This window comes from Pseudomonas sp. NPDC012596 (assembly GCF_042902325.1).
Classification (GTDB): domain Bacteria; phylum Pseudomonadota; class Gammaproteobacteria; order Pseudomonadales; family Pseudomonadaceae; genus Aquipseudomonas.
Window position 1 is genome coordinate 57,672 of the sequence record NZ_JBIBEB010000022.1, and the last position, 57,306, is coordinate 114,977.

Annotated in this window: 48 protein-coding genes and 2 pseudogenes (2 of these 50 running past the window's edge); 19 read left to right on the top strand and 31 right to left on the bottom strand. The window is 64.5% G+C overall.

Annotated features, from left to right (window positions below; all coding sequences use genetic code 11):
- The 3 genes from ACFY68_RS22790 to ACFY68_RS22800 all read left to right on the top strand — a co-directional run.
- Positions 1 to 12 carry the 3' portion of an NADP-dependent glyceraldehyde-3-phosphate dehydrogenase gene (locus ACFY68_RS22790; protein ID WP_387532025.1) on the top strand. The gene continues 1,608 nt to the left of window position 1, outside the view, so only the last 12 of its 1,620 coding nucleotides appear in the window; its start codon lies off the left edge, out of view; its stop codon occupies positions 10 to 12.
- 123 nt (positions 13 to 135) lie between these two features.
- Positions 136 to 603, top strand: a complete 468-nt coding sequence (locus ACFY68_RS22795; protein WP_387532028.1) for a VOC family protein — start codon at positions 136 to 138, stop codon at positions 601 to 603.
- Between the two features lie 63 nt (positions 604 to 666).
- Positions 667 to 1,854 carry a hypothetical protein gene (locus ACFY68_RS22800; RefSeq protein ID WP_387532030.1) on the top strand — a complete coding sequence of 396 codons (1,188 nt, stop codon included), beginning with the start codon at positions 667 to 669 and terminating at the stop codon, positions 1,852 to 1,854.
- 93 nt (positions 1,855 to 1,947) lie between these two features.
- Here ACFY68_RS22800 and ilvA read toward each other — a convergent pair whose 3' ends face one another.
- Both ilvA and ACFY68_RS22810 read right to left on the bottom strand, forming a co-directional pair.
- Positions 1,948 to 3,510 carry a threonine ammonia-lyase, biosynthetic gene (gene ilvA / locus ACFY68_RS22805; protein ID WP_387532033.1) on the bottom strand — a complete coding sequence of 521 codons (1,563 nt, stop codon included), beginning with the start codon at positions 3,508 to 3,510 and terminating at the stop codon, positions 1,948 to 1,950.
- Between the two features lie 183 nt (positions 3,511 to 3,693).
- Entirely contained in the window at positions 3,694 to 4,125 is a 432-nt protein-coding gene (locus ACFY68_RS22810; protein ID WP_387532036.1) for a PACE efflux transporter, read from the bottom strand.
- A gap of 459 nt (positions 4,126 to 4,584) precedes the next feature.
- Here ACFY68_RS22810 and wecB point away from each other — a divergent pair, with 459 nt between their 5' ends.
- From wecB to ACFY68_RS22835, 5 genes are all read left to right on the top strand, one after another.
- The gene (gene wecB, locus ACFY68_RS22815) at positions 4,585 to 5,739 is read left to right on the top strand and encodes a non-hydrolyzing UDP-N-acetylglucosamine 2-epimerase (protein ID WP_387532039.1); all 1,155 of its coding nucleotides are present in this window, start codon (positions 4,585 to 4,587) and stop codon (positions 5,737 to 5,739) included.
- Complete coding sequence (nrfB, locus tag ACFY68_RS22820; RefSeq protein ID WP_387532042.1) at positions 5,736 to 7,910, top strand: cyclic di-3',5'-guanylate-activated glycosyltransferase NrfB; 2,175 nt, start codon at positions 5,736 to 5,738, stop codon at positions 7,908 to 7,910. Before wecB ends, nrfB begins: the two co-directional genes overlap by 4 nt.
- Positions 7,907 to 10,906, top strand: a complete 3,000-nt coding sequence (locus ACFY68_RS22825; RefSeq protein WP_387532045.1) for a phage receptor — start codon at positions 7,907 to 7,909, stop codon at positions 10,904 to 10,906. The genes nrfB and ACFY68_RS22825 overlap by 4 nt, the downstream gene beginning before the upstream one ends.
- The gene (locus tag ACFY68_RS22830; protein ID WP_387532048.1) at positions 10,906 to 11,745 is read left to right on the top strand and encodes a DUF4434 family protein; all 840 of its coding nucleotides are present in this window, start codon (positions 10,906 to 10,908) and stop codon (positions 11,743 to 11,745) included. Before ACFY68_RS22825 ends, ACFY68_RS22830 begins: the two co-directional genes overlap by 1 nt.
- A gap of 140 nt (positions 11,746 to 11,885) precedes the next feature.
- Positions 11,886 to 12,977, top strand: coding sequence for a diguanylate cyclase domain-containing protein (locus tag ACFY68_RS22835; protein ID WP_387532051.1), 1,092 nt, complete (start codon positions 11,886 to 11,888; stop codon positions 12,975 to 12,977).
- On the opposite strand, the gene ACFY68_RS22840 is transcribed toward ACFY68_RS22835, so the two are convergent.
- Complete coding sequence (locus ACFY68_RS22840) at positions 12,952 to 14,250, bottom strand: ATP-binding protein (RefSeq protein WP_387532054.1); 1,299 nt, start codon at positions 14,248 to 14,250, stop codon at positions 12,952 to 12,954. The genes ACFY68_RS22835 and ACFY68_RS22840 overlap by 26 nt on opposite strands.
- Positions 14,251 to 14,256: 6 nt before the next feature.
- Positions 14,257 to 14,958: a response regulator transcription factor gene (locus ACFY68_RS22845; protein WP_346613211.1), complete on the bottom strand. Its 702-nt coding sequence runs from the start codon at positions 14,956 to 14,958 to the stop codon at positions 14,257 to 14,259.
- 157 nt (positions 14,959 to 15,115) lie between these two features.
- Between ACFY68_RS22845 and ACFY68_RS22850 the strand changes: the two genes are divergently transcribed.
- Both ACFY68_RS22850 and ACFY68_RS22855 read left to right on the top strand, forming a co-directional pair.
- A complete protein-coding gene (locus tag ACFY68_RS22850; RefSeq protein WP_387532058.1) occupies positions 15,116 to 16,291 on the top strand; it encodes an efflux RND transporter periplasmic adaptor subunit in 1,176 nt (391 codons plus the stop codon).
- 11 nt (positions 16,292 to 16,302) lie between these two features.
- A complete protein-coding gene (locus ACFY68_RS22855; protein ID WP_387532060.1) occupies positions 16,303 to 19,428 on the top strand; it encodes a multidrug efflux RND transporter permease subunit in 3,126 nt (1,041 codons plus the stop codon).
- A 38-nt stretch (positions 19,429 to 19,466) separates the two neighbouring features.
- On the opposite strand, the gene ACFY68_RS22860 is transcribed toward ACFY68_RS22855, so the two are convergent.
- Positions 19,467 to 19,778: an HU family DNA-binding protein gene (locus ACFY68_RS22860; RefSeq protein ID WP_387532063.1), complete on the bottom strand. Its 312-nt coding sequence runs from the start codon at positions 19,776 to 19,778 to the stop codon at positions 19,467 to 19,469.
- Between the two features lie 181 nt (positions 19,779 to 19,959).
- On the opposite strand from ACFY68_RS22860, the gene mobA reads away from it, so the two are divergent.
- Positions 19,960 to 20,535, top strand: coding sequence for a molybdenum cofactor guanylyltransferase MobA (gene mobA, locus ACFY68_RS22865; RefSeq protein WP_387532066.1), 576 nt, complete (start codon positions 19,960 to 19,962; stop codon positions 20,533 to 20,535).
- A gap of 128 nt (positions 20,536 to 20,663) precedes the next feature.
- On the opposite strand, the pseudogene ACFY68_RS22870 reads toward mobA, so the two are convergent.
- From ACFY68_RS22870 to ACFY68_RS22880, 3 genes and pseudogenes are all read right to left on the bottom strand, one after another.
- A pseudogene (locus ACFY68_RS22870) lies at positions 20,664 to 21,542 on the bottom strand (AMP-binding protein); the annotation flags it as partial.
- 8 nt (positions 21,543 to 21,550) lie between these two features.
- Positions 21,551 to 21,916: pseudogene (locus ACFY68_RS22875) on the bottom strand (hypothetical protein); the annotation flags it as partial.
- 259 nt (positions 21,917 to 22,175) lie between these two features.
- Positions 22,176 to 22,979, bottom strand: coding sequence for an RHS repeat-associated core domain-containing protein (locus ACFY68_RS22880; protein WP_387532069.1), 804 nt, complete (start codon positions 22,977 to 22,979; stop codon positions 22,176 to 22,178).
- A gap of 777 nt (positions 22,980 to 23,756) precedes the next feature.
- Here ACFY68_RS22880 and ACFY68_RS22885 point away from each other — a divergent pair.
- The 5 genes from ACFY68_RS22885 (at position 23,757) to alkB (ACFY68_RS22905) (ending at position 30,170) form a co-directional block, all read left to right on the top strand.
- A complete protein-coding gene (locus tag ACFY68_RS22885) occupies positions 23,757 to 25,085 on the top strand; it encodes a hypothetical protein (RefSeq protein ID WP_387532072.1) in 1,329 nt (442 codons plus the stop codon).
- 32 nt (positions 25,086 to 25,117) lie between these two features.
- Positions 25,118 to 27,349 carry an Ig-like domain-containing protein gene (locus tag ACFY68_RS22890; protein ID WP_387532075.1) on the top strand — a complete coding sequence of 744 codons (2,232 nt, stop codon included), beginning with the start codon at positions 25,118 to 25,120 and terminating at the stop codon, positions 27,347 to 27,349.
- A 15-nt stretch (positions 27,350 to 27,364) separates the two neighbouring features.
- Complete coding sequence (locus ACFY68_RS22895; protein ID WP_387532078.1) at positions 27,365 to 27,835, top strand: curlin; 471 nt, start codon at positions 27,365 to 27,367, stop codon at positions 27,833 to 27,835.
- Positions 27,836 to 27,851: 16 nt separating this feature from the next.
- Positions 27,852 to 29,297, top strand: coding sequence for a curlin (locus tag ACFY68_RS22900; protein WP_387532080.1), 1,446 nt, complete (start codon positions 27,852 to 27,854; stop codon positions 29,295 to 29,297).
- Positions 29,298 to 29,525: 228 nt separating this feature from the next.
- Entirely contained in the window at positions 29,526 to 30,170 is a 645-nt protein-coding gene (gene alkB, locus ACFY68_RS22905) for a DNA oxidative demethylase AlkB (RefSeq protein WP_387532145.1), read from the top strand.
- Between the two features lie 120 nt (positions 30,171 to 30,290).
- Here alkB (ACFY68_RS22905) and ACFY68_RS22910 read toward each other — a convergent pair whose 3' ends face one another.
- Positions 30,291 to 30,536 (bottom strand): hypothetical protein, encoded by a 246-nt coding sequence (locus ACFY68_RS22910; RefSeq protein ID WP_387532148.1) that lies wholly within the window; start codon positions 30,534 to 30,536, stop codon positions 30,291 to 30,293.
- Positions 30,537 to 31,341: 805 nt separating this feature from the next.
- Complete coding sequence (locus tag ACFY68_RS22915; protein ID WP_387532083.1) at positions 31,342 to 32,232, bottom strand: RHS repeat-associated core domain-containing protein; 891 nt, start codon at positions 32,230 to 32,232, stop codon at positions 31,342 to 31,344.
- A 161-nt stretch (positions 32,233 to 32,393) separates the two neighbouring features.
- On the opposite strand from ACFY68_RS22915, the gene alkB (ACFY68_RS22920) reads away from it, so the two are divergent.
- Positions 32,394 to 33,038, top strand: coding sequence for a DNA oxidative demethylase AlkB (gene alkB / locus ACFY68_RS22920; RefSeq protein WP_387532145.1), 645 nt, complete (start codon positions 32,394 to 32,396; stop codon positions 33,036 to 33,038).
- 644 nt (positions 33,039 to 33,682) lie between these two features.
- On the opposite strand, the gene ACFY68_RS22925 is transcribed toward alkB (ACFY68_RS22920), so the two are convergent.
- From ACFY68_RS22925 to mnxG, 19 genes are all read right to left on the bottom strand, one after another.
- Positions 33,683 to 34,534: a CsgG/HfaB family protein gene (locus ACFY68_RS22925; RefSeq protein ID WP_387532086.1), complete on the bottom strand. Its 852-nt coding sequence runs from the start codon at positions 34,532 to 34,534 to the stop codon at positions 33,683 to 33,685.
- 33 nt (positions 34,535 to 34,567) lie between these two features.
- A complete protein-coding gene (locus tag ACFY68_RS22930) occupies positions 34,568 to 34,981 on the bottom strand; it encodes a curli assembly protein CsgF (RefSeq protein ID WP_387532089.1) in 414 nt (137 codons plus the stop codon).
- Positions 34,978 to 35,385, bottom strand: a complete 408-nt coding sequence (gene csgE, locus ACFY68_RS22935) for a curli production assembly/transport protein CsgE (RefSeq protein WP_387532092.1) — start codon at positions 35,383 to 35,385, stop codon at positions 34,978 to 34,980. The genes ACFY68_RS22930 and csgE overlap by 4 nt, the downstream gene beginning before the upstream one ends.
- Positions 35,382 to 35,912, bottom strand: coding sequence for a type II secretion system protein (locus ACFY68_RS22940; protein WP_387532094.1), 531 nt, complete (start codon positions 35,910 to 35,912; stop codon positions 35,382 to 35,384). The genes csgE and ACFY68_RS22940 overlap by 4 nt, the downstream gene beginning before the upstream one ends.
- Positions 35,887 to 36,261, bottom strand: coding sequence for a type II secretion system protein (locus ACFY68_RS22945; protein WP_346615868.1), 375 nt, complete (start codon positions 36,259 to 36,261; stop codon positions 35,887 to 35,889). The genes ACFY68_RS22940 and ACFY68_RS22945 overlap by 26 nt, the downstream gene beginning before the upstream one ends.
- A gap of 5 nt (positions 36,262 to 36,266) precedes the next feature.
- Positions 36,267 to 36,740 (bottom strand): type II secretion system protein, encoded by a 474-nt coding sequence (locus ACFY68_RS22950; RefSeq protein ID WP_346615867.1) that lies wholly within the window; start codon positions 36,738 to 36,740, stop codon positions 36,267 to 36,269.
- On the bottom strand, positions 36,737 to 38,614 hold the full coding sequence (locus ACFY68_RS22955) for a secretin N-terminal domain-containing protein (RefSeq protein ID WP_387532097.1): 1,878 nt from the start codon (positions 38,612 to 38,614) through the stop codon (positions 36,737 to 36,739). The genes ACFY68_RS22950 and ACFY68_RS22955 overlap by 4 nt, the downstream gene beginning before the upstream one ends.
- Positions 38,611 to 39,108 carry a hypothetical protein gene (locus tag ACFY68_RS22960; protein ID WP_387532098.1) on the bottom strand — a complete coding sequence of 166 codons (498 nt, stop codon included), beginning with the start codon at positions 39,106 to 39,108 and terminating at the stop codon, positions 38,611 to 38,613. The genes ACFY68_RS22955 and ACFY68_RS22960 overlap by 4 nt, the downstream gene beginning before the upstream one ends.
- Entirely contained in the window at positions 39,108 to 39,671 is a 564-nt protein-coding gene (gene pilO, locus ACFY68_RS22965; protein WP_387532100.1) for a type 4a pilus biogenesis protein PilO, read from the bottom strand. Before pilO ends, ACFY68_RS22960 begins: the two co-directional genes overlap by 1 nt.
- Positions 39,658 to 40,200: a PilN domain-containing protein gene (locus ACFY68_RS22970; protein WP_387532103.1), complete on the bottom strand. Its 543-nt coding sequence runs from the start codon at positions 40,198 to 40,200 to the stop codon at positions 39,658 to 39,660. The genes pilO and ACFY68_RS22970 overlap by 14 nt, the downstream gene beginning before the upstream one ends.
- Before the next feature lies 1 nt (position 40,201).
- Positions 40,202 to 40,996: a hypothetical protein gene (locus tag ACFY68_RS22975; protein WP_387532106.1), complete on the bottom strand. Its 795-nt coding sequence runs from the start codon at positions 40,994 to 40,996 to the stop codon at positions 40,202 to 40,204.
- Positions 40,977 to 42,632 carry a GspE/PulE family protein gene (locus tag ACFY68_RS22980; RefSeq protein WP_387532151.1) on the bottom strand — a complete coding sequence of 552 codons (1,656 nt, stop codon included), beginning with the start codon at positions 42,630 to 42,632 and terminating at the stop codon, positions 40,977 to 40,979. The genes ACFY68_RS22975 and ACFY68_RS22980 overlap by 20 nt, the downstream gene beginning before the upstream one ends.
- Before the next feature lie 117 nt (positions 42,633 to 42,749).
- Positions 42,750 to 43,283 carry a response regulator gene (locus ACFY68_RS22985; RefSeq protein ID WP_387532108.1) on the bottom strand — a complete coding sequence of 178 codons (534 nt, stop codon included), beginning with the start codon at positions 43,281 to 43,283 and terminating at the stop codon, positions 42,750 to 42,752.
- 237 nt (positions 43,284 to 43,520) lie between these two features.
- On the bottom strand, positions 43,521 to 44,162 hold the full coding sequence (locus ACFY68_RS22990; RefSeq protein WP_387532111.1) for a SurA N-terminal domain-containing protein: 642 nt from the start codon (positions 44,160 to 44,162) through the stop codon (positions 43,521 to 43,523).
- A gap of 12 nt (positions 44,163 to 44,174) precedes the next feature.
- Positions 44,175 to 45,698: an ABC transporter substrate-binding protein gene (locus ACFY68_RS22995; protein WP_387532114.1), complete on the bottom strand. Its 1,524-nt coding sequence runs from the start codon at positions 45,696 to 45,698 to the stop codon at positions 44,175 to 44,177.
- 124 nt (positions 45,699 to 45,822) lie between these two features.
- Positions 45,823 to 46,458: an SCO family protein gene (locus ACFY68_RS23000; RefSeq protein ID WP_387532153.1), complete on the bottom strand. Its 636-nt coding sequence runs from the start codon at positions 46,456 to 46,458 to the stop codon at positions 45,823 to 45,825.
- A gap of 26 nt (positions 46,459 to 46,484) precedes the next feature.
- Entirely contained in the window at positions 46,485 to 47,147 is a 663-nt protein-coding gene (locus ACFY68_RS23005) for an SCO family protein (RefSeq protein ID WP_387532116.1), read from the bottom strand.
- Complete coding sequence (locus ACFY68_RS23010) at positions 47,144 to 49,126, bottom strand: cytochrome D1 domain-containing protein (protein WP_387532119.1); 1,983 nt, start codon at positions 49,124 to 49,126, stop codon at positions 47,144 to 47,146. The genes ACFY68_RS23005 and ACFY68_RS23010 overlap by 4 nt, the downstream gene beginning before the upstream one ends.
- An 18-nt stretch (positions 49,127 to 49,144) precedes the next feature.
- Complete coding sequence (gene mnxG, locus ACFY68_RS23015) at positions 49,145 to 55,000, bottom strand: manganese-oxidizing multicopper oxidase MnxG (RefSeq protein ID WP_387532121.1); 5,856 nt, start codon at positions 54,998 to 55,000, stop codon at positions 49,145 to 49,147.
- Between the two features lie 255 nt (positions 55,001 to 55,255).
- Here mnxG and ACFY68_RS23020 point away from each other — a divergent pair, with 255 nt between their 5' ends.
- Positions 55,256 to 55,543, top strand: coding sequence for a hypothetical protein (locus ACFY68_RS23020; protein WP_346615854.1), 288 nt, complete (start codon positions 55,256 to 55,258; stop codon positions 55,541 to 55,543).
- An 85-nt stretch (positions 55,544 to 55,628) separates the two neighbouring features.
- Positions 55,629 to 56,243: a Yip1 family protein gene (locus ACFY68_RS23025; RefSeq protein ID WP_387532124.1), complete on the top strand. Its 615-nt coding sequence runs from the start codon at positions 55,629 to 55,631 to the stop codon at positions 56,241 to 56,243.
- An 18-nt stretch (positions 56,244 to 56,261) separates the two neighbouring features.
- Here ACFY68_RS23025 and ACFY68_RS23030 read toward each other — a convergent pair whose 3' ends face one another.
- Positions 56,262 to 56,522 carry a DUF1652 domain-containing protein gene (locus ACFY68_RS23030; RefSeq protein WP_346615852.1) on the bottom strand — a complete coding sequence of 87 codons (261 nt, stop codon included), beginning with the start codon at positions 56,520 to 56,522 and terminating at the stop codon, positions 56,262 to 56,264.
- Positions 56,523 to 56,753: 231 nt separating this feature from the next.
- A protein-coding gene (locus tag ACFY68_RS23035; RefSeq protein ID WP_387532127.1) for a pirin family protein crosses the window boundary here: on the bottom strand, positions 56,754 to 57,306 show its 3' portion. The gene runs 323 nt beyond the window's last position; the window shows 553 of its 876 coding nt (coding positions 324-876); its start codon lies off the right edge, out of view — the gene reads right to left on this strand; it ends in the stop codon at positions 56,754 to 56,756.

Consider the following 57,306-nt stretch of genomic DNA (forward strand, 5'->3'; position numbering starts at 1 on the left):
TACATCTTCTGATGCCGCCGTGGTTATAGACATTTGGTCTAGCGTGCGTGTCGATCTTCCGCTTTGCTAAACGACTCTATGCAACAGGGGCGCATATCGCGCCCCTCATGCATCCCCGGCAAAGGAGATTCGAACATGGCAGCCAAACCCATCCCCGAAGGCCAGCACAGCATCACCCCTTACCTGGGTATAAAGGATGCCGCCCGGGCCATCGAGTTCTACAAGCAAGCCTTTGGCGCAGTCGAGATGTTCCGCCTCGAAGGCCCTGACGGCCGTGTCGGCCACGCCGAACTGAAGATCGGCGATTCGTCGTTGATGCTCGCCGACCCGTGCGACATGGAAGGTGGCCTCACCGCCAGCCAGTCACTCAATGGCGTCGCCGTCGGCCTGCACCTGTACGTCGAGGACTGCGACAAAGTCTACGCCCAGGCCCTCGCCGCCGGCGCCACGCAATTGCACGAGGTAAAAGACCAGTTCTACGGCGACCGCAGCGGCACGCTGAAAGACCCGTTCGGCAATATGTGGTTCGTCTCCACCCACAAAGAGGACCTCAGCCCAGAAGAAATCCGTGCCCGCGCTGCCAAGATGTTCGGTGGTAACTGAACGGCAAGTTGAAAGCGGCGCGACTTTGCTTGAAGCTTGTGGCTCGTAGCTTGGAGCTGCTTCATGCGAATCATCGACAAAACCGCCGCGCAGGTCCGTAGCCTGACCCCGGCCGAGGAGGAACTGCTGCAGGCATTTGCCGCGGGCACCCTCGTCGGCCCCCGCCTGCTGCAGGCCAACCAGTTATTGATGAGGGTGCGCAGCGCCAACCACTGGCTGGCCTGCGATTGCCGCAAGGATGCCCTGCCGGTACTGAATGTCACCCTCAATGGCAGCACCGGCACCTTGTTTCTCAAGAACAACCCCGGCACCGCCGAGCATGCGCCGGGGTGCCCGTTCACCAAGGACGAGCGCGAGGCGGCCGAGCGCGAGCAAGACCCCGCCCCGCCCGCCGCCTGGCTGCCCCCCGACACCGCGCTGCGCCTGCTGGGTGATTTCCGCAAGGCCAGCGACAGCGCTGGCGGCGCCCCTGACGGCAGCGAGCGCCGGGAGCAGCAGCGTCTGCTGTCGCTGCTGTTGACCTGGATCGAAACCAGTGGCTTGAACCTCTACGCCACGCACCTGAAAAAAGACCTCACCAGCCAGTTTGCCGAACTGCGCAGCGTCGCCAGCCGTTACCCGCTGCTCGAGCGCGTGCCCGCCAGCAACTACCTGGAAACCCGGCTGGACATGAAGCACATGCTGATGCTCAAGGCCCGCCTGCGCGAGGCCACGGTGTTCGGCAACCACCGCCGCCATGGCCTGATGCTCGATTGCGTCGACCAGATCAAGGGCCGCAAGGTGTTCAATAATCGCAGCGAGGATGGCTTCGACTTCCAGGGCCATCATCTGTATTGGGGCGGCAGCCGGACGTCCGGGCCGCTGCTGGCACTGGCGCTGTATTCGCCGACCACGGCGGGCAGTCATTTCTACGAACTGATCCACGTGGCCAGCGTGCCGGTGCTGTCACGCGCTCACCTGTTCCCGGTGTACCGCGACGAAGAGCGTGAGCCGCTCAAAGCGCTGGTGTCGTTGATCGACTGGATGGCCAGCAAGGGTGTCAAGGTGCAGATGCGCCGGCCGGTGATTGGCGGCCAGGTGATGGATGAGCTGGTGCTGACCTCGGATCAGGACCGGGTGCTGTCGGTGTCGCTGCTCGAGCAGCCGGTGGGGCCGGAGCCGGATGCCGAGAACTTCAAGCGGTATGCGGATTTCAAGAGCCTGGAGACCTTCCGCAAGTTTGTGGCCGGGTTCTTCATGCGCGAGCGCTGATCAAGATACGCTGCCTCCCTGTGGCAGCGGCCTTGTGTCGCGATAGGGCTGCAAAGCAGCCCCGATAATTCACGCAGTCCCGCTAGTGCGCGGTTACCCAAGAAACAACGCGTACGCCGGGTTATCAGTCTCATCCCAATACCGGTACCCCATCTCATCCAGCGCCTGCGGCAACCTGGCCTGCTCGTCCGCCGGCACTTCCAGCGCAGCAAACACCCGCGCTTCGGCCGCGCCATGGTTGCGGTAATGGAACAGGCTGATGTTCCAGCGCTTGCCCAACCGCTCCAGGAACCCTAACAGCGCCCCCGGCCGCTCGGGGAATTCGAAGCGCAGCACGCGCTCATCCGCCCCCGGCGCCGCATGCCCGCCCACGGTATGGCGCACATGCAGTTTGGCCAGCTCGTTGTCGGTCAGGTCGAGTACGCTGTAGCCCTGTTCGGCCAGGCTGGCCAGCAACTTTTCACGCGGGTCGTGCAGCGGGTGCGTCTGCACGCCTACGAACAGCCGCGCTTCCTTGCCCGGGTAATAGCGGTAGTTGAACTCGGTGATCTGCCGCTTGCCCAGCGCCTGGCAGAAGGCGCGGAAACTGCCGGGTTGCTCGGGGATGGTCACGGCGATGATCGCCTCACGCTGCTCACCCAGCTCGGCGCGCTCGGCCACATGGCGCAGGCGGTCGAAGTTGACGTTGGCGCCGGAATCGATGGCCACCAGGGTCTGGCCCTGCACGCCTTCGCGCGCCACGTACTTCTTGATGCCGGCTACCGCCAGGGCGCCTGAGGGCTCGGTGATGGAGCGGGTATCGTCGTAGATGTCCTTGATCGCCGCGCACAGCTCGTCGCTGCTGACAGTCAACACCTCATCGACAAAGTGCCGGCACAGTTCAAAGCAATGGGCTCCGACCTGGGCCACCGCCACGCCGTCGGCAAAGGTGCCGACCTGCGGCAGAATCACCCGTTCGCCGGCGGCCATGGCGGCCTGCAGGCAGTTGGAATCTTCCGGCTCGACACCGATCACCTTCACCTCGGGGCGCAGGTACTTCACATACGCGGCAATCCCCGCCACCAGCCCACCGCCACCGACCGGCACGAAGATCGCGTCCAGCGCACCTGGCTGCTGACGCAGGATTTCCATGCCTACCGTGCCCTGGCCGGCGATCACATCCGGGTCGTCAAACGGCGGCACGAAGGTCGCGCCCTCGCTGTCGGCCAGGGTCAGCGCATGGGCCAGCGCATGCGGGAAGCTTTCACCGTGCAGCACCACATGGCCACCCCGCGAACGCACACCTTCGACCTTCAGCGATGGCGTGGTGGTGGGCATCACGATGGTGGCTTTCAGGCCCAGATGCGAAGCCGCCAGGGCCACGCCTTGAGCATGGTTGCCCGCCGATGCGGTAATCACACCCCGCTCGCGCTGGGCCGTGGTCAGCCGCGACAGCCGGGTGTAGGCACCGCGGATCTTGAACGAGAACGTGGGTTGCAGGTCTTCGCGCTTGAGCAGCACCTGGTTGCCAAGGCTGGCAGACAGTGCCGGTGCTGCTTGCAGGGGCGTCTCGATGGCCAGGTCGTACACCGGCGCAGACAAGATGCGCCGCACCTGCTCCGACAACAGTTGCTGCGGGCTGAGCGGGGTACGTGGGCTGACGTTGAGGCTGGTCATCGGTGCAACTCCTTGGCTGTTTTCGCGTTGCCCAGGAGTCGAAGAGTAAAAACCCGCCTCCAGGGCGGGTTTGGTGCACGTACGCGCTAGCCCGCCAAACTGATAATGGCGGTAATAATAATGGCGTTCACGTGCAGGAAAGTGTTCATGGGGTGGGAACTTATCCCGCTACGGGCGGGCGTGTCAACACTTGGCCTGTTGGGCAGACAGCGGCACATCGAACACCTTGTCGAAGCCCCACTGGAACACGAAGGCATAGACGAAGAAGAACACGAACAGTGCCAGGTTGGTCAGCAGCGCCGCCCACAGGCTGACATCCAGCCAGTACGCCACCAGCGGCAACAGCAGCACCACCAGCCCGCCTTCGAAACCCAGCGCGTGCAACAGCCTGCGCATAAAGGTGCGTTCACGTTGTTGCTGGCGGGCTTCCCAGCGCTCGAAGGCCCAGTTGAAGGCCATGTTCCAGCTCATGGCGATGCCCGACATCAGAATCGACAGCACCGCCGATTGCGCCATGCCGGCACCGAACGCCAGCTCCAGCGCCGGCGCCACGCAGGCCACGGCGATGGCCTCGTAGAGGATGGCCTGGACGATCTTGCGGGCCTTGCCTTGCATGGTTGGGTCTCCTGTATGTGCTTGCCATGGCATTTTCATCGTTTTTGAGATCGAGCGCCGCCCGCGCGGCGCATCGCGGCTGAAGCCGCTCCTACATTTGTTGCAACGTACCATGGCCTGTAAGGCCATCGTTGTTCGCCTTGGTGCATGGCTGAAGCCTTGTGTGGGGCCGGCCGCGCCAGCCGATAAACCCCGTCATGCTAACAAGGCTGGCAACTATGACCTATCAGGCCATGGCACGTTGCAACAAATGTAGGAGCGGGCTTGCCCGCGATGCGCCGCGCGGGCGGCGCTCGATCTGCGCATCACCTCCACACCCAAGCCAGGCGTCTCCCGAACCTCACACCGATTCCAGCCCCCCACATTGGACAACCCCTCCCCCGGCTGCTTGTATCTATCCCTTGCAAGCAACGCGAATTCGTACAACTTCGTCCAGGGAATCGTACGAGGAGCAAGACGATGGCAAACACCGTCATGATGATATTCGGTACCCGCCCAGAAGCGATCAAGATGGCCCCTCTGGCCAGGGTATTGCGCGAATGGCCGGACATCGACCTGCATATCTGCTCCACCGGCCAGCACCGCGAGATGCTCGAGCAGGTGCTCACCGCGTTCGGCCTGAGCGTCGATCAGGACCTCAAGGTGATGACCCAGAACCAGACCCTCAACGGGCTGGCCCGTGACCTGCTGGACAAGATCGACAAGGCGTTCGAGAAGGTCAACCCGGATATCGTGCTGGTGCACGGCGACACCACCACCAGCTTCATTGCAGGCCTTGCAGCCTTCCACCGGCACATCCCCATCGGCCACGTCGAAGCGGGGTTGCGCACCGGTAACCTGCAGCAACCCTGGCCCGAGGAGGCCAACCGGCGCCTGACCGGGGTGATCGCCGACCTGCACTTCGCCCCCACCCGCAAAGCCCGCGACAACCTGCTGCGTGAAGGCGTACCGCTGAAGCACATCGAAGTCACCGGCAATACCGTTATCGATGCCCTGCTGTGGATGCGCGAATACCTGGCCCAAACAGCCTGGCACCCCTCGGCCGACTCACCCCTGCACACCCTGCGCGACGACCAGCGCATGGTGCTGATCACGGGCCATCGCCGGGAAAACTTCGGCGCCGGCTTCGAACGCATCTGCCTGGCCCTGGCCGAATTGGCCCTGCGCTACCCCGACGTGCAGTTCGTCTACCCCGTGCACCTCAACCCGCAGGTACAGAAGGCCGTCTACGGCCTGCTTTCCGGCCGTGACAACATCCATTTGGTGGCGCCGCAGGATTATCAGCATTTTGTCTGGCTGATGAACCGCGCCTACATCATCCTCACCGACTCCGGTGGCGTGCAGGAAGAAGCCCCCGCGCTGGGCAAGCCCGTGCTGGTACTGCGCAAGGTGACCGAGCGCCCGTCGGTGCTCGAAGGCGGCACGGTCAAGCTGGTCGGCACCCAGGCCGAGCGTATCGTCAAGGAAACCAGCCAGCTGCTTGACGATGAACAAGCCTACACGCGCATGGCCCGGGTATTCACGCCGTTCGGCGAGGGCCACGCCAGCGAGATCATCGCCGAACGCTTGAGCCTCTGGTTCGACGAAACCACCCGTCAACAGGGTGACGCATGAGCCTGGCTTTCGTCGACTTCCTCACCTATGTGCTGTTCGGCCTGAAGATCCTGGCCATCATCCTTGCCACCTTGATGTTCCTGCTCGGCCTCGATGACCTGTTCATCGACCTGTGCTACTGGTGCCGCAAGGTGGTGCGGCAAGTGCGCATCTACGACAAGTACGAAAAGGCTGACGAAAAACGCCTGTTCGAAGTGCCGGAAAAACCGCTGGCGATCATGGTCCCGGCCTGGAACGAAGTGGGTGTGGTCGGCGAAATGGCGCGCCTGGCGGCCTCGACCATCGACTACGAGAACTACCAGATCTTTGTCGGCACCTACCCCAACGACCCGCAAACCCAGGCCGACGTCGACGCCGTGTGCCTGCACTACCCCAACGTGCACAAGGTGGTCTGCGCGCGCCCCGGCCCGACCAGCAAAGCCGACTGCCTGAACAACATCATCGATGCCATCCTGCGTTTCCAGGACGACGCACGCATCGAGTTCGCGGGGTTCATCCTGCACGACGCCGAGGACGTTATCTCGCCCATGGAGTTGCGGCTGTTCAACTACCTGCTGCCGGCCAAGGACATGATCCAGATCCCGGTGTACCCCTATGCGCCGGAATGGAAAGGCTTCACCGCGGGGCACTATGTGGACGAATTCGCCGAAAACCATGGCAAGGACGTGATCGTGCGCGAAGCCCTCACCGGCCAGGTGCCCAGCGCAGGCGTCGGCACTTGCTTCAGCCGCCGCGCCATCAGCGCACTGCTCGAAGACGGCGACGGCATCGCCTTCGACGTGCAGAGCCTCACCGAAGACTACGACATCGGTTTTCGCCTGAAGCAAAAAGGCATGAAGTGCATCTTCGCCCGCTATTCGGTGACCGACCCGGCGCTGGCGCTCAAGCACGACTGGCGCTGGGGGATGAGCCGCGAGTTCTCCCAGGTGATCTGCGTGCGCGAGCACTTCCCGCGCGACTGGCAGCACGCCATTCGGCAGAAGTCGCGGTGGATCGTCGGCATTGTGTTCCAGGGCACCAGCAACCTCGGCTGGAGCCGCACGGGCGCACTCAACTACTTCCTCTGGCGGGACCGGCGCGGCCTGTTCGCCTACCTGCTGAGTTTTCTCGTCAACCTGTTGCTGCTGGTGTTGCTGGCCATGTGGCTGGTGACGGTGATCGCGCCGCAGTCCTGGCGTTTCATGTCGATCCTCAGTGACAGCTGGCTGCTCACCACCCTGCTCTGGCTCAACGGCCTGATGCTGATCAACCGGCTGTTCCAGCGCGGCTGGTTCGTTACTCGCTATTACGGCATCGGCGAGGGGCTGCTGTCGGCACCGCGCATGATGTGGAGCAACTTCGTCAATTTCTTCGCCAACCTGCGCGCGCTGCGCCAGGTCATGGAGATGGGCGACTCGCGCCGGGTAGCCTGGGACAAGACCACCCACGAGTTCCCCGCCCTCGCCTCGCCGGCCCGCACGCCACTGGGCCACCGCCTGGTCGAGAAAGGCTACATCAGCGAACAACAGCTTGAGCAGGCCATCATCAGCCCGGTGCGCCGGCGCCTGGGCCGCGAGCTGTTGCTGCGCGGCTGGCTGACCAGCGAGCAGCTGGTGCAGACCCTGGCCGAGCAACTGGACATGCCTTGGGCGCCGCTCAACCCCTTCAAGCTCGACGCAGAGCTGATCGCCCAACTGCCGCGCCGCCTGGCCACCCATTACGGCGTGCTGCCGGTGGCGCAAGACGGCAGTACGCTGGTGCTGGCCAGCGAGAGCCCGGTCAGCCAGGTGTCGCTGGGGGTGATCAGCCGCCAGCTCAAACGGCCCGTCCGTTGCCGCCTGGCGCCCCAGGGCCGCGTCACCCTAGGGCTGCGCTTGCACTACCCCAGCCCTTGGCAGCACGCCGAGACCCAGCAGATGCTCAAGGTGCTCGAACTCCACCAGGACAATGCCGAGCTGATCGAACAGGTCAGCACTCACCAGGTCATGCTCGGTACCCTGCTGCAGGTGCGCGGCATGGTTCCGCCGACCTTGTTCAACCAGGCACTGATCGACTTCGACCCCGAGCAGCAGAGCCTTGGCGAGCACCTGATCGCGCGCGGCATCATCACCGAGCACGTGCTGCAGCAGGCGCTCGCCGAGCAGGCCAGCGAACAGCAGGCCGCCTTTGACCTGATCAGGGAGGTGGCATGAAGCCGCGTTTCACCCTCACCTTCACCGGCCTGTTGCTGTGCTCCACCGCCCTGCCCACCCTGGCCGCGCCCATGACGGACTTTCAGCGTTTCACCAGCTACCCGTTCATGGAGCGCAGTTACCGCGAAGCGAAAAAGGACAACTGGGCCGAGGTCGAACGCCTCACCCGCCATGTGCTGGGCCGCGTGCCGAACAATGACGAGGCGCGCGCCTTGCTGGTGGAGGCGCTGGCCCACCAACGCCGCTACAAAGAGGCACAAGCCCTGGCCGAGCAACTCGATGGCCCCGAGCACACCGATGCCCTGCTGCAGCTGCGCCTGACCTGGATCGAACAGGACCCACCGCCCGCCAGCCAGGTGGAAAGCTGGCTGGCTACGGCCGACGGCATGCAGCGGGTACGGCTATGGCAGGCCTACAGCCTGAGCCTGGCCAAGTTCGGCGGTGCCGGCAAAGCCCTGCAATGGCTCAGCCAGTTACCACCCCGTGACGATGGCCAGGTGCTGCGCCTGGCCCGGGCCAATTTCGCCGAACAGTTGCGCAACTGGAAAGAGACCATCGAACAGCTCCAGCCCTTGGCCGAAAAAGGCCAGCTGCCGGCTGAAGACTGGCAGCGCCTGGCCAATGCGTATGTCCAGCAAGTGGATGAAAAGGGCCTGACACGGTTGCTGCAAAGCGCGCCCTCCCCTGAAGTCGCCAACCAGACACGGCTGGCCATGGCCAACCGGGCCATCGCCGTGGGCCATAACCAGCAGGCGCAACGCTGGCTGCAAACCCTCCCTGCCGAGCAGCTGCAACAGCCCGAACAACGCCAGCAACTGTGGGAACTGGCCCGTGAAGGCGACGATGCGACGTTGCTGCGGCGCCTGAGCAACGAACTGCAGCGCCCGTGCCTGGAAACGGTGGACTGGCTGTCTCGGCATGACCCGGAGGTCGCCCGCGACCAGTTCAAAGGCTGCCCCGCCGCCAGCGACCCGCGCGCCTACGCCATACTCAAGCAGCGCCTTTACGGCGACCCCGTGCAACCGCCACAACCACGCACGGCCGCCGAGTGGGAGCAACGCTACCGCCAGAGCGGTGACCTGGCCGCACTTGAACAGGCAACCTTCCTGCTGGTACAGCAGGGCCACAGCGAACGTGCACGAAGCCTTCTTGAGCAGGCCTACGATCGCCGTCAGGGCCGGCTGACGCCCTCGCTGCTGCAGCGCCTGGGCAATTTTTACGCGCGTAACGACGGGCCGCTGGACAGCCAACGGATGTTGGGCCTGATCCCACGCGTCGATACCCAAACACGCGCCCAACTGCTCGGGCGCCTGGCCGAAGCCGGCCAGTGCAACGCCGTACACCAGGCTGTCCCTGCCAACCCAAGCGAAGCCGGGCAGTACCGCGCCCTGGGCCGTTGCGCCATGCCCGAGCAGCCCGGTGCAGCAGTGGTCTACTACCAGGCCGCTGAACGCCTGGGCGACAGCGGCAACCGCCTACCGCTGGCCTACGCCCTGGAGGCCGCCGGCGACTCCACAGCCGCCCTGCCGATCTGGCGCAGCCTGCCCGACAGCGCCTGGACCGACAACGCCCGCCTGACGGCCGCCGCTGGCGCCTTGCACGCAGGCGACCCACAGGCCGCGCGCCGCTACTGGGACGCCGCTGCGCACAACAACGCCGACGACTGGGCCCTAGGCGCCGCCATCGCCCAGCGCCAGGGCGACCTGCAGGCAGCGCTTGGCTTCCAGCGTCAGGCCCTGGCGCACAACCCGCGCGCCGACCACTACTACGCAGCCGCCAGCACCGCGCAACTGGCCGGCGACAGCGCCCAGGGCACGGCCTGGCTGGCCGAGGCGGTACGCCTGGCGCCGGACCAGCCCCGCTACCGCGCCGACTACGGCATGCGTTTGGCCGGTTCGCCCGACAAGGCCCAGCGCCGCCAGTCGATCCCTTACCTGCAAAGCGCCACGCGCGATTTTCCGGAGGACTACCGCCTCGGCGAAACCCTCGCCCTGCGTTACGACGAAGCCGAAGACAGCGCCTCTGCCCGCCGCGAGCTGCGCCGGATCATCGACGTAGAGCAGCACCTGGTCGACGGTGACGATGAATATGGCAGCCTCGATGCGCGCAAGTACCGCCAGCGACGCGCTCACGAAACCCTGTCGCGGCGCGACAGCGTCACCCTGGCCAGCACCTGGTCGCCAGCCGGCACCTCGACCAACGACAAATTCCTCGATACCGGCCAGCGCAGCGGCAGTGCTCGCCGGGCACAGTCGCAGAACGTGCAGTTGGCCATGTGGGACCACGCACTGGGCGAGGAGCCCAGCCGCAATGGCAGCACCTTGTCGGTGTACGGCCGCGTGCTTTTCGGCGGCCAGAGCCGCACCGACTACGCGCAAAGCATGGGCACTGGCGTCGGCCTGCGCTACAAGCCGCTGGGCCAGGCCAACCTCAACCTGTATGCCGAGCTGTATCACCAACGCCAGATCGACGCCGAGCATTACAGCGGGCTGAGCCTTGGCGAGCTGCTGAGCCCGGCCAAGGTCGGTAGCAATTGGGGCGATTTGCGCCACAACGCCGAATCGAGCAACGACTTGCTGTTGCGCGCGACGGCCTCATTCCTCGACCAAGGCGACTGGCGTAACGACTGGCGTGTTGACGAGGACGACTGGAACGAGCGCTTTCTGTACCTGGACGCCGCCTGGTGGACCCGCGCCGGCGACCATGCCTGGTTGTCGCGCTACCAGCAGGGGCATGCCTGGAAGCTGCCTGGCACCTCGCCGCAAACCCTGATGCCTTATGGCTTCCTCGAATTTGCCAGCCAGGACCCGAGCAATGACTGGCGCCAGGACGCCCGGGCAGGCGTGGGTGTGCGTTGGCAATGGTGGTTCGACGACGACCGTTACAACGCCTACCGCGGCTCGCTGAAAGTGCGCGCCGAGTACCAGCAGTCGCTGGGTGGCAACCTCTACGAGCGCGCCAACGGCGTGCTGGTGGGCGCGGAGATGACCTTCTGATGCGTACCTTCCTGGCAATCTGCATGCTTGCCCTGTGCCTGCCGGCCATGGCCGACCAGCGGCTGTTCTACCAACCCCTGAACCGCGACGCCGCGGTCAGCCCAGCCCAGTGGCAGCAACTGTGGCGCGCCACCGCAGCGCACGGCGGCAAGACCCTGATCGTGCAGTGGAGCGCCTACGGTGACAGCGATTTCGGCGGCGCCCAGGGCTGGCTGGCCAACAGCCTGCGCGAAGCCCGCGCGCAGGGGTTGGAGCTGGTGCTCGGCTTGTACATGGACCCGGCCTATTACCAGCGCCTCGAAGCGCTCGATGGAGATGGCCTGGACAGCTACTGGAAAGCGCAGCTGGGCCGCTCACTGAGCCAGTACCAGCAGGTGCGCAAGGAATGGAACCTGGAGGTAGCCGGCTGGTACCTGCCGATGGAGCTGGACGATCTGCACTTTCGTGACCACACACGCCGTGAAGCACTGTACGGCCAGTTGCAGGCGTTCAACCGGCAGTTGGACAAGCCGCTGCACATCAGTGCGTTCAGTGCCGGCACGCTGGCACCGCGGGTCAACGCCGCGTGGTTGGAACAACTGGTGGGGTTGGGTTTGACTGTGTGGTGGCAGGACGGTGCCGGGACCGGGCGGTTGCCGCCTTTGGTGCGCCAGGGGTACGAACAGGCCTTGCCGTGCAGGGTCGGGGTGGTGCGTGAGGCGTTTCGCCAGGTAAGCGCGCCAGGGCAGGCGTTTCGGGCCGAGCCGGCCACTCCCAGGCTGACGGGTGGGTGCCATGCCGAAGCGGTGTTTGCCCTGCGCTACCGGCCGTGGGCTCGGGGTATCCTGCCGCAGAATTGAGTCGCCTGTTCGGGCCTCATCGCGGGCAAGCCCGCTCCTACAGGTCGACCACCGCCCTTAGGTCAGCAATTATCCCGTAGGAGCGGGCTTGCCCGCGATGAGGCCAGCACGCCAAAGCACTCCTCAACAGGGCCAGATGAATGTTCAAGACCATCGAGGAATATGTGCGCCAGCAAGTGGCCCCCGCAGCCCTGCGCGCCGAATTTCGCCAGCATGAATACGACACCGCTCGACGCTTCTGCCAACTGATCTTCTGCCTTAGCATCGCTGTGTGGTTGCTCTTCGACCTGATGGTCAGCTACCTGGGCAACCAAGGTTTCACCTGGCTTTCAGGCCTGTTTCTGGCGCTGATGTGCTGCCTCACCGTGGTCCTGGGTTTTACCCGCAAGACCCACCACTTCGACGTGCTCAACCTGCTGTTCATAGCCGTCATCACCTTGGGCATGCGCCTGGTCATCGAAGGCATCCCGATCGCCCTTCGCCCGGTCTGGCTGGTGCTCGGCACCTCCACCGTGCTGTACAGCGTCTCGGTACTGCCGGTACGGCGCTGGTCGTTCTTCTGCGCCATGGCCATCACCTGGGCGATGCTGAATCCGTTCTACGACACCAACATCGACCTGGACGACCTCGAGGCAGCCATGTTGCTGAGCTACGCGGTGTTCCTCAGCGGCCTGGTGATCTACAGCTACCTGCGCATCCGCCAGGCCAAGCTGCACAATTTCTACATGTCCAAGTTGCTGCTGGAACAGGCCTACGTCGATGTGCTCACCGAAATCCCCAACCGCCGCTCGTTCATGGCCAAGGCTCAACGCCAATTACAGCAGGCACCACCTGGGCAGTGGCTAGCGATGATCGACATCGACAATTTCAAGAAGGTCAACGACCGCTTCGGGCATGATGTCGGCGATGAAGTGCTCAAGCGTGTGGCCGTGCACATAAAAGCATCGATGGCGGGCCATGAGTTCGCAAGGCTCGGCGGCGAGGAATTTGCGATCTTCCTCCACGGGCTGGATCAGCAAGCCGCCGAGCGGCAGGTTGAATCGTTGTGCAAGCGGGTGCGCGAAGACCTGGGTGCGCACCCGGTGACGATCAGCATCGGGCTGGCCGAGCTGGGCAGCGCAGATACCCTGACCATGGCGCTGGTCAAGGCCGACCAGGCGCTGTACGAGGCCAAGCACACCGGCAAGGACCGCTTTGTGCTGTGGACTAGCCGGCTGGCAGCCGAATCCTGAACTGCGCCCCACCCAGCGCTGACTGCGCCACGGTGAGCGTTCCGCCCTGGCCCTCGATGGCCCGCCGGCTGATCGCCAGGCCCAGGCCGAAGCCGCCGGTATTGCGGTCGCGGCTGCGGTCCAGGCGGTAGAACGGCTGGAAGATCCGCTCGCGCTCCTGCACCGGGATGCCGATGCCGTCGTCCTCGACGGTCAGCAGGCAGGCGCCGTCCGCTTCCAGGCGCAAGCGCAGCAGCAGGCTCTGGTCGCAATAGCGCATGCCGTTGCGCACCAGGTTCTGCACCGCGCGGGCGGTCAGCCGTGGGTCGAGCACGAAGCGTGGCAGATCGCCTTCGGCGCGCACCTCCCACTGGATGCCACGGCTGTCGAGTTCTTCGGCAAAGCCGCCGAGCACGCTGTCGACCAGTTCCAGCAATGACACCTCCACCCGCTCGCGGGCCTGGTCGGCGTTGTACAGCCGGCTGTATGACAGCAGCTCGAGCACCAGTTCGTCCAGCTCACGCACATGCCCGACCAGCTCCAGCAGGCGCTTGCGGCTGCTGGGCGGCACTTCGTCAAACAACAGCACCAGGCCGAAATCCAGCCGCGTGAGCGGCGTGCGCAGTTCATGGGACACCGCATTGAGCAGCTCGCGCTGCTGGTTGACGTGGCGCTCCAGGTCGCTGGCCATGGTGTCGAATACCCCGGCCAGCTCACCGATGTTCGAATGCGGCGAGATATGCGTGCGCTCGGCCATCTGCCCCTGGCCCAGGCGCCTGGCGGTTTCCTTGAGGCGCTCCAGGTCACGCCAGTGCGGCCATACCCACAGCAGCAGGCAGCCGAGCATGGCGGCGCCGATCAGCACCGTCACGCCCCACGACAGCACATTGATGTCCAGGGGGTCTGGCGGCGCGTGCAGGCTCACCAGCCAGCCTTGTTCCAGCGGGGCCAGCACGGTTTGGTAATAACCCCAGTCGCCGATGCGCACTGCGTACAGGCCGTGCTCCAGGCGTGCCTGCTCCTGCGGGCTCAAACCGGCCTGGTCGGTGCGCAGCAGCGTCACCTGCAGCGGCGCGAATACCTTGGCCAGGTCCTGCTCGACCGCAGGCCACTGCTCGCGCGGGGCCTGGCGGAACTGGCGGACGATCAGCGATTGCACACCCTTGGCCTGGTCCAGGTTGTAGGCCATGAAGCGGTCATGGAACAGGCCGACGATGGTGTCCGGGATCAACAGCAGCGCACCGGCGTAAGCGACGATGATCACCAGGTACAGGCGCACCAGAATCTTCAGCATGCGGTATCAGCACTCCCATTCGACGCGGCTGAACAAGTAGCCCTTGCCCCACACGGTCTTGATCTTGCGCGCCTCGCCGGCGCTGTCGTCGAACTTGCGGCGCAGCTTGGAGATGGCCACGTCCACCGAGCGGTCGGTGCCGTTGAACTCGATGCCACGCAATTGCTGGAGGATGCGGTCGCGGCTGAGCACTTCGCCGGCATTGCGGGCCAGCACCACCAGCAGGTTGTACTCGCCGCTGGACAGTTCCACCTCTTCGCCGCGCCAGCTGACCACGCGCTCGGCCAGGTCGATACGCAAACCGCCGACCAGGATCTGTTCGCTATCCAGGCGCGGCTCGTGCACGCTGCTGCGGCGCAGCAAGGTGCGTACACGTGCCAGCAGCACCCGCGGCTCGCAGGGCTTGGTCACGTAATCGTCGGCGCCCATCTCCAGGCCCAGCACCTGGTCGTGGCTGTCGTCGCGGGCCGTGAGCATCAGGATCGGCAGGCTTTGTGATTCCTGGCGCAGCAGGCGGCAAACCTGCAGGCCGTCGATGCCCGGCAGCATCAGGTCGAGGATGACCAGGTCCGGTTTGTCCTGGCGGAACGCCTCCAGCACATGATCGCCCCGGGCGATCACCCGCACATGGAAGTCATTGCGTTGCAGGTAGCTGGCAATCAGCTCGGACAGGGCACTGTCGTCTTCGACCAGAAGAAGGTTTGGCATAAGCGCTTGGACACAAGGGGAAAGACCGGCAGGATATAGAATCCCGCCCGCAGACAGGATTGTTCTTCACACTTTTTCACACTCGCCCTACACAGCTTAACAGGCGCTCAGGCAACCTCTGCCTTAGCATACGCACGGTCATCATCGGAAGATCCGTATGCCTATCATATTTACCCATCGCCTGCGCCCTTTGGCGCTTCTGGCACTGCTTACCCTGTCCCTGGCCGGTTGTGGCGACGACGCCGAGCAGGACGAGCAGGCACCCACGCCCCACGTCGGGGTAGAAACCCTGCAGTTGCAGCCGCTGGCGATCAGCGCCGAGCTGAGCGGGCGCATTCTGGCCCCGCGCACGGCCGAAGTGCGTGCGCGGGTCGCCGGCGTGGTGCTCAAGCGTGTTTACCGCGAGGGCAGCGACGTCAAGCAAGGCGACGTGCTGTTCCTCATCGACCCGGCGCCGTTCAAAGCCGACCACGACAGCGCCCGGGCCACCCTGGCCAAGGCCCAGGCCAACCTGTACCAGGCGCGCCTGCAGGAACAGCGCTACCGCGACCTGGTCGATGACAAGGCCGTCAGCCGCCAGGAATACGACAACGCCCGGGCCGCCTTCCTTCAGGCTGACGCCGAAGTGGCCGAGGCCAAGGCTGCACTGGAGCGGGCTCGCCTGAACCTGGGCTACGCCACCGTCACGGCGCCGATCGCCGGGCGCATCGGCCGCGCGCTGGTCACCGAAGGTGCCCTGGTGGGGCAGAACGAGACCACGCCGCTGGCCACCATCCAGCAACTGGACCCGATCCATGCCGACGTCACCCAGTCGACCCGCGAGCTCAACACCCTGCGCCGCGCCTTGCGCGCGGGCGAACTGCAGCAGGCCGGCAACGGCGAGGCGCGCGCCACGTTGATCCAGGATGACGGCAGTGCCTACCCGTTGCCCGGCAAGTTGTTGTTCTCCGACATCAGCGTCGACCCGAGCACCAACCAGATCACCCTGCGCAGCGAGTTCCCCAACCCGAACCTCGACCTGCTGCCCGGCAGCTATGTGCGCGTACGCCTGGAGCAGGCCGTGCAGCCCAAGGGCATCAGCGTGCCGCAGCGCGCAATCCTGCGCGACAGCGCTGGTGTACCGAAGGTGCTGGTGGTCGACGTGCAGGCGCGCATCAGCGAACGCCAGGTGGTCCTCGGCAACGCCCAGGGCGACCGCTGGATCGTCAGCGAAGGCCTTGCAGCCGGTGACCGCGTGGTGGTCGAAGGCCTGCAGCACGTCAAGGCCGGTGACCAGGTGCAGGTCGACGCCAGCCAGAACACCCAGCCCATCGCCCAGCACAACGGCCAATGAGGGCCTGACCCATGCCGCAATTCTTCATCGACCGCCCGGTGTTCGCCTGGGTGGTCGCGTTTTTCATCCTGCTGGCCGGCGCGCTGGCCATCCCGCAGTTGCCGGTGGCCCAGTACCCCAACGTGGCGCCGCCGCAGGTGGAAATCTATGCCGTGTACCCGGGCGCCTCGGCGGCGACCATGGACGAGAGCGTGGTCAGCCTGATCGAGCAGGAGCTCAACGGCGCCGACAACCTGCTGTACTTCGAGTCGCAGAGCAGCCTGGGTAGCGCCACCATCACCGCCACCTTCGAACCGGGTACCCACCCCGACCTGGCCCAGGTCGATGTTCAGAACCGTCTCAAGGTGGTCGAGTCGCGCCTGCCGCGCCCGGTCACCCAGCAGGGCCTGCAGGTGGAAAAGGTCTCCACCGGCTTCCTGCTGCTTGGCACCCTGACGTCCGAGGACGGCACGCTCGACGAAACCGCGCTGTCGGACATTCTGGCGCGCAATGTGATGAACGAAATCCGCCGCCTCAAGGGCGTCGGCAAGGCTCAGCTGTACGGTTCCGAGCGGGCCATGCGTATCTGGATCGACCCGGCCAGGCTGATCGGTTTCAACCTGACGCCCAATGACGTGGCCGAGGCCATCGCTGCGCAGAACGCCCAGGTCGCACCCGGCAGCATCGGCGACCTCCCCGCCCGCAGCACCCAGGAGATCACCGCCAACGTGGTGGTCAAAGGCCAGCTGAGCACCCCTGAGGAGTTTGCCGCGATCGTGCTGCGGGCGAACCAGGACGGCTCGACGGTGACCATCGGCGATGTTGCCCGGGTCGAGATCGGCGCCCAGGAATACCAGTACGGCACGCGCCTGAACGGCAAGCCGGCCAGTGCCTTCAGCGTGCAGCTGGCGCCGGGCGCCAACGCCATGGAAACCGCCACGCTGGTGCGGGCGAAGATGCAGGAGCTGACGCGCTACTTCCCCGAAGGGGTCAAGTACGACATCCCTTACGACACCTCGCCGTTCGTCAAGGTGTCGATCCAGCAGGTCATCAGTACCTTGTTCGAAGCCATGCTGCTGGTGTTCGCGGTGATGTTCCTGTTCTTGCAGAACCTGCGCTACACGCTGATCCCGACCCTGGTGGTGCCGGTGGCGCTGATGGGCACCTTCGCCGTCATGCTGGCGCTGGGCTTCTCGGTCAACGTGCTGACCCTGTTCGGCATGGTGCTGGCCATCGGCATCCTGGTGGACGACGCCATCGTGGTGGTGGAAAACGTCGAGCGGATCATGGCCGAAGAAGGCCTGCCGCCCAAGGAGGCCACGCGCAAGGCCATGGGCCAGATCAGCGGCGCCATTGTCGGCATCACCCTGGTGCTGGTGGCGGTGTTCCTGCCCATGGCGTTCATGAAGGGTTCGGTGGGCGTCATCTACCAACAGTTCTCGCTGTCGATGGCGGTGTCGATCCTGTTCTCGGCGTTCCTGGCCCTGAGCCTGACGCCGGCCCTGTGCGCTACCCTGCTCAAGCCCCTGGCCAAGGGCGAGCACCACGAGCGCACAGGGTTCTTTGGCTGGTTCAACCGGCGTTTCGAGGCCATGAGCAACGGCTACGAGCGCTGGGTCGTCAACGCCCTCAAGCGCAGCGGTCGTTACCTGCTGGTGTACGGCGTGCTACTGGCCGTGCTGGGTTATGGCTTCAGCCAACTGCCCACGGCGTTCCTGCCCACCGAGGACCAGGGCTACACCATCACCGACATCCAGCTGCCGCCGGGTGCCAGCCGCATGCGCACCGAGCAGGTGGCCGCGCAGATCGAGGCGCATAACGCCGAAGAGCCTGGCGTTGGCAACACCACGGTGATCCTCGGGTTCAGCTTCTCGGGCAGTGGGCAGAACGCCGCACTGACCTTCACCACCCTGAAGGACTGGTCCGAACGCGGCGCCGACGACAGTGCCCAATCGATTGCCGACCGCGCCAGCGCAGCGTTCTCGCAGATCAAGGATGCGGTGGCGTTCTCGGTGCTGCCGCCGCCCATCGACGGCCTGGGTGAATCCACCGGGTTCGAGTTCCGCCTGCAGGACCGCGGCGGCATGGGCCATGCCGCGCTGATGGCCGCCCGCGACGAACTGCTGGCCGGTGCCCGCAAGAGCAAGATACTGGTCAATGTGCGCGAGTCATCGCTGGCCGAAAGCCCGCAGGTGCAGCTGGAGATCGACCGCCGCCAGGCCAACGCGCTGGGCATCTCGTTTGCCGATATCGGCGCGGTGCTGGACACCGCGGTGGGCTCCAACTACGTCAACGACTTCCCCAACCAGGGCCGCATGCAGCGGGTGGTGGTGCAGGCCGAAGGCGACCAGCGCAGCCAGGTCGAGGACTTGCTGAAAATCCACGTGCGCAACAGCAGCGGCAAGATGGTCCCGCTGGCTGCCTTCGTCCAGGCCAAGTGGGTCAGCGGCCCGGTGCAGCTGACCCGCTACAACGGCTACCCGGCCGTGTCGATTTCCGGCGAGCCGGCGGCCGGCTACAGCTCGGGCGACGCCATGGCCGAGGTTGAACGCCTGGTCGCGCAGTTACCGGCCGGCGCTGGCCTGGAATGGACGGGCCTGTCGCTGCAGGAACGCCTGTCCGGCAGCCAGGCGCCGCTGCTGATGGCGTTGTCGCTGCTAGTGGTGTTCCTATGCCTGGCGGCGCTGTACGAAAGCTGGTCGATCCCCACCGCCGTGCTGCTGGTGGTGCCGCTTGGCGTGCTGGGTGCGGTGCTGGCGGTAACCCTGCGCGGCATGCCCAACGACGTGTTCTTCAAGGTCGGCCTGATCACCCTGATCGGCCTGTCGGCGAAGAACGCCATCCTCATCATCGAGTTCGCCAAGAGCCTGGTGGACCAAGGTGTGGACGCGGTCGACGCCGCCATCCAGGCTGCCCGCCTGCGCCTACGGCCGATTGTCATGACTTCGCTGGCGTTCATCCTCGGCGTGGTGCCATTGGCCATCGCCACTGGTGCCAGCTCGGCAAGCCAGCAGGCGATCGGTACCGGGGTAATCGGCGGGATGCTCAGCGCCACCTTGGCGGTGGTGTTCGTGCCGGTGTTCTTTGTGGTGGTGATGCGTTTGGCTGAGCGCCGCCGCAAACCGGACGCGGTCGACGCTCAAAACGCAGGCGTCTGATACAGCCAGTGGGGCTGCCTGGCAGCCCCATTGCTCCATCACTTACGCGATTTGGGTGCTTTGCTTTCCATCTCGCCGTCCCGTACAGCCTCTTTCAAACCTTTGCCGGGTGTGAACTTGACCTGAGTGGCAGCAGCAATCTCCATGGGGGCGCCGGTTCGTGGATGTCGGCCCATGCGCGCTGGACGTTGCGCGGGCTTGAAATTCCCAAACCCCACCAGTGAGATTTTCTTACCTCCGGCCAGTGATGTAGAAACAGCCTCTAAAAAGGCATCGACGGCTATTCGAGCCGCCATCTTGGTCACTTCGGTTTTAGCTGCGACGGCATCTATCAATTCTTGCTTGTTCAATCCAAGTCTCCTTGTCGTACATCAATGCGCCGGTACAGGTGCCGGAGCGACACCCCATTTGAAGGGGGATCGGCCAATCGACACAACTGGCAAAAATGTCAGGTCAACCCTTGCCGGACAGCCTGGACAATTGCGCTGCAGCGTGGGAGGGTGCGGTCCTTGAACATCAGGAACCGACACGATGACCAGCTCCCTGCCCCCCTTCTCTGCACTGATCCTCGCCGGTGGCCGCGGCCAGCGCATGGGTGGGCGTGACAAAGGTTTGGTGCCATGGCGGGGCGAACCCCTGGTGGCACATGTGCAACAGGTGGTGCGGGCGCTGAGCGATGATGTGGTGATTTCCTGCAACCGCAACCAGGACCTTTATCGCCCGTTTGCCAATCAGTTGGTGTCCGATCCCGAAGCGGACTCCCCGGGGCCGTTGGCCGGTGTAATTGCAGGACTGACGGTAGCCCGGCATGAGTGGGTGGTGGTGCTGGCCTGTGATGCACCACTGATTGAGCTAGGTTTGATCGAGAGTTTGCTGCAGCTGGCGGTAGCTAATGACAGTGCTGCCATGGTGCGCCAGGGTGGGTATTGGCAGCCGATGTTCAGCGTGCTGCCGCGCAGGTTGCTGCCGGTGCTTGAGCAGGCCTGGGCGGCGGGTGAGCGGAGTTTGCAAAAGGCGCTGTTGCTTGAGCCGGTGCAAGGTTTGGAGTGTGCCGAGGATGATCAGCGATTGAGCAATTTCAATAGCCCCGACTTGCTGCAGGGTTGAGCTGTAGTTGATGCCACCGGCCCCTACGCGGGGCAAGCCCGCTCCCACAGGCTCAGCGCTGTATCGAACATGGCGGTGGACCTGTGGGAGCGGGCTTGCCCCGCGAAGAGGCCAGCACCGGCAATACATCAACCGCCCGCCAGCTCCTCGACACTGATCTCGCGCATCCTGAACTTCTGCACCTTGCCCGTCACCGTCATCGGGAACTCATCGACAAAGCGGAAATGCCGGGGCACCTTGAAATGCGCGATGCGCGCCCTCGCCCACTCGCGCAGTAGCTCCTCAGTGACGGGATGCCCGGGGTGCAGCCGCACCCAGGCGACGATCACCTCGCCATACTTGCTGCACGGCACGCCGATCACCTGCACATCGGCCACCGCCGGGTGGGTGAAGAAGAATTCCTCAAGCTCCCGCGGGTAGATGTTCTCGCCACCGCGGATGATCATGTCCTTGCTGCGCCCGACAATGCGCACATACCCCTGCTCGTCCATCACCGCCAGGTCACCGGTGTGCATCCAGCCTTCATCGTCAATGCTTTCAGCGGTGGCCTTGGGGTTGTTCCAGTAGCCCAGCATCACGCTGTAACCCCGGGTGCACAGCTCGCCGATTTCGCCGCGCGGCACGCTGTTGCCGTCGGCATCGATCACCTTGTTCTCCAGCCGTGGCCGGGTGCGGCCGACACTGGTGACGCGCCGCTCCAGGTCGTCATTGACGCCGGTCTGCAATGACACCGGGCTGGTTTCGGTCATGCCGTCGGCGATCTGCACTTCGGCCATGTGCATCTCGTCGATCACCCGGCGCATCACCTCGATCGGGCAGGTGGCGCCGGCCATGATGCCGGTGCGCAGGCTCGACAGGTCGAAAGCGCCGCGCTGTGGGTGGTCCAGTTCAGCGATGAACATGGTCGGCACGCCATACAGGGCGGTGGCCTTTTCTTCAGCCACGGCGCGTAGCGTGGCCAGCGGGTCGAAAGCATCGTTGGGGTAGATCAGGGTGCTGCCGTGGTCGGGGTGGACTACATTTTCCATGCGGCGGCATTGAAACAGGTCCCTACCTGCAAGTCCCATTGCCCCGGTAAAGCATCGGCCGTGGGTTTGGCTTTCTGCCAGTCAGCCCAGGCCGCGTTTTCCAGCGGGAAGCGCTTGGCGAGCTCCGGCCCCACCGGCTTGAGGGCGATGTGCAGCCAGTCGCGGTCGCGTGCCTGGTCCTGGTATTCCAGCGATGGCCACTGGCTGAGGTGGAAGTTGACCAAACGCTCCATTCCTGGGCGGGCTGGCGCTGCAGAGCGACATGGGCAACGGCCGCAGATTTCGCCGATGATCGGGTCGAATTGCTCGACGGTATTAAGGCTACGCTCCGTGGCGTAGCGCACGCCATCGGTTTCGCTGGGGGACCATTATCAGTCAACCCTACCACTCGCACGCCCGATTAAAATCGGCACGGGACGACCTGTCTGTTCGCCGGCCGACTGAAGCGTCAGCACCGCAGCACTAATTGCCACACTTTGCTCAGCGAGTCGGAAATCCAGAGTCATTTTGAAGAGAAAGAAGTAGAGCGATTCACGCTACTCTCGGTCGTGCAGCACAGGCGAGAGTAGCGTTTTTGTATGTTGGCTATGAAATTCCACATAAAACCGGGAGCTAATTCCTCTTTTTAGCTCCTAACAATTTTTGCAACTCCTCCCATTTGCGCAAGTGCGAAACACCACCGACGAGCCTGTTGATAAACTTTTTTGCTTCCTTGGATTTAGCAGTACCTATCACCAGGTGCGTATAGCTCTGGTAAGTAAAAGGATTCCCTGCACTCTTCGGATAGTCGCTAATAAGTAGAGCCGCTATGTGGTGCGACACGTGATCACGAGTGGCACCAAGAGGATGTGCATCTCTATAAATATCGACACGAAGCTCAGCGCTGTCCCAGAGTTCTTTAGAAAAACTAAGTTTTTCAGAACTTTGTTCATTCGTAGCACCCTGAGGTACTTGGCTCGCCTGACTGGATCCTGCGGAATTTGTCGAGCCGGCTGGCCCGGGCACCGAGTTCGAGTTACTTGTTGGATTGGAATTGAGGGATGCATCGGCCCTAGCAGCTGGCGGTGATGGCGGCGGTGTATGTCGAGTTGCTCCGCTGCGGTTGCGAGATGAACCAACGGTCGGAATCACATACCGTTTTGCAATGCGTTCTTCCCAAAGTCTGGCCTTTATATTTCCGCTCGGATCCGTGTGATTGACCGGATCACAACCACAATACGCATAACAATTCAGCCCACCTAAACCAAAAGGGCTGTACGGGTCAGGCGAGAGAAAGCGCATCATTCTCGGATTGAACACTCGCCGCCCGTTCCCTAACAAATAGCATCCGGTCAATGTGTCAAGCGCTTGCCCATTGAATGCTAAAGCAACACGATGCGTACGCTCACCAGAAAAGCCATAGACAGTATATCTCATGAAACCACCCCCCAGGCATCCACTCAGTAGCATTTGACGGCCAAGCAGCTTCGCCATTGCGAACCCAACCCATTTTGTCCTAAAGCTTTCACATTTTGCCGCTCTCAAAAAACTGCAACTTATGGCCAATCACAAGGAATAAAACCCACATAGCCGTGCCAATTTCAATCTGCCTCATACATAAACACACCGCCCCCTCCGACGCCACTAGTAGATTTACCAGGTCATAACACGCACAGGTCATGACACGGTTACCAATCATTTTTAGCTGGGCTCCCACTGTTTCACCAACGTCTCACACCGTCTCGGTGTGCAACAGCGCGCGCCTGCAATCGAAGCGACGTGGCCAGACAAAACCCAAACGCCTTCAACGCTTTCAGGCGATCAACCCACTTGGCACGCCGCGATTTTGTGGCTGGCGCTGCCGGCGCACCACCTGCCTTCAGCCATGCTCCAAGGCGGACAACCATGGCCTGCCTGGAACGGCGCGTTGCAACAAATGTAGGAGCGGCTTCAGCCGCGATGCGCCGCGCGGGCGGCGCTCGATCTACGCCGCACCGCAAGCCTTAAGCCCTACACCCCACCCCCACCACCATTCCCAACCCCCAACCCTGGGGAACACCCCCCAAATTCAACCTGCACAAACACACCCGCCCACCCCCCCCACCCCCCGCCCCACAAGCCCTCCAGCCCATTTCCAGCCACTTGGCACGGCTGTTGCCGCTCCCCTGCCAGACGCCCCAAGTCCATGGGCCCGTTTGCAGGAGGAATAGACTCATGCACCGACCGATACCCAACCCGCTGGCCGTGGCGATTTTCGCCAGCATGCTCCAGCTCCCGGCACAGGCAGCGCTGTTTGCCGTCGACACCGGTCCCTACAACCCCGCCAATGGCGGCTTTGCCGCCTGGTATCAGGACACCCACGGGCGAACCCTGGACCTGTGCCTGACCAAGGCTGTCAGCTCACGTGTCGCCGGCGCGCCTGGGTCCCCGGCCTACATGTGCACGCTGCTGCCAACACCGGGGGTGTTCGATGACACCCAACCCATCGTTTTCCCCAGCAACTTCCCCGACGAGGCCTTCTGGTTCACCGCCGACGCTGCCATCGTCGACGCGGCCCGCGGCATCGACCTCAGCTACGGCACGGCAATCGAAGCGGCCTTCGCCGCCGAAGAGCCGGTAGAAGGCGATCAGGTGAGCTTCGCCCGGGTGCGCATCCGCGTCGATGTGCCCACTGCCGGCACCTACGTGGTCACCCACCCGTACGGCGTCGAAGTGTTCGACGTACCCGCCGCAGGCCGGCGGGCGATCAACATGACCCGCGACATCGGCATCGCTGGCGCCGGCGATTTCAGCGGCGCGCTCAAGGGTGATGTCGGGCCGTTCCTGCGCAGCGTCAACGGCCCTTACACCGAGGGCAGCGAACGTTTCATCGGCGACCCTAACCTGGAAGAGCGCGTCACCGGCAGCCCGTTCAATACCAACTTCGTGCGCATCGAAGGCCCTGGCGGTATTGACCTGCGTACCGAGCTGTTCTCGATTTCGGGCAAGCTTTCCGATGTGGCCAGGCCGACCCCGTTGATGCCACTGCGCAGCACCTACTCACGGCACACTGAAAACGGCGACCTGCGTGCCCAGCAGGATGTGTTCGTGATGGCCCCGCCACCGCCGGCCGCCGTCACCCTGACCAGCCAGACGCCAAACCTGAACCTGACCGAAGCCAACAGTACCGGCGCCTGGTATGCCCAGTCGGTGCTCAACCCGATCGTCCCGGCCACGTTGGTGCTGACCGCCGACAACAGTGTGGCGATCCCTACCAGCAGCCCGGCCACCGCCAACCTGCCACTTACCGACCTGGTGACCATCACCCGCGCCGAATTCAGCCTGGCCAGCGGCCAGCTGACCCTGGTGGCAAGCACCAGTGATGAGACCAGCCCGCCGGTACTTTCGGCGCGGAGCGGCAACGGCACCTTCATCGGCAACCTGGCGGGTAACGGTGCGGTGAAGACGCTAAGCACCTCCCTCTCGCCCATCCCGCCGGCCAAGGTGCAGGTCACCAGCGCCAATGGCGGTAGCGACAGCGAAGACGTGGTGCTGGTGCCATGAACAGACAAAGGCTCCGCCTTCAAGGAGGCAGCATGAACACTTGGCAACGCCGCGCGCTGTTGGCCGCCGGTTTCTCCCTCACTGTCAGCAGCGCGGCCTGGGCCGCACTGTCCGATGTCGACCCGGGCCCCTACACCTTCGCCACGGGTGGTTACCCGATGTGGTACAAGGACGCCAACGACCTTTCACTGGAGCTGTGCCAGTCGCGCGCCACCAGCACCCGAGCGCCTGGCGCACCGGGTGCACCGGCGTACATGTGCACCCTGCTGCCAGAGCCGGGCGTGTATGACGACGCCCTGCCCCTGGTGTTCCCCGACAACTGGCCACCGGAGATGTTCTGGTTCCTGGCCGAAACCGCAATCCCGCAGGTAGGCAACAGCGGCTACGAGCTGGAAGTCTATGTGGCGGGGCTGGAAGCCGCCTTCGCGGCGGAAAACCCGGTAGACGGCGACCAGCAGAGCTTTGCCCGTATCCGTATCCGCGCCTCGGTGCCCCGCACCGGTACCTACACCATTACGCACCCCTATGGTGTGGAAACGGTCAACGTGACCACGGCGGGTCGCCGGGCGATCAACATCACCCGCGACATCGGCATCGGCGCCCCCGGCAACTTCACCGGCGCGCTCAACGGCAACCTCGGCCCATGGCTGCGTGGCGCCGGCGGGCCCTACACCGAGGTCAACCCGGACACCGGCGCCAGCGAAACATTCGTCGGCGACCCGAACATCACCGAGGCGGTCACCGGCAGCCCGTTCAACACCAACTTCGTGCGCATCGAAGGCCCAGCCGGAGCTATCCAGACCAACGTGTTCACGGTATCGGGCAAGGTACTCGACCAACGTGCGCAAACCCCTGTGACGTTGGAACGGGCCACGTACTCGCGCAACGGCACCGGCACCCGCGTCGAGGTCTTCGCCAAGGCCCCGAACGACGCCAGCGTGTGCATGCGCAATGGCCTGGCGCTGGTGGGCACGCCGCCCTCGCCCTGCCAGTTCAGCCTGCTCTCGGATAACAACGGCCTGTTCTTCAGCCAGCAGCTCAGCCAGGTTGCACCGCCGCCGGTGGTGGTGGTCACCGCCAGCACGACGGCCGGCGCCACCCGCCCGACCGCGCTGTCGAGCAAGTTGAGCGACGTGGTTAAGGTGAACACCGCACGCTACGACTGGGCCAACAAGCGCCTGGTGATCGAAGCGCACTCCAGCGACGAAGTGGTGATCCCCGACCTGGTCGCTCAAGGCTATGGTCGGCTGTCCAAGTCCGGCACCGTGCAAAGCCTGACGGTCAACGACCTGGCTCAACCACCGGCTACCGTTACCATCAAATCCGCCCATGGCGGCAGCGATGTGGAACCCGTGATCGTGGTGGGCAACGCGCCGGTCGAAGCCGCCAACCAGCCGCCGCTGGCCCAGGCCGACACCGGCAGCACCAGCGTCGGGGTGCCACTGACCCTCAACCTGCTGCAGAACGACAGCGACCCGGACGGCAACGTGCCACTGACTATCAGTGACCTCACTCAACCGGGTACGGGGCTGGGCGGCGTCGTGCTCAACGGCACTACCTCGGTCACCTACACCCCGCCAGCGGGCGCCACGCAACCTTTGGTGGCCACCTTCAGCTATCAGGCGGTGGATGCCAAAGGGCTGAAGTCGACACCGGCTACCGTGACCGTCAACGTTGCCCCCAACCAGCCGCCAACCGTGGCTGCCCAAACCGTCGCGACACTGGGTGTACCGCTGACCATCAACGTGCTGGCAGGCGCCGCCGACCCTGAAGGCAACAACCCGCTGGTGGTCGCTGCCGTCACGCAGCCCGCTGCCGGTCGCGGCACGGTCAGCACCGACGGCAGCACGGTCACCTACACCCCACCGGCCACGGTCACTGCGGCGTTCAGCACCACGTTCACCTTCCAGGTACGTGACTCGCTCGGGGCGCTGTCCAACCCCGGCACCGTCACCGTCAACGTGTCACCACGCCCCGCCGCCGAGACCTTCGCGGTCACGGCCGCAACGGTCCAGGCACGCTCCAACAACCGGTACAACTGGGACATCAGCGGCACGTCCTCGGTGACCACCGGTAACACCATCACCGTGCGCGTCACGACCACCACCGGTGTGCAGACCTTGGGCACCACCACGGTACCACTGACCGGCCGCTGGCGCCTGGTGGTGAGCAACAGCACGACGGTGATCCCGACAGCGGCCCCGACGGCGACCGTTACCACCAGCCAAGGCACCACCCGCACTGTCAACGTGACCGTGCAGTGAGGCCGGGAGAACGCCATGAACCGTCTGTACCCACTGCTGTTGTGCCTGGCACTTGCCGGCCAGGCACAAGCCGACGACCTGATGGACAACGCCGACCTTGCCGCCGGCAACGACCTCGGTGACCCGGTGATCATCCGCCTGCTGCCGGCCGGTGCTGGCCAAGTAGCGGTGATCGAGCAGCAGGGGGCGGGCAACCGCGCCGCCCTCGACCAGAACGGCCAGGCCCTGCTGGGCCGCATCGTCCAGGCCGGGGGCGCGCAGGAGGCGTACATCCTGCAAGAAGGGAGTGACCTGATGGCCAGCATCAGCCAACAGGGAAATGGCAACAGCGCGTCGATCCGCCAGAGCGGCACCAGCAATAACGCCAGCATCGAGCAGATCGGCAACGACAACAGCGCCAGCATCGTGCAAGCCGGCTCGGGCCTGAGCAGTTCCGTGACCCAGGCCGGCAATGGCCAGCATGTGCAGATCACCCAATACCGATAGACCTGGAGGCACCACCATGTTCAAGCTCGCTCCGTTAAGCGCCGCTATCGTCCTGGCCCTCGCCGGCCAGGTCATGGCGGACGACAGCACCTCGACCCAGTCGCAGACCGGTAACCAGAACGTCGCCGAAGTCAAACAGACCGTCGCGCCCTTCGCCGCAGCCACCCAGACCCAGTCCGGCAAGGGCCATAACCACCTGGCGGTGCAGGACACCAGCACCAGCTACATCGACCAGAGCGCCACGGGCTCGTACAACGCCGGCTACGGTGAGCAACTGATCGAGAACGCCAGCCAGATCACCCAGCAGGCGGCCGGCACCTACAACGACGCCTTCGCCAGCCAGTCGTTGGGCGAAAACAATGAGGCGCTGCAAGTGCAGCAAGGCGCAGAGAACCGTTCGACGGTGTGGCAGGACAGCCAACTGGGGAGCCAGGCCACCACCCGGCAAAGCGGCCAGCGCAACGAAGCGTTCGTCGAGCAACTGTTCGGCGGCAGCAACAACAAAAGTTTGGTGAACCAGGACGGCCAAGACAACTACGCCGCGGCCGAGCACCTGACGCACAACGACGGCAACATCCAGATCTACCAGCAAGGCAAGCAGAACTGGGCCTACGGCGACCAGCGTGACGGCACTGGCGGCATCATCGCCATCGACCAGAACGGTACCGGCAACTCGATGGAAGTCTGGCAGGACACGCAAACCGGCAGCCAGGCCACCGTCAACCAGAACGGCCAGCTCAACGAAGGCTACATCGACCAAAGCCTGGGCAATGACAACACCGCCAGCCTGTACCAACAAGGCAAGTCCAACGCCAGCTGGTCGGATCAGTTCGAAACCACCCACTCGAACACCAGGGTTTCCCAGGCCGGCACCAGCAACCTGCATTTCACCTACCAGAACGGTGACAACCAGAGCCTGACCATCAACACCCAAGGCACGGGCAACAAGGTCATGGCCAGCAACTGGAAAGGCGAGAAACTCGGTGGCCAGTTCGGCAGCGACCAGACCGCCGTGATCAACCAGAAAGGCACCGGCAACGCCGTCAACCTGACCCAGAACGGCAACCTGCAGCTGGCCAACCTGGGCCAGAAAGGCACCAACAACTCGATGGAAACCAAGCAGGCCGACAGCAACAACGAGCTGTACTTCGAGCAGAACGGCACCGACAACATCCTGGTCGCCGACCAGCGCGGCACCGACAACTACGCCACCGGCGACACCACCGGTACCGGCAGCACCATCACCCTCGACCAGTCCGGCTACGCCAACCAGAGCTACACCACGCAGCTGTACGGCAGTGGCAACAACGCCAACATCAAGCAGACCGACACCGCCAACGTCGCCTACGTGACCCAGGGCGGCAACAACAACAAGGCCATCGTCGACCAGGCCGGCGCCAACCAGAGCGCCACCATCACCCAGATGGGCAACGGCAACACGGCTACCGCTACTCAGCGTTGAAGGCTCCCCCCTTGAACCGCGCCGTCTACTCTCCCTGGCGGCCGCGGTTCCTTTTTCATGCCTCGGTCTTGACTAGTCTGTACGGGCCCTATCGCCGGCAAGCCGGCTCCCACAAGACCATCACAGCTTTTGATACCTGCGCAGTACCTGTGGGAGCCGGCTTGCCGGCGATAGGCCAGACAGGATAACAGCGCTAGAATGGCGATTCCCCACACCAGCGCCACCACCATGATCCAGTCCGACCTCGACCTGTTCGGCCCCCAGCCGCAACGCCTGGCCAGCCACACCGTGCTGCTGCCCGGCTTCGCCCTGGCCGAAGTCGAACCGCTGCTCGATGCACTGCGCCCGGTACTGCGCGCCGCACCGTTCCGCCACATGCAGACGCCGGGCGGCCTAAGCATGGCAGTGGCGCTGACCAATTGCGGTTCGCTGGGCTGGGTGAGTGACAGCAAGGGCTATCGCTACAGCCCGACCGACCCGGTCAGCGGCAGAGCGTGGCCTGCCCTGCCCCAGGTCTTGCTCGACCTCGCGGGTCGCGCGGCTGCGGCGGCGGGCTTCGACGGGTTTGTGCCAGATGCCTGCCTGGTCAACCACTACCTCCCCGGCACCCGCTTGAGCCTGCACCAGGACCGCGAAGAAGCAGATTTCGGCCAGCCGATCGTGTCGATTTCACTGGGTTTGCCTGCGGTTTTTCTGTTTGGTGGGCTACAGCGTTCGGACCGAACCCAGCGGATACCGTTGAGCCATGGCGATGTGCTGGTGTGGGGTGGCGAGGACCGGTTGCGCTTTCATGGGGTGTTGCCAATCAAGCCGGGTGTGCATCCGAGGATGGGGGAGCGGCGGATCAATTTGACGTTGCGCAAGGCGGGGTAACAGCTTTGGCTGTACCGGCCCAATCGCCGGCAAGCCGGCTCCCACAGGGTACGGCATTGCTGAGGTTACTGTGGGAGCCGGCTTGCCGGCGATAGGGCCGGTAATGGCGCTGGGGATGCCTCAGGCCGTGCGTACCTGGGCAGCCTTGCTTTGCACTGTCACCTGCTGCAGTTCCACCCCATCGAGCAACGCCTCGACCACCGCTTTAGCCGAGTCCAGTGCGTGATCGTTGCTCAGCAACAGATCCCGGCAGGTGCCGGTGGCAACTTCCATGGCCTTGAGGTTGGTCGCAAACGCCCCTTTGAGCAGCGTCGACAGATGCACCAGCGCATCTTCGAAGTCCACACCCGAGCGCACCGCAAACAAAGCCGGGTGGCTGCATTCACAATTGCCGAAATCGGAAGACGCCGTGGTGGCGCGGGTTGGAGGGTCGGGTAAGCCTTTTGTCATTGTGTCGCTCCTTGATTCAATGGAGCCGCCACAAATCGCTACCAAACGAAAGGGTGACGGCTGTACGCAGGTTGGTAGACCGGGAATCAAGGAAACCGGCGCGCACGGAGGCGCCCTACGCACAGCCGCCATAAAACGAAACAGCCGGGCAAAAAAAACGCCAACTGTATCGCAGAGCGGGCGCTTGTGCGCCTTGATTGATCGCGGGCTACCAAACCCGGCCGCTGGATTTACAGCAGCGCGCAGAGACTACCGCTGCCGGGGAAGGGTTTCAAGGGCGGGGCACGTTCAGAAACACTTGTGTTGCCAGGGCATGCCCTTTCGCGGGCAAGCCCGCCCCCACACCAATCGTGTGATCTAGAGACTTTCCGGCACCTCGTTAGCTGTAATTTTTTCCAGTAGACGCCTTGCCGAAGCTCCCGATTAAATGGAGCCCTACGATGATGTTGAACGGAGGAGTAGCAAAATATGCGTAGCATAACCGTCATCGGCACGACAATCAGCCACAATGAACCAAGGGCTATAAGCTATAACGCCTATGGATATGTGAACACCCGTAAAACCGATGCAACCCACCTTCTTTACAACGGCGAGCTGTTACTTAATGGCCTCTACCTATTGGGGTTGGGCTATAGAGCCTATAGCCCAACCCTCAAGACTTTTCGTACAGAGCCTAGTGCTCCACTGCGCTGTGTTCTTCTCGAATCCAGCTAGTGGCGTCTTATTGTTTCGGAACTTTTTGCACAAACCTCCTAAGCTGGTCTACCTTCGTGCCAAGGTTTCTCCCACTTAATCCAGGATTCAGCGCGATAGCCACATCGTAGAGAGAACCTTTCACCCCCATATCTTTAGCTAACTCCATAGCAAGCCCACCAATCATCTCACGCTTGCTAAGAGTTGATTTCTCATTCGCTCCTTGATCGGACAAATAACTCTCAAGGAGGTTCGATGCCTTTTGAACAAGAGAAGCTTCAGGACTGAGAGGCGTGACAGCCTGGCCCGACGCTTCCACAGGATCTAGGGGATTTGCAGGGCCCACCTTCTCATGCTCAACATTTGACGAAGCACCTGATTTAGAACTCGTTCCGCCTGAAGAACTTCCGCCCTTAGCGGTACTCCTTGAGCTTGAGGATACAGTTTTCACCCTAGGAACTGGCTTTTCACTCTTCGGGATGATTGAATGCTTACCCATCGCACTAGGATCAGAGTAGTTGATAGGATCGCCCTCACAATACATATAGGCATTCAAACCACCCTTATCGAATGGACTCATGATATCGGGCGACAAAAAACGCATCAAAACTGGGCTATAGGCACGTCTGCCGCGCCCTAGCAGATCGCACCCGACGACACCATCCCGGGCTTCTCCGTTAAAGCCAATCAGCGATTCTCTGGATGTCAAATCATCGAATCCATAGGCGCTATAGGAACGCGTTATATTTGCTTTTAGCACAGAGTTTTCCCGATTCGCAGCCAGCAACAATGTACTCGTCGACAATGTGTTTCTATCCAGTTCGCTCAGCACGCATTCCATACCGTAAAGGATGCTCCGCGTTTGAGCTCCGTTGAGCTCAAGCGCCAGCCGCTTACCTATATAGAAATATTTTCGCATCGTCCCGTCTCCCGGAATTAGTTAGAGAGCGTTACGATTGATTTATTCTCAAGACTGCGCAACTGGTAGATTTAACAGGTCTGTGTAAGCCTGGGAGTGCCGCATAGGCCAGTATCGCCAACAGCGTTACAATGGCCTTACCCCATGCCCGTACCACCACCATGATCCAGTCCGACCTCGACCTGTTCGGCCCCCAGCCGCAACGCCTTGCCAGCCACACCGTGCTGCTGCCCGGCTTCGCCCTGGCCGAAGTCGAACCGCTGCTCGATGCACTGCGCCCGGTACTGCGCGCCGCACCGTTCCGGCACATGCAGACGCCGGGCGGCCTAAGCATGGCAGTGGCGCTGACCAATTGCGGTTCGCTGGGCTGGGTGAGTGACAGCAAGGGCTATCGCTACAGCCCGACCGACCCGGTCAGCGGCAGAGCGTGGCCTGCCCTGCCCCAGGTCTTGCTCGACCTCGCGGGTCGCGCGGCTGCGGCGGCGGGCTTCGACGGGTTTGTGCCAGATGCCTGCCTGGTCAACCACTACCTCCCCGGCACCCGCTTGAGCCTGCACCAGGACCGCGAAGAAGCAGATTTCGGCCAGCCGATCGTGTCGATTTCACTGGGTTTGCCGGCGGTTTTCCTGTTCGGCGGGCTACAGCGTTCGGACCGAACCCAGCGGATACCGTTGAGCCATGGCGATGTGCTGGTGTGGGGCGGCGAGGACCGGTTGCGCTTTCATGGGGTGTTGCCAATCAAGCCGGGTGTGCATCCGCGGATGGGGGAGCGGCGGATCAATTTGACGTTGCGCAAGGCGGGCTAACAAACCGTAGGAGCGGATTCATCCGCGATGCGCCGCGCGGGCGGCGCTCGATATCCGACGCCCTGCAGGAGGCAAGGCAGGCGCCTGTCAATATCAATACGGCCTCAAACCTCGGCCGATTCTGTTCGCGGTGTTATCCGAGGCGCATGCCTTGAATTTTGCAGCGTTGCGCAAATCGAGCGCCGCCCGCGCGGCGCATCGCGGATGAATCCGCTCCTACATTTGTTGCAACGTGCCATGGCCTGTGAGGCCACAGTTGCCAGCCTTGTTGGCATGACGCGATTTTTCCGTTGGCGCTGCCGGCGCCCCACCAGCCTTCAGCCATGCGCCAAGGCGACCAACCATGGCCTGACTGGAACGGCACGTTGCAACAAACCGTAGGAGCGGATTCATCCGCGATGCGCCGCGCGGGCGGCGCTCGATTTGCGCGACGCTGCAGAATTCAAGGCGTGGCCTTTAGAAAACAGCGCGAACAGAATCTGCCCGGCCTGAGACCGTGTTGACATTGACGGGCGCCTGCCTTGATTCCTGCAGGGCGTCGGAAATCGAGCGCCGCCCGCGCGGCGCATCGCGGATGAATCCGCTCCTACGGTTTGTTGCAACGTGCCGCATTCTGACAGGCCATGGGTGTCCGCATTGAGACCTCATTGCTGTTGCGACTGGCTCAGGTACTTGTCCACCCCGGCTTTGCCCTCCCCCGCATCCCCCGCCACCTGCCACAAGCGCCGTTCGATGCCCTGCGCCAGCAAATGCCCCACCGCCGCCTCGATCGCCGACAGCACACACAACTGCGCCGGCTCGTTGGTGGTGTACCCCACCTCCGCCTCCAGCAGCTTCTTGAACTCGATGAACTTGAACACCCCGGCACTACGCCCCACCGAATAGATGGTCTTGCTAGTCATCACGTTGGCCAGCACCTGCCCGGTGCGCACATCCACCGCGCGCAGGTTGACCGTCACCTGGTCCACCCGGTATTCGCGGGAGATGTCGATCCCTAAGTAGCGCGCACCTTCCCCGCCGCTGCGCACGTTGGTGTCGTAGGCGATGATGCCGCCTTCGAGCATCAGGTTGGCAGCTTGCAGGGGGGGCAGCTCGGCCATGATGTTTTCCGCCACGTCGGGCTTTTTCTGCGAGGCGCGGATGATCTTGCGTTCGGTCAGCAGGTTCTGCAGGCCTTCGCGCTCCAGCACCACGAACCAGCCGCTGGCACTCAGGGCATCCATCAGCATGCTCGCGGCACCCTGGGTGACGCTGGTGGAGAACGAGCTGGCCGGGGTGGGTTTGTATTGGCCCGTCTGGTCGCGAAAGCCGTAGACCACCGCCATCAGCCGGCCTCTGGGGCGCGGCATGTTGATCAGGTCGTAGTAGGTCGAGGCGCGCGGGGTCAGGGTCGGGGTTTCCGAGTCCTGTTCGGCCGACATCGGTTCGCGCAGGCTGCAACCCTGAAGGCCTTGCAGCGCGGCGAGGATCAGCAAAGTGCTCAACAGACGTTTCATGGTGTTCTCTCCCCAACTAAAAGCCCTTCCCTCTCAGGGGTTCAGGCCGCTGACCTCGATGATCGAAATTTCTCCCGTGGCGCGGTCGGTGACCTGGATGCTCAGGGCACCAGAGTCGTCGAGCACATCGATCAGGAAAGCGTCGGTGGCCATGCTGCCGGTCTGGCCGTTGCTGATGTTGTCCAGCAGCTGCGACAACATCCGCGACTCCAACTGGTTGCTGAAGCGCTCCAGGGCCGAGGTGCCGCCAAAGGCAGCGGTGCGGTCCTTGAGGTCGGGGTCGTCGTAGTCGTTTTGCGCCTGGGCGTTGTTCAGCAGCCAGGTGCCGTTGAGCGGGTTGCCGCCGAAGGCCGGGTTGACCGGGGTGTACACCAGCTCCGTGGCCTGGGCGGCGAAGGCGCCGGCCAGCAGGCTGGCTGCGATGCAGTGCGCAATGCGGGTGTTCATAGCTCATCCCTCTCCAGATCAGTGGTGTCCTGGAGCAGGCGTTGCAGCTTGCGCTGAATCACCTCCTGCTTGACCAGGTCGGCGGCCGCGACGGCCTCTTCTTTCAATTGGGTGACGTTGGGCGGCAGAAAGCGCCGGTACAGCACGTCGCGCTCGAACTCCACCGTCACCAGGCTGCCCCAGCGGGCATCCGGGCGTTCGCGCACCACCAGGTTGAAATCCAGGCGGCTGGTGGCGCGCAGGCGGTCGGCGAAGTAGTAGTAAAAGTCGTGGCCGATGTGCGAGATGGTGTTGTCGACGATAAAACCCTTCATCTCGTCTTCGGCTTCGGCCCGGGCCACACCAGGCACCCCAGCGGCCAGCAGCAGGCCAAGGCTCAGGCAAAACACATTGAGGCCTTTCATGGCGTGTCTCCGGAACCCGCGGTATGGGTTTGCGCGCCGCTGGCGCTTTCGTTGAAGGCTTGTTCGCCAACGAACTGCCAGTCGCTGTAATGCTCAAGGCCTTCGAAGCCCGACCACTGGGTGTCGAAGCCGCTGCGCTTGAACGGGGTGGCGTCTGAGCGGCTGTGCACGCCGGTGATACGCCCATCGACCGAACGCAGCAGGCCCCATTCGTCACTGCCGGTGATCGGGTCCGGGTACAGCCGGCGGATGTGATGCCGGGGCTCGGGGAAGCGGTTGTCGTCAAGCAGGTCGGCCAGCGCCTGCGGGTACTGGGCCAGGCCCGGCGAGGCGCGGTAGTAGCTGCGCAGGGCCTGGGCATACTGGCTGCCCACCCACAGCAACTGGCGCTCGTGATCGCGCTGGGCAGCGCTCGACCACACCGTGCCGGTGGCCGCCAGGGCCACGCTACTGACCGCAATCAGCAGCAGCACGCCCAGGTAGGTGAAGCCGGTGCAGGCCTTACCACTCAGCGAAGAGGCTGCCATCACGCGCCCTCCCTGTTGCACCGCTCTTGATATCGGCCACACCGCCTGCCACGCCTTCCGGCGGTGGCACCAACTGCCAGGCATCGCTGCGTTCGGTGATAGGGTCCACCGGGGTGTTGCGCAGGTAACGCAGCTCGACCAGTTGCTCCAGCGAATCGGGGTAGTGCCCGGTGTCGCCGTAGAAGTGATCGAGCGATTCGCGCAGCACCGCCAGGCTCTGGCGCAGGCTGGCCTCGCGGGCGCTCTCCAGGCTGTTGAAGTAGCGCGGCATGGCGATGGTCATCAGCGTGGCGATGATCGCCATTACCACCAGCAGTTCGATCAGGGTGAAGCCTTGGCTGCGTTTCATGGCCGTCACCATTGCCCGTAGGGGATATTGTTGAGCCCTTTGCCGCGGGCTTTGGAGTACACGTCGAAGACGTCCTGGCCCTCCCGCGGGTTGTCCGGGCTGCTGTCGTAGGCGCGTACGCCCCAGCCACCGCCGTCTTCGCCCTTGGCCGCCAGCAGCGGGTCGTGCGGGATGCGCCGCAGGAAGTAGAACTTGGCGCCTTTGGCGCTGCGCACATCGCGCACGCCATCGACCAGCACCTGCAGGTTTGGTGGGTAGCCGCTGGCGTCCAGGCGTTTTTCGATGAAGCCTGCGTCGAAAGCGCGCTTGTAGGCGTCGATTGCATCGCGGATCTGGTACAGCGCCTCGCGCAGTTGCTGCTCCTTGCCGCGGCGCACCACCGTTTCGGTCAGCGGTGCGGCCATGCTGGCGAGCAGCCCGAGCAGTGCCAGGGTCAGCACTACCTCGATCAGGCTGAAGCCTTGCTGGCGGCGTTTCATGGACGTGGGCTCCGAGTTGCCGGCACCACCGCCATCTGGCTTTCGACCACCGGTGCCTCACCCGGCTCGGCGTTGGGCGTGTCGGCCGGCAACGCACCGGCCGGCAGCGGCTGGGCCAGCTGGCGCACCTGCAGGCTCGATTCGGTGCCGGTGGCGAACTCCATGTCCGATGGGCTTTGGTACGGCAGGTTGCGCACAATGCGTGGGGTGATGGCCAGCACCAGTTCGGACTTGCTCATGTCGTCGCGGTTGCTGCCAAACAGCCGGCCCAGGCCCGGGATGTCGCCAAGGCCTGGGATCTTGTTGCCGCTGGAGGTCTTGTCGTTGCGCACCAGGCCTGCCAGCACCTGGGTTTCGCCGTCGTGCAGGCGCAGGCTGGTCTGGGCGTTGCGGGTGTCCACCTGGACCGGAATGGTGCCCTGGCGGGTCGGCTCCAGCGGGGTGGCGTTGCTGACTTCCAGCGCCACCTTGATCGCCACTTCGTTGTTCAGGTGCACGGTAGGCTGCACTTCAAGCTTCAAGCCGACGTCCAGGTAGGTGACGCTTTCGGTGATCACCGGGCCTTGGGTCGAAGGCACCGAGGTGGCGCTGATGATCGGCACGCGCTGGCCGATGTGGATGCGCGCCTGCTCACGGTTGCTGACGCGGATCACCGGGCTGGCCAGGGTGTTGATGTCCTTGTCCTGCGCGTTGATCTTGGCCTGCGGCGCCGGGGAGATGCTGATGCGGCCGGAATTGATGCCGCGCAGCTGGTCGAGCACGCTGACCGGGTTGCCGTCGTCGCTCAGCACGCCGAAGGTGTTGGGCCATTGCAGGCCGAGGTCGAGGATGCGCGAGCGGGCCACTTCCATAACCTCCACTTCCAGCACCACCTCGGGGTTGGACTGGTCCTGGGACTGCAGCAGCTTCTCGGCCATGCGCACGGCATCCGGGGTGTCGCGCATGGTCAGCGTGTTGAGGCGCTCGTCGACGAACACGTCGCGGGTCTTGAGCATGGTCTTGACCATGTTCAGCGCTGTGTTGGCGTCGATGCTGGTCAGGTAGAAGGTGCGCATGACCAGTTCCTGGTAGTCCTTGGTCTTCTGCGGCGAGTCGGGGTAGATCAGCAGGGTGTTGTCGTTGACGATCTTCTGGTGCAGCTGGTTCTGCTCCAGCAGCAGCGCCACGGCATCTTCGATGCGCACATCACGCACGAAGATGGTGGCTTTCATGTCCGGGCGCAGGTCCTTGTCGAAGATGAAGTTGATGCCCGCCACCTGCGACAGCACTTCGAAAATGGTCTTCACCGCGGCGTCGCGAAACTCCAGGGTGACCGGGCGCTCCAGCTTGCTGCGCAATTGCGGGAACGGCTGCGCGGTGCGCGCCTGGACGTTCTCGATGTCGCTGCGCAACATGATGCCCTTCTGGTTTTGCGGGTCCAGGCGCAGCACTTCGCGCATGTAGCGCTCGGCGCCGAACAGGTCGCCCTGGCGCAGGGCGGCCTGGCCCAGCGCCACGCGGTCATCGAGGGTGCGCATCAGCTCGATCTGGCGGATGCCTTCCTGGGCGCGGCGGTTGTTCGGCTCGAAGGTGAGCACGCGGCCATAGCCCATGCGCGCGCCGGCGAAGTCGTGGCGGGCACGGTCGCTGTCGGCCTGGGCAAGCAGCGCCTCGACCGCTTGCTGGCGGCCGTGAGCCAGGGCGATGTTCAGGTCGGTGTCACGCGGGTCTTCGCGCAGGGCCTCTTCCAGGCGCGCGATGCCGGCCTCGTACTGGCCTTCCTGCATCAGCTCCTGGCTGTCCTTGCGCACCCCGCTCGAACCGCAGCCGGCAATGGCCACGCAGAGCGCCAGGAGCATGAACGGAGCAGGCTTGCACAACTTGGACGGCTTCATGGTGCGCTCCCGACAGACAGAGTCTGCGACTGATGCAAGGGCAGGTAGACCAGGTCCAGCTCGTTGGCCGAGACCCGGTCAAGGCGGTAGGTGTCTTCGATCACGTCGCCCTGGCGCACGACGTAGAGCTTTTCGCCGCTCTGCAGGAAGATCTGCAGGTCGTCGCGGTCGCCGATGCGGCCGATGAACTGGAAGGGCAGCGCCGGCGCCGTGGGGGCAGCCGCCACTACCGGCGTGGCGATTACAGGTTGTTCGGTGACCGTGGCCAGGGTTTGCGGGGCGGTCCATTGCTGGCGGGGGAAGAGGTCTCTGGAGGCCTGTTCCGGCCTCATCGCCGGCAAGCCGGCTCCCACAGAGGTCGGTGTTGTAAGCGACGGCTTGCTGGCGATGGGGGCCACCTCACCTTCCTGATCAAACCAGTGCCCTGGCGCCCAGGCCAATGCCCCGGCTACCCCCAGAAACCCCACCCACATCACTGCGCGCTGAGTGTTCATCACGACCTCGACAGGTAAAGGGTCATGCGCAGGCGGCCGTTGAGCTCGCTGTCGCCGATGCGTTTGCGTTGCAGCTCGAGGTCTTCAAGCACCAGGGTGGGCAATTGGCCCAGCAGCCCGCGCAGGAAGCCGCGGATCTGCGGGTAGCTGCCGCGTACCGGCAGGACGATCTGGTAGCGCGCCAGCTGGGTCCTCGGATCGACGCCCAGGGCGTACTCACCCCGCGCCAGGCTGATGTGCTCGGCGCTGGCCAGGTGGTACAGGCGCTCGATCAGCTCGCTGGCCTCGGGTTGCCCCGGCAGCTGCTGACGCAGGGTGTCCAGCGCTTGCTGCTCGGGCTTGACGGCAATCTTCAGTTCGCCGCGCTTTACCCGCTCGACCTGGGCGCTGGCATCGGCCTCGGTGGCGCGCAGTTCGCGCAGGGTTTGCCACTGCGGCAGTACACCGGCCAGCGCAATGCCCAGCGCCAGTGCCGCGACCGCGGCGCCAGCCAGGCCGACCGGGCCAACGCGGCGCAGCTGCTCGTGGAGGATCAGGCTGCTTATGGAGTCAGGGGCGCGCATGGCCGGTCTCCCAGGTGGCAGTGAGGGTGAAGCGCACCGGGTGCTCGGGCTGGCGCGCCAGCACCTCATGGTTGAGCAGCGACACATCACTTAACTCAGCGCTCTGCTCCAGGCGGTGGTGGTACTGCAGCATCGCTTCGAGGTTGCGCGCTTCGGCGGCAATGCGGACCTGGCCCTTGCGCGCATCGGGGGTGATGCTGAGCAGGGCGACGTCTTCCTGGGGCTGCGCTTCGAGCATGGCGAACAGTTGCTGCCAGGGCCGTTGCAGTTGCTGCGAGACGCTGCGCATCTGTGCCAGGTTTTCCGCTTGTTCGCGGCTGGCGGCGCTGCTCTGCGGTGCAGCCGTGGCCGGGCGGCGGCCCAGTTGCAACTCAAGGCCATGCACGCGGGTTTCCAGGGCCACCTGTTCGGTTTGCAGGTGCTGTTGCAGCAGTACCAGCACGGCCACTATGGCGCCGCCGAGCACCAGCAGCGACCAGGCCAGCGGGCTGCTGCGCCGGGGTTGGAATTCCAGGTCGAGGCGGCGCATCTCAGGCCACCGCTCGCCACATGGCGCACAGTGGGTCGGCTTCGCTGGCCGGTTGGCACAGCTGCACCGCCGCCAGTTGCGGCACGTCACCCCGGCCCGGGGCGTGCAGGTAGACCCGTGGCATCTGCTCGCCGTACAGCTCGCAGGTGCGCTCGATCAGTGCCTGCAAAGCCTGGTCGCTGTCGGCGCAGCCTTGCGCCAACACCTGCTGCCAGGCGCCGCCTGCGGCCAGCAGCAGCACACTGCGGCGGGGTTCGGCGAGCACGAACAGGAAGTCGCCCTGCTGCAGTTGTGCCGAGCAGCGGTTGTACGCGGCCATTAGGTACGGCTGCACCGAGCGCAGCCGCAAGTGGCTGTCCCGCCCCAGCGCTTGCAGGCCTTGCAGCAAGGCCTGGGGCAGCGCGGTGGCGATGCGCGCAGCGCCAGCCGGCTCTGGCGACAGAACGATACGCCAGTCGTCCAGCGGCTGCGCATACAGGTTCTCGAAGCAGGCACGGGCGTAGGCGTCCAGCTCGCGCGGGTGGCTGATGGCATCGCTCCAGGGCACCAGGCAGAAGCGGCTGAAGCGGGCCGACAGCAGCACCTGCAACTGGCCGCCACGCACGGTGTGTTCGGCCAGCAGTGCGGCGAGCACCTGCAAGGCGGCTTCCCAGGCCGGTTGCGCAGCGTCGCAGGTGAACTCGCGGCTGCCCAGCCACTGGTGCTGGTTAGCGTGCCAGCGGCCCAGGCCGACACCTTCTGCACCGAGCACGGCGCAGTATTTTTGGGAGGCATGATCACGCAATGAATGTGACACGGTTGATCTCCTCAAGTGTGGTGCGGCCCTCGCGGACCAGGTCCAGGGCGGATGCGCGCAGCAGGCGCAGGCCGCGTTGGCAGGCCAGCGCCTTGATCTGCGCGAGCGGCCGGCGTTCGACGATCATCTGCCGCAGGTCGTCGTCCAGGTGCAGCAATTCGGCGATGGCGCTGCGGCCGCGGTAGCCACTGCCGCGGCATTGGCCACAGCCCTGGGCGCGGACGAACTGCCAGCCGTGCACGGCGTCGCGGGTCAGCCCGGAAGCGGCGAGGATTTCATCATCGGCCTCGCAGGGGCTGCAGCAGTGCGGGCAGGCCAGGCGGATCAGGCGCTGGGCCAGCACGGCATTGAGCGCAGAAACGAAGCTGTAGGGGTCGACCTGCATCTGGCTGAAGCGGCCGATTACATCGAAGACGTTGTTGGCGTGGATGGTGGTGAACACCAGGTGGCCGGTGAGCGCCGACTGCACGGCGATCTGCGCGGTGTCGGGGTCGCGGATCTCGCCGACCAGGATCTTGTCCGGGTCGTGGCGCAGGATCGAGCGCAGGCCGCGGGCGAAGGTCAGGCCCTTCTTCTCGTTGACCGGGATCTGCAGCACGCCGGGCAGTTGGTATTCGACCGGGTCTTCGATGGTGATGATCTTGTCCACGCCGTGGTTGATCTCGCTGATCATGGCGTACAGGGTGGTGGTCTTGCCGCTGCCGGTGGGCCCGGTGACCAGGATCATGCCGTAGGGTTCGGCAGCCAGGCGGCGCAAGGCGCGCAGGGTTTCGTCGGCAAAGCCCAGGGCCTGCAGCTGCACGCCGCTGACCCGGTCGGACAAGTCCTGCTTGTCGAGCACCCGCAGCACCGCGTCTTCACCGAAGATGCTCGGCATGATCGACACGCGAAAGTCGATCTGGCGGTCACCCACGGCGACCTTGAAGCGGCCGTCCTGGGGCACCCGCTTCTCGCCGATGTCGAGCTCGGCCATCACCTTGATGCGCGAGATGACCTGGTCGGCGAAGGCGCTGCCGCTGGCCTTGCCGGCGCCGTTGAGCACGCCGTCGATGCGGTACTTGATGGTCAGGCCCTGGCCGGTCATGCCCAGGTGGATATCGCTGGCATGCTGCTTGAGGGCGTCGTAGAGGGTCGAGTTGACCAGCTTGACCACCTTGCTCTGGTCTTCGCTGATGCTGGTCAGCGACAACCGCTGCAGCGGGTCGCTTTCGCTGCTGGCCTCGGCGTCGTGGTCGAGGGCATCGACGGCGTGGAAGCTTTCTTCGTGGCGCGCCAGGAAGGTGGCAAGGTCGGCGGCGTGGGCCAGGTACAGCGGCGCGCCTTGCAGCACGTCGTCGATCCAGGCCAGGCGGCTGTGGTCGAAGGGGTCGGCGAACACGCCACACAGGTTGCCGCCCTGCTCTATCAGCACGAATTCGCGCTTCAGGCACTGGGCCAGGCTGGCCTTGTCGAAGCGCGGGGTGCTGGCCAGCAACGCCTGGCTGCACAGCACCGGGTAATGCAGGGTGGCGCCCAGGCGGCGGACGAAGGTGTCGGGGGTGTCGCAGGCAAGACGTTCCAGGCAGTTGAGCAGGCGCTCATCGCTGGCCTGCAGGCGGGCCTGGGCCAGGAGCTCCCGGGGGTAGCCCGCTGGCATGCAGGCCTGGTTGCGCCCTATCGCGGATAAATCCGCTCCTACATCGAATGCATCGGACATGGCCTGCGACTCCGCTCAGGGGGCGCGTCGCAGGCTCGGTGAGGGCTGCGGGCGCCGCTATTCCCCTGTGAGCAGTTGGTCGTCGTCAGGCCCGGGGGGGTTGCCGCCATTACGGCGGCGGTCTGCCAGGACCCAGCTACCATCGTACAACTGCAGGGGGAACAATTCGTTCCTGGTCTGGCGTCGTTCGACGAACCCGTCTGCCGGGTTGTCCGTGGCCCTGCGCCGGCGCTCTATGCCCATCAGGTCGAAGATCGCGCGGGCCAGTTCCACCAGTGGGAACGGCTTGAACAGGACATGGGTCACGCCAAGTTCGGCAGCGCGCTCACGGACCTCGGCGGTCGGGTGGGCGGTAATCAGCACGAAATGGCACTGCCTGTTCTTGCGCACGGTCTCCAGGACCTGAAACCCCTCCATGTCGGGCAAGCGGTAATCCAGCACAATCACACCCGGTGCCAGGCTCTCAGCCAGGCCGATACCACTGGCACCGTCGTGGGCAACATGGACTTCCAGGCCTTGCGCCTGCAAATACGCCTGCAGGTTCTGCGCAAGTGTCTGTTCGTCATCGACTACCAATACTCTGTTCACCAAGGTCGACTCCCAAGAACTGCCCGGTTCCCCGGTCTGCGAAGTGCGGCCTTGGTAAGGCTTGAGCAGGCTTCGTGCCAGGCGTGAATAGTCATGTCGCACCACTGTAAGCCATTGATCTGGCTAGTATTTTTAATGCCACCACAAACAGCCGCAGGCGCGGTGCCCCACATCCGGGGCACCTGATGGCACTTTGCCAAGCCTTTATTCCCCAGCTTTGGGGAAACGCTGGAGGGGCCGTCAGTCAGCGAGTTCCACTTTAGCGGATTCGCGCAAACGTTGGCGCACGGTTTGCCGTGCCTGCGTCTGCAATTGCGCGATGAGCGCGCCCCTGGCCAGCACCAGGCCCTGTTCGCGTATGACCGAAGGGTTATCACTTTGGTTCTGCACGCCTTGCAGTGTTTTGCTATTGGCCTGGTAGAACGCCTCTACCTCGGCCTGGGTGGGCGCCGGCACCGCGCTGAGCTGGGCATATACCTGCTGCGAAGCCAGCTCGTGGCGCATGTACTCAGCGTAAGCTGCCCGGTCGAAACCTGCATCGGCCAGGCGCCTTTCGAACAGCGCCGGGCTGCCGAATGCCGCCTCCACCTCACCCACCTGCGCCGCTACCTGTTCGTCGCTGATGGCGATGCCGCGGCGTTGCGCTTCCTGCCACAGCAACTCCTTGTCGATCAGCTCATCCAGGGCCTGACTGCGCAGGCGCTTGTACAACGTCGGGTTGCGGATACTGCTGAGCGCACGGCCCTGGGCCTCGAGGTATTCGCTGAAATAGCGCTCCAGGCGCAGCACGCCGATGTCCACACCATTGACCCGCGCGGCAGGCATATCGGCCCAGCTCGCCTTGGCGACCACCAGCAACAGGCACAGCAACAGGGTACGCATGGCAACCTCCGCTCAAGGGCTGACCGGCACCGGCCGGTACGGGGCGACAGATGTGAAGCGCGGCCCGGGCAGGGCCACCGCGACCACGTGGGCACCGGCCATGCCCTGGCGCCGGCCTGGGCCGAAGCCGAGCGCAGGGGTCAGGCCAGTGTCGATGTCATGCAGGCCCTCCAGGGCCGCCACCAGGCGCTCGCGGCTGAGGTCGCGGCCACTTTGTTTGAGGGCCTCGGTCAGCAGGCGCAGGGCGCACAGGGTGTTGACCTGCAGCGACGCCTGGCGCGGGTCGAGGTTTTGGCGCTGCTGCAGGCCGGCCAAGCTCGCCATACCCTGCTCGGTCCAGTCGCCAGGCACGAACGGATAGGCCAGGAACACCCTTTGCGACCAGTACGCAGGCAGCGCGGCCACGGCGCCGGCCACTTGGCTGGAGGTGGCGAACAGGTAGGGTGCTCGGCCTGCCGCCTGCAATGCCGCAGCCAGTTCGGCAAAGGCCTGCGCGCGGCCAATGAAGACTACCCCCTGCCCCTGCACGGCCTGGCCGCTGAAGGCCTCGATCGGTGCTGGCTGCCAACCCTGCTGCTGCAAGCGCTCGCGCACAAGCTCGGCCAACGCTGCCTGATCGGTGCCGGCGTACACCACGCGCAGGGCGCCCGGTGCCAGGCCAAGGTTGGCGCGGGCATGGGCGGCCAGGCTCAGCAATTGTGTGTCGATGCCCGGCAGCGGGTCGAATATCTGCACACTGCCGCCACTGCGCGGCGTGCTGCCTATCAAGGGCACGCCTTGCTGTTCTAGCAGCGTGGCCAGGCGCTGGTCGAGCATCGGCGCCAGCGGGCTGACCAGGGCAAAGGCCTGCTCTTTACCGAGCAACCGCTGCAGGGCTTGCTCGGCGCTGGCCTGATCGACCCCGGGGTCGGCCACCAGCAGTTCCAGGCGCCGGCCATGAATGCCGCCCTGCTGGTTGAGTTGTGCTACGCCGTCTTCAAGCACAGCGCGCACCACATGGCCGGCGCCGGCCAATGGCCCCTTGGCGGGTATCAAGGTGCCCAGGCGTAATACCCCCGCCTCTACACCCGGGTCGCGGTCTTCTGCCAGGCGTTTCAGGTAAGCGCTGAGGTTGCGCTGGTCGGCCAGGGTCAGCTCGAAGCGCGGCATGGCCGGGTCGAGGCGATTGCCGGCAGGGTCTACGCCGTGCTGGATGGCCCGGGCCAGGGTGGCGTCGGTGTAGGCTGGATAGCTACGCCCATTGCTCTGGCGTGGGCCTTGGCCGAGGGCCAGGCGTTGCCAGTCAAGGCTTGGTGGGCGCACACCCCCTTCGGCGCGGCCCTGGCCGTCCGTGCCGTGGCAACTGGCGCAGGGCAGCACGCTGGCGGGGACAGTCATGTTGCTGGCGCCGACGCGGGCGGTGAGTTGGGCGTCGCTGCTGGACAGGCCTTCGCGGTAGAGATGCTTGCCGGCTTGTTCGCTGGCAGTAAGCTCCAACGCCAAGGCTGGAGCACAGACAGCCAAGCCAAGCATCACCATGAATCCAGCTCTGTTCATTCTGGCCTCATCGCCGGCAAGCCGGCTCCCACACTGTTGGGCGCCGCGCTGCATACCCTGTGGGGGCCGGCTTGCCGGCGATGAGGCCCACAGGAACACTAACGGCTCCATGGTCAAGTGCCATTTACCGCCCGGCCAAAGGCTGGGCCAGCAGCTGCATGCGCTGGGCGATGGCCGCTGGCGGCGCATCGGGGCGGATCTTGCTCCAGCGTTTGCCGGCCACGTCACCGGCTATCAGCTGGGTCGAGTGCTGTTCGGGGCTGGGCAGGAACTGGCCGATGCGGCCCAGCACCAGATCGACACTGGCCTTGTCGCCGGTCAGGAACAGCCAGTTGGCACTGTCCACGCCCTGCTTCTGGGCAAACGCCTTGAGCGCTGCCGGGGTGTCGTTGAGCGGGTCGCTGCTGATCGACACGAAGGTCACCTGGCTGGCCAGCGCCGGGCCCATGGCCTCGCGGACCTCACGCAGCTTGCGGGTAATCAGCGGGCAGGCGTCGGTGCAGTGGGTGAAGATCACGTTGAGCATCACCACCTTGTCCTTGAGCACGTCACTGTAGAAACGCAGCGAACGGCCGTTCTGGTCCTGCAGCACGGTGTCGGTGAACCACGCCTGGGCATCGCGGGTGCCGCCGCCGCTGGCCATCGTCGGTGGCGCCGGTTGCGGGCTGGGGGCCTGGGGCGCATGGCCTTCGTGGGCCATGGCCATCGAGGCGAAAATCCACAGGCAAGCGGCCAGGACCAGCCAGTCGAAGCTGCGCATGGCGCCATGGCGGGGGGCGTGAGTGCTCATGGTTGCACCTCCTGATGTTCGGCGATGGCCGTGCTCTTGGCGTGCACACGACGGGCGCTGAGGCGGTTGATTTCGCCAATCAGCACGGCCGGGTCGGTGAAGCCGTAGTAGCGTGTCCAGTGGCCGCTGCGCCCGTCACCCACCAGGATCAACGGCGGGTGCTGGCGCAGGTCGGCGCTGAAACTGCCCAGGCCTTTCAGGGTTTCGGTAATGGCGTATGGCGAGCCAGTCAGCCAGCTCCAGCCCGGGCCGTGCTGGAAGGCCTTGGCATAGTTCTGCAAGCGCCTGGAATCGTCACGCTGCGGGTCGACGCTGATCGACACCAGGCGGATTTCCTCGCCAACCCTGCCGCCCAATTGCTGCTGGACCTTGCCCATGATCGACGACACCACCGGGCACACGGTGGTGCAGCTGGTGTAGATGAAGCCCATGACCACCAAGTGCTCGCCAACCAGGTCCTTCTCCAGGCGCACCGGCATGCCGTTCTGGTCCAGCAGCGACACATCGGCAAAGCGCACGCTGGCCTTTTCCTGGCGCGCCGCTGCCTGTGGTTCGGCAGGCGCGTTGTGGTCATGGCCGGCATGGGCCAGGGCCAGGTTGCTGAAGCCGGCCAGGGCCAGGCTCAGGGCAAGCAGCTTGCAAGAATGCTTGGCGTTCATTGCACATTCCTCACTTCAGTCTGGGAAGCGGCAGACGCTGCGGCCGGCAGGACGCGCAGGCTGGTGTAGTTTTCTTCGGTGAACTTGCGCCCGAGCGACGGCGACTGCACATGCAGGTACCAGGCACCGGCCTCGGGCAGCTGCAGCGCGGCCTGGTACACGCCCTCGCCCACTTCTTCCAGGCGCAGGTTGCGCGGCATCGACGACGGTGCCAGGAAGTAGCGCAAGGTCAGGTCGTCCAGGCCGACGCGCGGGCGGCCATCGTCGCCGACGATGCGCACCTTGGCGGTGAAGGCGCTGTGCTGCGGGAGGGGCTGGTCGAGGCCGATGAACTCGGCGTGTGCGCCCTTGCGCTTGCTGGCGTCGGGCGCAGCGGCCACATCGGTGCTGAAGCAGTGGATGATCTGCGGCTGGTTGAGCAGGAACGCCACGTCGAACTTGCCCGCCGCCGGCATTTTCACCGTCGAGCCATACACCCCCGGTGCCAGCTCGCGCAGGCTGCGGTCGATGACGATGGCCGCGCGGGCCTGGTGGCCACGGTTGTTGTAGCCGGACATCGGCGCATTCATGCCCTCGGCGTAGAAGTAGGTGGTGTTGTCCACCGGGTTGACCACGAACACCGAGTTGTCATCGCGTGACACCGACAGCCCCTGGGCCAGCGGCAGGTCACCGGCCTGGCGCGGCGCAGCAGGGCCGGCTTCGAAGCCTTGGACGATGGGCTGACGCCCTTCGCCCAGGCTGCTCAGGTTGATCATGCTGACCCTGGACGAGGCCAGGCCGCGCACGTAGGCATAGCCTTTGGTGAAGGTCAGCTGGTAGGGCTCGGCCGCGACCGGGATGCGGTGGATCAGCTTGTCGGTGCTGGCGTCGATCACCAAGGCCTGGTTTTCCAGGGTGTTGAGCACGATGCCGTAGCGCCCATCGCTGCTGAAGCGCATCGGCCCCAGGCCCTGCTCGGCCTGTACCGTGTGGCGCAATTGGTGGGTGCGGGCATCGTAGACACGCACCGTGCCCTCCGAGCCATCGCTCACGTACACCGCCTGGGACAGCGCCGAATAGGCCACCGCCAAGGGGTGTGGGCCGACCTCCAGGGTTTTTACCAGGCGCATTTCGGCGATGTCGATGATGCTCAGGGTGCCGCCGTCGCGGTTGCTGACAAAGGCGTAGCGCGAGTCGGTGCTGAAGGCGATTTCGTGGTGCCCCGACCCTGTGGCGAAGCTCTTGAGCGTGCTGCGGCCCGGTACATCGATCACCGTTACCCCGCCCTTGGCCGGGTCGTCGCTGTTGTTGCCGACCCACAGCCGGTGCTGGTCGGGTTGCAGCGCCACACGCAAGGGCATCTCGCCGGCCTCCAGGGTCGCCACGCGGGTGAAGGTTTCGGTGTCGATCACCGCAACCTGGCCGCGCTCGGGGATCGACACGAACACCTGCTTGTCATCACCAGTGGCCACCCAGTCCATGGGCCGGCCCGGCAGCTCGATGCGCGCCAGGGTGCTGGTGATACCGCCCACCGAAACCGTCGGGTCGATTACCGTCAGGCTGGCGTCCTTGTTCAGCACCAGCAGGAAGTAGCTGTTCAGGTCCAGCAGCGGCCTTGCACCGATGCTGCTCTTGAGAAACAGCGCGACACGGGCTTTGCAGCTCTGCTCACGGGTGGTTTCCAGCGGGGCCGCCTGGGCCGGGTCGATCCACGCCCCCGGTGCCATGCCCGACAGCGGCTGGCCGCTGGCCTGGTCGGTGACCTTGAAGCGGATGTTGGCGAAGGCTCCCTCGCGCAGTTCACCGCCCGCCAGTGGCCGCGCCTCGAACTCCACCGTCAAACCGTCGCGGCTGAGCCGGTGCCGGGCCTGCGGGTCGGCAGGTTCCTGCAGCAGCTCGCGCGGGTCGCACCAGAGCGTTTCGTAGGCCACGCCCAAGCCGATCAGCGCCGCGCCTATCAATACCCCCAGCATGGCAGGGCGAGTTTTCTTGTTATACATGGTGGTCCGCCCCTTTTCTTATTGTGCCGGTGCCGTTGCTGGCGGTGCATCGTTGGTAACCCGCAGAATCCCCCACAACCCCGAGAGGTTGCCGTAGGCGGCATAGTCGCGGAACAGGTAGTCCCCCGGCACTGCGTTGGCCCCCCCGGCGCTCGGCAGCATGAAGCTGAAGTGCGCTGCCGGCAGCACGCTCTCCTGGGCGCCGATGTACATGGCCATCGGGTTGTAGCCGAAGCGCACGGAGCCGATACCAGGCAGGTTCATCGGGTAGCCGTCGAGGTCATTCTTCTCGGCCTGGTAGTTGTGCAGCGGCCACAGGTGGCCATCGAGCTGGTAGGTCATGCCACGGCTGCCACCGCTGGGCATGACGATGTGGTTGCGCACCGGCTGGCCCGGCTTGGCGTACAGCACCGGGGTTTGCGGGTCGCCACCGATCAGGGCGTTGGCATAGGCCATGTGGGCATTGGGGACATCCCCGAAGCCCAGGCCATCGGCGCGGCCGAACGGCGAGTCGGGCGCCATGGCGAAGCGCAGCCACAGCGGTTCGGTCTTGTAGTTGACCGCCATGTTGCCGTTGTCCTGCGGGTCGCCCGCAGCGCCGTTGCCTTCGGTATTGATGCCTTCCACCGGGCGGCCATCGGCCCAGCGCATGTTCAGCGCGCGCTGCCAGACGGTGACGAAGTCGCGGTAGTCTGGCTGGCCGGTGACCTTAACGGTGGCCTGGGCACGGCTGGCGGTGTCCTCGGCCCAGGTGGCGGTCTGCGGCAGGACGCTCATGGCGCCGACCAGGCCTTTCTGCGGCTGTTTGATGAAGTCCGACGGGGTCAGGTTAAAGCCGCCGAATTCGATCGCCGTGGTGTTAATGTTGTCTACCGTGCGACCCAGTTGCAGCACGGGTTTGCCTTCACGCTCCAGGTGCCCCGCGTAGTACTGGTACACCTTGCTGGGGTAGGCGCCGCTGGTGCCGGCGCGGGGTGGCACGGTCTGCACCGGGTTGAGGCCGATGTTGGCACCGTCGGACTTGGTGATGTCATAGGCCAGCAGTTGGGCATGCAGGCCCACGTGGCTGGACGGGCGCATCAGGTTGTTGGCAAACGCCGTGGCCCCTTCGCTGTCGAACCGGTCGCGCTTGACCACGTTGTGCATCACCGCGGTGGTCGGCAGGTCTGGCATCACCAGCGGCAGGCGGTTCTCCAGGGTGATGCTGATGCAGTCACCGGCGTTGGCACGCAGGATCAGCGGCTCCACGGGCACGCCCGGTTTGAGCTTGCCGGTACTGGCGTCGAGGTCGGCCTTGCGTACGTACAGCACCGCGGTCGGGTCGTGCAGCGGGGCGCTGTGGCCACCAATGGTGAAGGGCTCGCCATCCTCGGGGTCGACGCCGCTGACCTGCGCGATGCTGGTCTTGCGGCTGTTGAACACCAGCGTGCCGCCATTGGCCTTGAGCGGGCCGCCGACATGCTGGCCGAGCCCGGCCGGGTCGTTGATGCTGACCCCGTTGCGGTTCTCGAGGATGTCGTTGGCCAGCGCGGCGACGATCTCGTAGCTGCGCTTGACCGTGGTGCGGGTACCGATGCCGTTGGGGTTGGCCGTGGTTTTCGGGCAAATACCGTCGAAGTTCACGGTGTTGCGCATGGCCACCGGCTGCGGGTTGTTGGGCAGCGGGAACAGGTCGGCACGTTGCGCGGTGTAGTTGCGCATGACGCCCCAGATCCCGTTCCAGTACCCTTCCAGGGCCGCGTCCAGCGAGTACAGGTAGTCACCGTTGGTGGCGGCGGAGCTGGAGATCATCGACACCGGCGCCATGAAGCCCAGCTGCTCGGAGATGCCGATCATCTGCGACGACTTCCAGCCCGAGTTGGAGCTGTTGCCAAAGCCCGTGCCGTTCTGCAGCCACTTCACGCCGTGCAATGTGATGTTGTGCTCCTCTTCATGGCCACCGGCGTGCATGCGCAGGCGCACGTTGTCACCGGAGTAGGTGCGCAGCATCGGCGTGAACGGGTCGCCCGGTTCGCTGCCGGCCTTGTTGATGTGGGGTGGGAACAGCGTGGTGCCGCCGGTGGGGCCGACCGCCGAGGTGATCGCCGAAGGCGCCAGGTTCATGGCCGGGATGGCACGGTCGGTACGGGTCTGCAAGGCATAGCTCAGGTCACCGCCCAGGCCGTCGGCCTGCATGCCGCGCTTGCCATCCGGGCCGACTTTGTTCGGGTCGAATACGCGCAGGGCCAGCGGCTCGTTGCGGTAGTTGACGACGAACATGCCCGGGTCATCCACCGAAATCGCCTGCGGGCACGGCCGGCTCGGGCAGCCAGGGTTGATGCCGCCGCGCTCCTCGACGATGGCCTCCAGCAGGTTCGACGCCTTGCCGCGCACGGGTGGGTTGATGGCGTAGCGGAAGCTGTCGGCGGTTGCAGGGTAGGCCTGGCCGTTAGGCACACCGTCTGGGCCTGCGCCCACATACACGCCGGCTTCATAGGCGTGCTGGAAGTCGCTGTATTCGAGGAAGAACTCGCGGTAGCTGTCGTTCTTGCCATCGCCATCGTGGTCGCCGGTCTGGATCACCGCCTGCCATGACGTTGGGCCACCGTCCTGGCGGGTGGCCGGGTTGTACAGTTGCTCGCCGGTTTCGGCGTGGTACCAGGTGGAACCGGCAGGTTCGGCCAGCACGGTGGCGTACAGGCCCAATTGCTGGTGGGTCGATGGGCCAAGGTGGTCGTGGGTGAAGATGGTGCCCAGGCCCCGGTCGACGTTATGCACGTTGACCAACGGGTCGGCGAACCAGCGCTGCATGGCGGTGCGTGCACCCAGCCAGTCGGCGCGGCCGAAGCGGCCAAAGTACGGGTGCTGTTTGGCTTTCGGGCAAGCGGCGGTGCCGTCACGGCTGTCGCCTTCGCTGCAGTTGTTGAAGGCGCGGATGGCATGCACGCGCTCGACCACACTGCCGGGCGAGAGAATGCCGTCCTCGTAGTTCCAGCCGTTGGCCGAGCCGTCGGCGGCAGTCAGGTCCCACTTGGGCAGGTGGATATGCTGGCCGATCACGTCGGTCGGGGTGCGCACCTGGTAGTCGTCCATCTCGTAGAACGACGGGATCAGGTTGGTGTGCTGGTACATGGTGCAGTCGAAGGTGTTCATGCGCATCACCAGCGGCTCTGGCGGGCGCTGCTTGGTGATCACCGGCCAGGCGTCTTCCCACAGCGCGATGATGCGCGCCTGCGGGAAGTGGTAGCCGACCTTGTTGTACACCGCGTCGAACTGAATGTTGGCGCCCTTGTAAATGCGCGGGCGGTCGGCGGTGAAGGTGGACGCGCCACGGAAGTTCAGGCCCGTGGGGCTTTCGCCGCTGAAGAACTCGCCCACACCCGAAGACTGCGTGAGGCGCTTGCCGCGGTCATCCATGCACGGTTCGTAGAACGGTGCGCCTGCGGTGGGCAGCGCGCCGTTGGTACGAAACGCCTTGGCCACCGGCTGGCTGCCGGGGATCAACGCATAGCTGGCGTGCTCGGCCTGGGCATGGAACTGCATGGCGGCCTGCTCGACATCGGTGCCTTCTTCGGGCATGTAGATCGGCTTGGCCTTGTGCACCACCTTGGAGAAGTCCAGCTTGGTGGTGGTGGTCACGGCTTCGCCGCCTGCAGACACGCCGTCCAGGGCATGGCGGCCCAGGCCACCGTCCCAGCCATCGACCTGGTTGGGGTCAAGGTTGGCCCACAGGGCCTTGCCGCTGTCTTTCAGTTGCCGGGCCAGAGCCGGGTCAAGCATGTCCAGTGGCGGGGTTGGCGGGCGGTTGCCGACGCTGCTTTCCATGCCGCCGATCCAGAACGGGTAGCCTGGGTTTTTCAGGGTGCCGTCGGCGTTGCGGTTGCTCTCGCTGCGGTCGACCAGCGCCAGGGAGCCGATGGCCTTGGGTGCTGCAGGCTCATGGCCGTGGTCATCGTCACCCTCCTCCTCGTCATCATCGTCCTGGGCGGCGACCAGGGTTTCGGACAGTTTGGGCACCACCACCACTTTGCCCGGCATCGGTGCCATGGCTTTGCCGGGTAGCGGCACGATGGCCGGGATCGGCGTGCCGGCAACGATCTCGCCGTCTGGCAAGGCGCGCGCGCCTGCTGCCGGTTTGCCGCTGCGCAGGGCAAACGGGGTGGTGTGGAAGCCGTTGGCGCCCTGCCCGCTTACCTCCAAGCGGGTGCCCTCTTCAAACACGTCGTGCACCCGCCACATGGCCCACATGCCCTGGGCGAAGTGCGGGTAGAAGTGGCAGTGGTAGATGGCATCGCCAGCTACCCGGTTACGGTTGCCGGAGCCGCCGTTGGCGATTTCGTAGGTATAGCCGACACCCGCACCGATGCCTTGGGCGTCGATGTAGTCGGAATTGTCGTCATTGGGGTTGAACAGCCACTGGTGCCCGTGCAAATGGAAGATGTGTTGCTCGTGGCCGTTGTGGGTGTTGCGGAACTTGGTGAAGTCACCGATGTAGCTGTGGTGCACGTTGGCAGGCTCGGCCGGGTACAGCGCCATGCTGGCCTTGACCCCGGTGGCACTGGCCGGTGGTACTTCGCCGGGGCGGATATGCTCCAGGCCTACGTTGGCCGGCACATCCACCAAGGTGCCGATATCACCCACGGTATGGGCGCTGAGGAAAAACTCTTCATAGGCGCATGACAGGCAGTCATGCATAGGGCCGACACCCAGCCGGTTGGCCACCACTTCGGCGCCCATGCCACCCGAGGCGTAGTTGATCATGAACGAGTCACGCGCCGGTTCCAGCACATGCCCCATCACCGGGTCAGCCCAGTACCCAGGGAAGGCCTGGGTGCCGGCGACCTCGTCGGCGAACTGCGCGGCAAAGTCGCGGAACGCATCCAGGCGGTTGGGCAGCGCCGGGTTGCGTTTGCCGATGCTTTCCAGCGGGTAGGTGGACTTGGGGAAACTGCCATCGGGGTTGGGGCCCATGACGATGGCATCGGTTTCGCTGTTGAGGATCTGGTTGCCGTCAACCATGGCGATGATCGGCTTGCCCGCCTTGCCTTCGGTGATCCAGGGCTCCTGCTGTGGGTAGCGGGCTTCGTAGTTGACCACCGGCTGCCCGGTCGGCGTGCGCCCGGTGGTGGCCAGGCGCATTTCTTCTTCGGTCAACGTGTTGCGGTAGGCACGCCCACCTTTGGGCACCACCACCACCTGGCCGAACAGGCCATTGGCGACGTTGCCCGCGGTGCCCTCGCCGCCGAAGGTGGCCGCCTTGCTGGTGGCGGCGAAGGCCCCTTCGCGTTCGGCGTAGAGGGTATAGCTGCGGGTGCTGCCCGGGCTTACCAGGAAATTGCCATTGCGGCCGGTGTTGGCGGAAATGTCGGCAATGCTGTTGACCGCCTGCATGCCGTTGACCTGGAAACCGACCAGGCGCTCGGCAACCTGCTCGTCTGCCACCAGGCCTTCGCCGCTTTCGTTATCGACTTCGGTTTCGGGCCCTTCTTCGCCTTCCTCACCCTCGGGTTCCTCGGCTTCGATGCCATGCTTGTTGGGGTTGGCGCGGTAGTCGAGCAGGTTGGTGAGGTTGACCGTCAGGCATTCGCCAGCCGCTACGCGCAGCACGATGGGGCGCGGGCGCTTGTCTGGGCGCAGGGTCACCTTGCCCGGCACCGCAGCCCCGCCCACGCTCAGCGGCACCTGCTTGTCGTCCACCACATCTTCACGCAGGGCGAACATCATGCCATTGGCGTTCTGCGCGCCCAGGCGGTTGAACATTAGTGGCTGGTCCAGGGCTACCACGTTGGCCACCAAGGTACGCTGGCATTGAACCGCCGCTTCGCTGGTCGCTGCCCAGGCCATCAGGGCGAGGACAAGTGATGTCAGGACGGGGCCTTTGTTCGGGATGGACATGCTGCACCTCCGGGACACAGAAACTCTGCGAGAGGTTCAGCAAGGTGTATGCCAGAACAAAATACCGTGTTTAATCAATACGTTATGTTAGCAATCGAATCAGTTTGGGGAGGATCCCCCGCAAGAATTCCCCACATCCGGGGACGATATGCATTGTCATTTGCAGGCGATTGGCCTCCTGCAAAAAAGTTGAACGTCTGCGTATGTGTGCTTTCCAAAAAACGATATAGGTCCTTTTGCAGGAGCCCAGCAGCAATGAAGATGCCCGGCCGTTCGCCCAATGCCAACCTGCAGCTCGACTACGTGCGGGATACGCTGTTCGGCCCGATAGCCCAAAGCGTTGAATGCCAGTGCCAGCTCGCCGCCCTCAACCTGCAGGGCCGCCCTGCCCTGCGGCTGCACATTTGCCCTCCGCTGCCCGATAAAGTCGAACGCGCCCACAGCGTGGCGTTCGTATGGGACGGGCGTAGTTACCATGGCGTAGTCCGCGATCAGGGCAAATGTGGTGATGGCGGCTTGAATCTACTGGTTGAGCTGCAATAAGCCGATCAACGGCGGCGAACCTGGCTGAACCTGCCGCAAACAGCGCGTCTCCATAATTAAAGGCCTGCGCCTTGAGGAGAACGCCATGAACAGTCCGTTGCTCAAGCTCTTCACTCACCCTTCCGACGCCTGGGTGGACATCCGCCGCGCCGAAGAAGACCACCCTCAGCAATACCTTCCGCGCCTGCTGGTATTGGCACTCATCCCCGCACTGTGCCTGTTCGTTGGCACCACCACCTTCGGCTGGAGCCTGGCCGCCGAGGAGCGGGTGCGCCTGAGTATGGGCAGCGCGGCGCAGCTGGCCGGGTTGCTGTATGCCACCACGGTGGTCGGGGTCATGCTGATGGGCGTGATGATCCGCTGGATGTCACGCGGCTTCGACGTGCAACCCACACTGGGCCAGTGCATTGGCTTTGCCGCCTACTGTGCCTCGCCGTGGTTCTTTGCCGGGGTAATTGGCCTGGTGCCGATCCGCTGGCTGGCGCTTATCGTGCTGGTAGCGGCTTCCGCCTACGCCACGGTGCTGTTGTATGGCGGGCTGCAGACCTTTCTGCGCTTGCGCAAGGAACAGGCGATGCTGTTCGCGACCTGTGTCTGGGGCGTGGGGTTATTGCTGTTGGTGACCATCCTGGTGTCGATGATCCTGTTCTGGACCAACGGCTTGATGCCGGAGTACGTGCGGCCGGCCAGCCTGGGCTGACCGGCACGCGAGGGGCGGTCAGGCGATCGCCCGCATCGGCGCTGGGTGGCTGGCACGCAGCGCATGCAACTGGCCGACCAGGTTCACCACGTCGCGGCAGCTGTTCAGCTGCTGCAATGGCACCCCGGTGAGGGTCACGCCCTCCTCCAGGCTTTGCCCTTGGCCCAGCCGGATGGTCAGGCTGGTACCGTCGGTGCAACTGACTTCGCAGCGGTCAGGCAGGCAGGCCTGTTCGATCATTTGGCGCATTTCAAGCATCGAAACTCCAATCAACGACATGTCACGACCCTCTCTTCTTATGGATGGCCTGAAGCTATGTGAGTACGCCCTTGGCAGGCAGGGTGCCAATTGATAATGCGCATGCCCAAGCGGCCGTCCATGCGCCAAGGCAATGATAATGCGGAAGATCATCTAGCACCTTAGTGGAAGAACGGCGAAGGGCCATGACCGTTCGATCCAATGATGGCACCTGGCGACAGGCGGTCAGCCTGCCGCCAGAGGGCATAGAGGTCAGTGCGCTTGACCCTCCATCTGCCCAAACCGTCCGGCATGGAAATCGTCGAACGACTCGGCGATTTCCGCCTGGCTGTTCATCACGAACGGACCATAGCCGACGATGGGCTCATCGATTGGCTCACCGCTGAGCAACAGTACGCTGGCGCCTTCTCGCGCCTCGATCAATACGTCTTCGCCAGTACGCTCCAGCAGTACCAGGCTGGCCGGGCCGGCGTCACGCTCACCGTTGACCCGCACCATGCCACGCAGCACGACCAGCGCCGCATTGCGGCCAGCGGCGACGGGCAGTTGCAGGTGCGAACCTGCCTGCAGGCGCATGTCCCATACGTCCATCGGGGTGAAGGTCCGCGCCGGCCCCTGATGGCCTTGGTAACCACCTGCAATGACCCGAAGGCTGCCTGCGCCACCGTCCAGCGCCACCTCATGGATGTCTGTTGCCAGCAACGTCTGGTAGCCAGCCGCCGCTCGTTTGTCCCGCGCGGGCAGGTTGACCCACAGCTGCACCATCTCGAGCATGCCGCCACTGCGGGCGAACGCCGGTGAATGG

Coding starts and splice junctions, on each gene's coding strand:
- ACFY68_RS22795 (WP_387532028.1), top strand. CDS start 136: ATGGCAGCCAAACCCATCCCCGAAGGCCAGCACAGCATCACCCCTTAC.
- ACFY68_RS22800 (WP_387532030.1), top strand. CDS start 667: ATGCGAATCATCGACAAAACCGCCGCGCAGGTCCGTAGCCTGACCCCG.
- ilvA (WP_387532033.1), bottom strand. CDS start 3,510: ATGACCAGCCTCAACGTCAGCCCACGTACCCCGCTCAGCCCGCAGCAA.
- ACFY68_RS22810 (WP_387532036.1), bottom strand. CDS start 4,125: ATGCAAGGCAAGGCCCGCAAGATCGTCCAGGCCATCCTCTACGAGGCC.
- wecB (WP_387532039.1), top strand. CDS start 4,585: ATGGCAAACACCGTCATGATGATATTCGGTACCCGCCCAGAAGCGATC.
- nrfB (WP_387532042.1), top strand. CDS start 5,736: ATGAGCCTGGCTTTCGTCGACTTCCTCACCTATGTGCTGTTCGGCCTG.
- ACFY68_RS22825 (WP_387532045.1), top strand. CDS start 7,907: ATGAAGCCGCGTTTCACCCTCACCTTCACCGGCCTGTTGCTGTGCTCC.
- ACFY68_RS22830 (WP_387532048.1), top strand. CDS start 10,906: ATGCGTACCTTCCTGGCAATCTGCATGCTTGCCCTGTGCCTGCCGGCC.
- ACFY68_RS22835 (WP_387532051.1), top strand. CDS start 11,886: ATGTTCAAGACCATCGAGGAATATGTGCGCCAGCAAGTGGCCCCCGCA.
- ACFY68_RS22840 (WP_387532054.1), bottom strand. CDS start 14,250: ATGCTGAAGATTCTGGTGCGCCTGTACCTGGTGATCATCGTCGCTTAC.
- ACFY68_RS22845 (WP_346613211.1), bottom strand. CDS start 14,958: ATGCCAAACCTTCTTCTGGTCGAAGACGACAGTGCCCTGTCCGAGCTG.
- ACFY68_RS22850 (WP_387532058.1), top strand. CDS start 15,116: ATGCCTATCATATTTACCCATCGCCTGCGCCCTTTGGCGCTTCTGGCA.
- ACFY68_RS22855 (WP_387532060.1), top strand. CDS start 16,303: ATGCCGCAATTCTTCATCGACCGCCCGGTGTTCGCCTGGGTGGTCGCG.
- mobA (WP_387532066.1), top strand. CDS start 19,960: ATGACCAGCTCCCTGCCCCCCTTCTCTGCACTGATCCTCGCCGGTGGC.
- ACFY68_RS22880 (WP_387532069.1), bottom strand. CDS start 22,979: ATGAGATATACTGTCTATGGCTTTTCTGGTGAGCGTACGCATCGTGTT.
- ACFY68_RS22885 (WP_387532072.1), top strand. CDS start 23,757: ATGCACCGACCGATACCCAACCCGCTGGCCGTGGCGATTTTCGCCAGC.
- ACFY68_RS22890 (WP_387532075.1), top strand. CDS start 25,118: ATGAACACTTGGCAACGCCGCGCGCTGTTGGCCGCCGGTTTCTCCCTC.
- ACFY68_RS22895 (WP_387532078.1), top strand. CDS start 27,365: ATGAACCGTCTGTACCCACTGCTGTTGTGCCTGGCACTTGCCGGCCAG.
- ACFY68_RS22900 (WP_387532080.1), top strand. CDS start 27,852: ATGTTCAAGCTCGCTCCGTTAAGCGCCGCTATCGTCCTGGCCCTCGCC.
- alkB (WP_387532145.1), top strand. CDS start 29,526: ATGATCCAGTCCGACCTCGACCTGTTCGGCCCCCAGCCGCAACGCCTG.
- ACFY68_RS22915 (WP_387532083.1), bottom strand. CDS start 32,232: ATGCGAAAATATTTCTATATAGGTAAGCGGCTGGCGCTTGAGCTCAAC.
- alkB (WP_387532145.1), top strand. CDS start 32,394: ATGATCCAGTCCGACCTCGACCTGTTCGGCCCCCAGCCGCAACGCCTT.
- ACFY68_RS22925 (WP_387532086.1), bottom strand. CDS start 34,534: ATGAAACGTCTGTTGAGCACTTTGCTGATCCTCGCCGCGCTGCAAGGC.
- ACFY68_RS22930 (WP_387532089.1), bottom strand. CDS start 34,981: ATGAACACCCGCATTGCGCACTGCATCGCAGCCAGCCTGCTGGCCGGC.
- csgE (WP_387532092.1), bottom strand. CDS start 35,385: ATGAAAGGCCTCAATGTGTTTTGCCTGAGCCTTGGCCTGCTGCTGGCC.
- ACFY68_RS22940 (WP_387532094.1), bottom strand. CDS start 35,912: ATGGCAGCCTCTTCGCTGAGTGGTAAGGCCTGCACCGGCTTCACCTAC.
- ACFY68_RS22945 (WP_346615868.1), bottom strand. CDS start 36,261: ATGAAACGCAGCCAAGGCTTCACCCTGATCGAACTGCTGGTGGTAATG.
- ACFY68_RS22950 (WP_346615867.1), bottom strand. CDS start 36,740: ATGAAACGCCGCCAGCAAGGCTTCAGCCTGATCGAGGTAGTGCTGACC.
- ACFY68_RS22955 (WP_387532097.1), bottom strand. CDS start 38,614: ATGAAGCCGTCCAAGTTGTGCAAGCCTGCTCCGTTCATGCTCCTGGCG.
- ACFY68_RS22960 (WP_387532098.1), bottom strand. CDS start 39,108: ATGAACACTCAGCGCGCAGTGATGTGGGTGGGGTTTCTGGGGGTAGCC.
- pilO (WP_387532100.1), bottom strand. CDS start 39,671: ATGCGCGCCCCTGACTCCATAAGCAGCCTGATCCTCCACGAGCAGCTG.
- ACFY68_RS22970 (WP_387532103.1), bottom strand. CDS start 40,200: ATGCGCCGCCTCGACCTGGAATTCCAACCCCGGCGCAGCAGCCCGCTG.
- ACFY68_RS22980 (WP_387532151.1), bottom strand. CDS start 42,632: ATGCCAGCGGGCTACCCCCGGGAGCTCCTGGCCCAGGCCCGCCTGCAG.
- ACFY68_RS22990 (WP_387532111.1), bottom strand. CDS start 44,162: ATGCGTACCCTGTTGCTGTGCCTGTTGCTGGTGGTCGCCAAGGCGAGC.
- ACFY68_RS22995 (WP_387532114.1), bottom strand. CDS start 45,698: ATGAACAGAGCTGGATTCATGGTGATGCTTGGCTTGGCTGTCTGTGCT.
- ACFY68_RS23000 (WP_387532153.1), bottom strand. CDS start 46,458: ATGCGCAGCTTCGACTGGCTGGTCCTGGCCGCTTGCCTGTGGATTTTC.
- ACFY68_RS23005 (WP_387532116.1), bottom strand. CDS start 47,147: ATGAACGCCAAGCATTCTTGCAAGCTGCTTGCCCTGAGCCTGGCCCTG.
- ACFY68_RS23010 (WP_387532119.1), bottom strand. CDS start 49,126: ATGTATAACAAGAAAACTCGCCCTGCCATGCTGGGGGTATTGATAGGC.
- mnxG (WP_387532121.1), bottom strand. CDS start 55,000: ATGTCCATCCCGAACAAAGGCCCCGTCCTGACATCACTTGTCCTCGCC.
- ACFY68_RS23020 (WP_346615854.1), top strand. CDS start 55,256: ATGAAGATGCCCGGCCGTTCGCCCAATGCCAACCTGCAGCTCGACTAC.
- ACFY68_RS23025 (WP_387532124.1), top strand. CDS start 55,629: ATGAACAGTCCGTTGCTCAAGCTCTTCACTCACCCTTCCGACGCCTGG.
- ACFY68_RS23030 (WP_346615852.1), bottom strand. CDS start 56,522: ATGTCGTTGATTGGAGTTTCGATGCTTGAAATGCGCCAAATGATCGAA.